Origin of the sequence: Burkholderia sp. Bp9012, from assembly GCF_003853825.1 — a bacterium.
GTDB classification, from domain to species: Bacteria; Pseudomonadota; Gammaproteobacteria; order Burkholderiales; family Burkholderiaceae; genus Burkholderia; species Burkholderia diffusa.
This window is the reverse complement of the sequence record NZ_QTQA01000020.1, coordinates 1-56,236: the sequence shown is the minus strand read 5'-3', so window position 1 is coordinate 56,236 and position 56,236 is coordinate 1. Positions and strand designations below refer to the sequence as shown.

Annotated in this window: 54 protein-coding genes and 1 tRNA gene; 40 read left to right on the top strand and 15 right to left on the bottom strand. The window is 66.8% G+C overall.

The window, feature by feature from the left end:
• Positions 1 to 507: 507 nt before the first annotated feature.
• Positions 508 to 2,469: a bifunctional tRNA (5-methylaminomethyl-2-thiouridine)(34)-methyltransferase MnmD/FAD-dependent 5-carboxymethylaminomethyl-2-thiouridine(34) oxidoreductase MnmC gene (gene mnmC / locus DIE11_RS25160; protein WP_124627881.1), complete on the bottom strand. Its 1,962-nt coding sequence runs from the start codon at positions 2,467 to 2,469 to the stop codon at positions 508 to 510.
• 389 nt (positions 2,470 to 2,858) lie between these two features.
• On the opposite strand from mnmC, the gene DIE11_RS25155 reads away from it, so the two are divergent.
• A complete protein-coding gene (locus DIE11_RS25155; RefSeq protein WP_006401505.1) occupies positions 2,859 to 3,137 on the top strand; it encodes an HU family DNA-binding protein in 279 nt (92 codons plus the stop codon).
• Positions 3,138 to 3,281: 144 nt separating this feature from the next.
• Here DIE11_RS25155 and DIE11_RS25150 read toward each other — a convergent pair whose 3' ends face one another.
• Positions 3,282 to 4,595: a GTP-binding protein gene (locus DIE11_RS25150; RefSeq protein ID WP_124627879.1), complete on the bottom strand. Its 1,314-nt coding sequence runs from the start codon at positions 4,593 to 4,595 to the stop codon at positions 3,282 to 3,284.
• 159 nt (positions 4,596 to 4,754) lie between these two features.
• Complete coding sequence (locus DIE11_RS25145) at positions 4,755 to 5,204, bottom strand: lytic transglycosylase domain-containing protein (protein WP_124627878.1); 450 nt, start codon at positions 5,202 to 5,204, stop codon at positions 4,755 to 4,757.
• Between the two features lie 367 nt (positions 5,205 to 5,571).
• Here DIE11_RS25145 and gspD point away from each other — a divergent pair, with 367 nt between their 5' ends.
• From gspD to gspF, 3 genes are read left to right on the top strand one after another with little or no spacing between them, the layout of a single operon-like run.
• The gene (gspD, locus tag DIE11_RS25140) at positions 5,572 to 7,896 is read left to right on the top strand and encodes a type II secretion system secretin GspD (RefSeq protein ID WP_124627876.1); all 2,325 of its coding nucleotides are present in this window, start codon (positions 5,572 to 5,574) and stop codon (positions 7,894 to 7,896) included.
• On the top strand, positions 7,893 to 9,392 hold the full coding sequence (gene gspE / locus DIE11_RS25135) for a type II secretion system ATPase GspE (RefSeq protein WP_059602146.1): 1,500 nt from the start codon (positions 7,893 to 7,895) through the stop codon (positions 9,390 to 9,392). The genes gspD and gspE overlap by 4 nt, the downstream gene beginning before the upstream one ends.
• A gap of 4 nt (positions 9,393 to 9,396) precedes the next feature.
• On the top strand, positions 9,397 to 10,614 hold the full coding sequence (gene gspF / locus DIE11_RS25130) for a type II secretion system inner membrane protein GspF (protein ID WP_059602149.1): 1,218 nt from the start codon (positions 9,397 to 9,399) through the stop codon (positions 10,612 to 10,614).
• A gap of 30 nt (positions 10,615 to 10,644) precedes the next feature.
• On the opposite strand, the gene DIE11_RS25125 is transcribed toward gspF, so the two are convergent.
• On the bottom strand, positions 10,645 to 11,055 hold the full coding sequence (locus DIE11_RS25125) for a type II secretion system protein N (RefSeq protein WP_059602152.1): 411 nt from the start codon (positions 11,053 to 11,055) through the stop codon (positions 10,645 to 10,647).
• Between the two features lie 178 nt (positions 11,056 to 11,233).
• On the opposite strand from DIE11_RS25125, the gene gspG reads away from it, so the two are divergent.
• The 8 genes from gspG to DIE11_RS25085 are packed head-to-tail and all read left to right on the top strand — an operon-like array spanning position 11,234 to position 17,187.
• Positions 11,234 to 11,686, top strand: coding sequence for a type II secretion system major pseudopilin GspG (gene gspG / locus DIE11_RS25120; RefSeq protein WP_059531290.1), 453 nt, complete (start codon positions 11,234 to 11,236; stop codon positions 11,684 to 11,686).
• A gap of 42 nt (positions 11,687 to 11,728) precedes the next feature.
• On the top strand, positions 11,729 to 12,265 hold the full coding sequence (locus DIE11_RS25115) for a GspH/FimT family pseudopilin (RefSeq protein WP_124627874.1): 537 nt from the start codon (positions 11,729 to 11,731) through the stop codon (positions 12,263 to 12,265).
• Positions 12,262 to 12,666, top strand: coding sequence for a type II secretion system minor pseudopilin GspI (gene gspI / locus DIE11_RS25110; protein ID WP_409364583.1), 405 nt, complete (start codon positions 12,262 to 12,264; stop codon positions 12,664 to 12,666). Before DIE11_RS25115 ends, gspI begins: the two co-directional genes overlap by 4 nt.
• Positions 12,644 to 13,348, top strand: a complete 705-nt coding sequence (locus DIE11_RS25105) for a type II secretion system protein J (RefSeq protein WP_059602162.1) — start codon at positions 12,644 to 12,646, stop codon at positions 13,346 to 13,348. Before gspI ends, DIE11_RS25105 begins: the two co-directional genes overlap by 23 nt.
• Before the next feature lie 2 nt (positions 13,349 to 13,350).
• Positions 13,351 to 14,475: a type II secretion system minor pseudopilin GspK gene (gspK, locus tag DIE11_RS25100; protein ID WP_124627872.1), complete on the top strand. Its 1,125-nt coding sequence runs from the start codon at positions 13,351 to 13,353 to the stop codon at positions 14,473 to 14,475.
• A 24-nt stretch (positions 14,476 to 14,499) separates the two neighbouring features.
• Positions 14,500 to 15,864 (top strand): type II secretion system protein GspL, encoded by a 1,365-nt coding sequence (gspL, locus tag DIE11_RS25095; RefSeq protein ID WP_124627870.1) that lies wholly within the window; start codon positions 14,500 to 14,502, stop codon positions 15,862 to 15,864.
• Positions 15,861 to 16,367, top strand: coding sequence for a type II secretion system protein GspM (gene gspM, locus DIE11_RS25090; RefSeq protein ID WP_059531425.1), 507 nt, complete (start codon positions 15,861 to 15,863; stop codon positions 16,365 to 16,367). The genes gspL and gspM overlap by 4 nt, the downstream gene beginning before the upstream one ends.
• 31 nt (positions 16,368 to 16,398) lie before the next feature.
• Entirely contained in the window at positions 16,399 to 17,187 is a 789-nt protein-coding gene (locus tag DIE11_RS25085) for a type II secretion system protein N (RefSeq protein ID WP_124627868.1), read from the top strand.
• A gap of 29 nt (positions 17,188 to 17,216) precedes the next feature.
• Here DIE11_RS25085 and DIE11_RS25080 read toward each other — a convergent pair whose 3' ends face one another.
• Positions 17,217 to 18,776, bottom strand: coding sequence for an efflux transporter outer membrane subunit (locus tag DIE11_RS25080; RefSeq protein WP_059602171.1), 1,560 nt, complete (start codon positions 18,774 to 18,776; stop codon positions 17,217 to 17,219).
• Positions 18,777 to 19,041: 265 nt separating this feature from the next.
• The gene (locus DIE11_RS25075; RefSeq protein ID WP_124627866.1) at positions 19,042 to 19,329 is read right to left on the bottom strand and encodes a multidrug ABC transporter ATPase; all 288 of its coding nucleotides are present in this window, start codon (positions 19,327 to 19,329) and stop codon (positions 19,042 to 19,044) included.
• Positions 19,330 to 19,504: 175 nt separating this feature from the next.
• Between DIE11_RS25075 and DIE11_RS25070 the strand changes: the two genes are divergently transcribed.
• Positions 19,505 to 19,993 (top strand): MarR family winged helix-turn-helix transcriptional regulator, encoded by a 489-nt coding sequence (locus DIE11_RS25070; protein WP_059531315.1) that lies wholly within the window; start codon positions 19,505 to 19,507, stop codon positions 19,991 to 19,993.
• Positions 19,994 to 20,167: 174 nt separating this feature from the next.
• The gene (locus tag DIE11_RS25065) at positions 20,168 to 21,730 is read left to right on the top strand and encodes a DHA2 family efflux MFS transporter permease subunit (RefSeq protein ID WP_124627864.1); all 1,563 of its coding nucleotides are present in this window, start codon (positions 20,168 to 20,170) and stop codon (positions 21,728 to 21,730) included.
• A 52-nt stretch (positions 21,731 to 21,782) separates the two neighbouring features.
• Here the strand turns inward: DIE11_RS25065 and DIE11_RS25060 are convergent, their stop codons facing one another.
• Complete coding sequence (locus tag DIE11_RS25060; RefSeq protein ID WP_059531322.1) at positions 21,783 to 22,709, bottom strand: LysR family transcriptional regulator; 927 nt, start codon at positions 22,707 to 22,709, stop codon at positions 21,783 to 21,785.
• Between the two features lie 139 nt (positions 22,710 to 22,848).
• On the opposite strand from DIE11_RS25060, the gene DIE11_RS25055 reads away from it, so the two are divergent.
• The 17 genes from DIE11_RS25055 to DIE11_RS24975 all read left to right on the top strand — a co-directional run bounded on the left by DIE11_RS25055 (position 22,849) and on the right by DIE11_RS24975 (position 40,636).
• Positions 22,849 to 23,325: a CidA/LrgA family protein gene (locus DIE11_RS25055; RefSeq protein WP_059602183.1), complete on the top strand. Its 477-nt coding sequence runs from the start codon at positions 22,849 to 22,851 to the stop codon at positions 23,323 to 23,325.
• 13 nt (positions 23,326 to 23,338) lie between these two features.
• Positions 23,339 to 24,061: an LrgB family protein gene (locus DIE11_RS25050; RefSeq protein WP_059531328.1), complete on the top strand. Its 723-nt coding sequence runs from the start codon at positions 23,339 to 23,341 to the stop codon at positions 24,059 to 24,061.
• A gap of 179 nt (positions 24,062 to 24,240) precedes the next feature.
• Entirely contained in the window at positions 24,241 to 24,777 is a 537-nt protein-coding gene (gene fliL / locus DIE11_RS25045) for a flagellar basal body-associated protein FliL (protein WP_059602185.1), read from the top strand.
• 22 nt (positions 24,778 to 24,799) lie between these two features.
• A complete protein-coding gene (gene fliM / locus DIE11_RS25040; protein ID WP_059465946.1) occupies positions 24,800 to 25,798 on the top strand; it encodes a flagellar motor switch protein FliM in 999 nt (332 codons plus the stop codon).
• A complete protein-coding gene (gene fliN, locus DIE11_RS25035; protein ID WP_124627861.1) occupies positions 25,791 to 26,282 on the top strand; it encodes a flagellar motor switch protein FliN in 492 nt (163 codons plus the stop codon). Before fliM ends, fliN begins: the two co-directional genes overlap by 8 nt.
• On the top strand, positions 26,279 to 26,848 hold the full coding sequence (gene fliO / locus DIE11_RS25030) for a flagellar biosynthetic protein FliO (protein WP_409364582.1): 570 nt from the start codon (positions 26,279 to 26,281) through the stop codon (positions 26,846 to 26,848). The genes fliN and fliO overlap by 4 nt, the downstream gene beginning before the upstream one ends.
• 36 nt (positions 26,849 to 26,884) lie before the next feature.
• Positions 26,885 to 27,646, top strand: a complete 762-nt coding sequence (gene fliP / locus DIE11_RS25025) for a flagellar type III secretion system pore protein FliP (protein WP_124627857.1) — start codon at positions 26,885 to 26,887, stop codon at positions 27,644 to 27,646.
• A gap of 16 nt (positions 27,647 to 27,662) precedes the next feature.
• A complete protein-coding gene (gene fliQ, locus DIE11_RS25020) occupies positions 27,663 to 27,935 on the top strand; it encodes a flagellar biosynthesis protein FliQ (protein WP_006750427.1) in 273 nt (90 codons plus the stop codon).
• 28 nt (positions 27,936 to 27,963) lie between these two features.
• Entirely contained in the window at positions 27,964 to 28,746 is a 783-nt protein-coding gene (gene fliR, locus DIE11_RS25015) for a flagellar biosynthetic protein FliR (RefSeq protein WP_124627855.1), read from the top strand.
• Between the two features lie 165 nt (positions 28,747 to 28,911).
• The gene (locus tag DIE11_RS25010) at positions 28,912 to 29,916 is read left to right on the top strand and encodes an ABC transporter substrate-binding protein (RefSeq protein ID WP_124627853.1); all 1,005 of its coding nucleotides are present in this window, start codon (positions 28,912 to 28,914) and stop codon (positions 29,914 to 29,916) included.
• A 121-nt stretch (positions 29,917 to 30,037) separates the two neighbouring features.
• The gene (locus DIE11_RS25005) at positions 30,038 to 30,835 is read left to right on the top strand and encodes an ABC transporter ATP-binding protein (protein WP_027788757.1); all 798 of its coding nucleotides are present in this window, start codon (positions 30,038 to 30,040) and stop codon (positions 30,833 to 30,835) included.
• Between the two features lie 24 nt (positions 30,836 to 30,859).
• Positions 30,860 to 31,717: an ABC transporter permease gene (locus DIE11_RS25000; RefSeq protein ID WP_108064675.1), complete on the top strand. Its 858-nt coding sequence runs from the start codon at positions 30,860 to 30,862 to the stop codon at positions 31,715 to 31,717.
• A gap of 73 nt (positions 31,718 to 31,790) precedes the next feature.
• Positions 31,791 to 33,158: a sensor histidine kinase gene (locus tag DIE11_RS24995; protein ID WP_124627851.1), complete on the top strand. Its 1,368-nt coding sequence runs from the start codon at positions 31,791 to 31,793 to the stop codon at positions 33,156 to 33,158.
• 12 nt (positions 33,159 to 33,170) lie between these two features.
• Positions 33,171 to 33,848 (top strand): response regulator, encoded by a 678-nt coding sequence (locus tag DIE11_RS24990; protein WP_059602202.1) that lies wholly within the window; start codon positions 33,171 to 33,173, stop codon positions 33,846 to 33,848.
• Positions 33,849 to 34,119: 271 nt separating this feature from the next.
• Entirely contained in the window at positions 34,120 to 35,250 is a 1,131-nt protein-coding gene (locus tag DIE11_RS24985) for a porin (RefSeq protein ID WP_124627849.1), read from the top strand.
• A gap of 332 nt (positions 35,251 to 35,582) precedes the next feature.
• Complete coding sequence (locus tag DIE11_RS24980; RefSeq protein ID WP_124627846.1) at positions 35,583 to 37,601, top strand: site-specific DNA-methyltransferase; 2,019 nt, start codon at positions 35,583 to 35,585, stop codon at positions 37,599 to 37,601.
• Entirely contained in the window at positions 37,601 to 40,636 is a 3,036-nt protein-coding gene (locus DIE11_RS24975) for a type III restriction-modification system endonuclease (protein WP_124627844.1), read from the top strand. Before DIE11_RS24980 ends, DIE11_RS24975 begins: the two co-directional genes overlap by 1 nt.
• 228 nt (positions 40,637 to 40,864) lie before the next feature.
• On the opposite strand, the gene DIE11_RS24970 is transcribed toward DIE11_RS24975, so the two are convergent.
• The 5 genes from DIE11_RS24970 to egtB form a co-directional block, all read right to left on the bottom strand.
• Positions 40,865 to 41,233 carry a hypothetical protein gene (locus DIE11_RS24970; protein ID WP_059602214.1) on the bottom strand — a complete coding sequence of 123 codons (369 nt, stop codon included), beginning with the start codon at positions 41,231 to 41,233 and terminating at the stop codon, positions 40,865 to 40,867.
• A 224-nt stretch (positions 41,234 to 41,457) separates the two neighbouring features.
• Positions 41,458 to 41,712 (bottom strand): hypothetical protein, encoded by a 255-nt coding sequence (locus DIE11_RS24965; protein WP_124627843.1) that lies wholly within the window; start codon positions 41,710 to 41,712, stop codon positions 41,458 to 41,460.
• A gap of 56 nt (positions 41,713 to 41,768) precedes the next feature.
• The gene (locus DIE11_RS24960) at positions 41,769 to 42,071 is read right to left on the bottom strand and encodes a hypothetical protein (protein ID WP_059448027.1); all 303 of its coding nucleotides are present in this window, start codon (positions 42,069 to 42,071) and stop codon (positions 41,769 to 41,771) included.
• 247 nt (positions 42,072 to 42,318) lie between these two features.
• A complete protein-coding gene (gene egtD / locus DIE11_RS24955; RefSeq protein WP_059602217.1) occupies positions 42,319 to 43,332 on the bottom strand; it encodes an L-histidine N(alpha)-methyltransferase in 1,014 nt (337 codons plus the stop codon).
• Entirely contained in the window at positions 43,316 to 44,545 is a 1,230-nt protein-coding gene (gene egtB / locus DIE11_RS24950) for an ergothioneine biosynthesis protein EgtB (protein ID WP_124627841.1), read from the bottom strand. Before egtB ends, egtD begins: the two co-directional genes overlap by 17 nt.
• A 581-nt stretch (positions 44,546 to 45,126) precedes the next feature.
• On the opposite strand from egtB, the gene DIE11_RS24940 reads away from it, so the two are divergent.
• Both DIE11_RS24940 and DIE11_RS24935 read left to right on the top strand, forming a co-directional pair.
• The gene (locus DIE11_RS24940; protein WP_124627839.1) at positions 45,127 to 45,603 is read left to right on the top strand and encodes a carboxymuconolactone decarboxylase family protein; all 477 of its coding nucleotides are present in this window, start codon (positions 45,127 to 45,129) and stop codon (positions 45,601 to 45,603) included.
• Positions 45,603 to 46,484 carry a sigma-70 family RNA polymerase sigma factor gene (locus DIE11_RS24935; protein WP_124627837.1) on the top strand — a complete coding sequence of 294 codons (882 nt, stop codon included), beginning with the start codon at positions 45,603 to 45,605 and terminating at the stop codon, positions 46,482 to 46,484. Before DIE11_RS24940 ends, DIE11_RS24935 begins: the two co-directional genes overlap by 1 nt.
• Before the next feature lie 194 nt (positions 46,485 to 46,678).
• Here DIE11_RS24935 and DIE11_RS24930 read toward each other — a convergent pair.
• Positions 46,679 to 46,755, bottom strand: a tRNA-Val gene (locus DIE11_RS24930).
• Positions 46,756 to 47,103: 348 nt separating this feature from the next.
• Here DIE11_RS24930 and DIE11_RS24925 point away from each other — a divergent pair.
• The 5 genes from DIE11_RS24925 (at position 47,104) to DIE11_RS37070 (ending at position 51,835) form a co-directional block, all read left to right on the top strand.
• Positions 47,104 to 48,039, top strand: coding sequence for a glycosyltransferase family 2 protein (locus DIE11_RS24925; RefSeq protein ID WP_124627835.1), 936 nt, complete (start codon positions 47,104 to 47,106; stop codon positions 48,037 to 48,039).
• Entirely contained in the window at positions 47,990 to 49,690 is a 1,701-nt protein-coding gene (locus tag DIE11_RS24920; protein ID WP_260437175.1) for a hypothetical protein, read from the top strand. Before DIE11_RS24925 ends, DIE11_RS24920 begins: the two co-directional genes overlap by 50 nt.
• 73 nt (positions 49,691 to 49,763) lie before the next feature.
• On the top strand, positions 49,764 to 50,552 hold the full coding sequence (locus DIE11_RS24915) for a bifunctional 2-polyprenyl-6-hydroxyphenol methylase/3-demethylubiquinol 3-O-methyltransferase UbiG (RefSeq protein WP_124627833.1): 789 nt from the start codon (positions 49,764 to 49,766) through the stop codon (positions 50,550 to 50,552).
• On the top strand, positions 50,549 to 50,887 hold the full coding sequence (locus DIE11_RS24910) for an EamA family transporter (RefSeq protein ID WP_124627831.1): 339 nt from the start codon (positions 50,549 to 50,551) through the stop codon (positions 50,885 to 50,887). Before DIE11_RS24915 ends, DIE11_RS24910 begins: the two co-directional genes overlap by 4 nt.
• 792 nt (positions 50,888 to 51,679) lie before the next feature.
• On the top strand, positions 51,680 to 51,835 hold the full coding sequence (locus DIE11_RS37070; RefSeq protein ID WP_260437174.1) for a hypothetical protein: 156 nt from the start codon (positions 51,680 to 51,682) through the stop codon (positions 51,833 to 51,835).
• 718 nt (positions 51,836 to 52,553) lie between these two features.
• On the opposite strand, the gene DIE11_RS24900 is transcribed toward DIE11_RS37070, so the two are convergent.
• The gene (locus DIE11_RS24900; RefSeq protein ID WP_124627829.1) at positions 52,554 to 53,315 is read right to left on the bottom strand and encodes an anti-sigma factor; all 762 of its coding nucleotides are present in this window, start codon (positions 53,313 to 53,315) and stop codon (positions 52,554 to 52,556) included.
• Positions 53,312 to 53,830: a sigma-70 family RNA polymerase sigma factor gene (locus tag DIE11_RS24895; RefSeq protein ID WP_124627827.1), complete on the bottom strand. Its 519-nt coding sequence runs from the start codon at positions 53,828 to 53,830 to the stop codon at positions 53,312 to 53,314. Before DIE11_RS24895 ends, DIE11_RS24900 begins: the two co-directional genes overlap by 4 nt.
• 157 nt (positions 53,831 to 53,987) lie before the next feature.
• Between DIE11_RS24895 and DIE11_RS24890 the strand changes: the two genes are divergently transcribed.
• A complete protein-coding gene (locus DIE11_RS24890) occupies positions 53,988 to 55,076 on the top strand; it encodes a catalase family peroxidase (RefSeq protein ID WP_059602233.1) in 1,089 nt (362 codons plus the stop codon).
• Positions 55,073 to 55,606: a cytochrome b gene (locus DIE11_RS24885; RefSeq protein ID WP_124627825.1), complete on the top strand. Its 534-nt coding sequence runs from the start codon at positions 55,073 to 55,075 to the stop codon at positions 55,604 to 55,606. The genes DIE11_RS24890 and DIE11_RS24885 overlap by 4 nt, the downstream gene beginning before the upstream one ends.
• Positions 55,607 to 56,236 lie beyond the last annotated feature (630 nt).

Below are 56,236 nucleotides of genomic sequence, written 5' to 3'. Positions count from 1 at the left end.
CGATCTGGATTGTCGGCCTGATGTGTGAACGGACTGCGCAGTCTCGAAGATTCAGATTCGAAATCGAGCAGACCGTTCCATTGAAGCACGTTCGGCGCCTGGCCGAACGAACGCGAAGGAAACCGATTGTGCCACAGCTTTTTCGCTCCGGAGCCGATCGAATCGACTCGCGGCCCTGTGAGGCACCACAGGTCTTTGGTTTCAATGGTTTACTTGTATATATACGTAGTAGAAGTTAACAAGGCTTGCACAGTTCTGTGGATAACTTCGGTTTACGCAACAAGATCAAAGCGTTGGCACAGCCATAACCCGTTGCACAGGCTGTTTGCTCACAGAGGTTTGAGTTGAGCAACTTTTGGGCCGCTCGACGGCTGTGCCGAGTTGCCCAGTTTACGTCCACTGTGATTACACACGAACCGCGCGTGGATTCCGCGCGGTTATCCACAGCATCGAGTGGATAACCTTGCGCGAAAAAATCGAAGCACTGTGAGGATTCGGCTGACGAGATCAGCCGATCTGGCGGCCGCGCAGCGCGCGGATCAGGAACCGGGCCGGGTCGACGGCATCGGCGAGCTCACGCTCGAGCGGCAGCGGCTCGCCTTCGAGTTGCGACGCGATCAGCTCGGCGCCGAGCGACGCCCACACCAGGCCGCGGGAGCCGTAGCCGAATGCGCCATAGAGGCCCGCGGTGCGAGGCAGGTCGCGCGCCTTCGCACCGCTCAGTGCGCGTGCGTTCGCGACGGTCTGCGCTTCGTCCGCAAGCGGGCCGATCACTGGCACACGGTCGGCGACGACCCAGCGAAACGCGACGCGCCCGCGCAGCGTCCCGACGTCCGGCAGCTCGCCGATCAGGCCGGGCAGCAGATGCCGCACGCGCTCGATATTTTCGATATGTCCGGCGGGGCGCATCGCTGGATCGAGGTCGTCGGGTTCGAACGTTGCACCGATCAGCAGCGTGCCGTCGTCGAGCGGCACCGCATAGCCGTCGCCGATCGCCGGGCACGGCAGCGGCGCCGTGCTGCCGGGCGGCAGCAGCGTCAACTGGCCGCGCACCGGCTGCAACGAGACATGCCGCAGGCCGGCGAGACGCACGGCATCGCCCGCGTTCGCAAGCACGACGACCGGCGCTTCAGCGAGCGTTGTGCCTGCCGCGTCGACAGCGCGCCACGTGTCGCCATCACGCTCGAGTCGATCGACTTCGGTGCCGGCCAGCAGTTTCACGCGCTCACCGGCCGCCGCGACTTGCGCGGCGCAGAGCCCTGCCGGCCATACGGCGCCGCCGTGCGGAAACAGCAGGCCACCATGTGCGACGGGCAGGTTCAGATGCGCGCGTGCGGCGTCGGTGTCGAGCAGCGACACATAATCGGACGGTGCGCCGAGCGCGTCGAACGCATCGCGCATCCGCACGAAATCGTCGGCCGATTCCGCGAGGTGAATCATCCCGCGCGTGCTGCGCGCGAACGCATGGCCTGCCTGCTCGAGCGCGCGCCAGCGTGCGAGCGCATGCAGGAAACCGCTGCGTGTGAGGCGGCTCGCGACGTTGTCGTCGCGCGTCATCAGTGGATGAAATACACCGGCCGGATTGCCCGATGCGTCGCTCGCGATCCGCGCGTGCCGCTCGATCAGCGTGACGTTCCAGCCGCGTGCGGCGAGCCGTTCGACGATCGCGCAGCCAGCCAGGCCCGCACCGATCACGATCGCATCGCGCGCGGCAACCGGCAATGCGCGTGGCGGTTCGTGCCGGCGCATCCGCCAGCGCGGTGCATATTCGCCCGCGAGCATCGCATGCTTGCCGGCCAACCCGGTGATCTCGCGGTACGTGAAACCCGCTTCGAGGAGCGCCTTTTTCACCACGCCCGCGCTCGAATACGTCGCAAAGGTCGCATTGTCGGCGGCGACGCGCGCGAGTGCGCGGAACACATCGACCGACCAGAGATCGGGATTTTTCGCGGGCGCTACGCCGTCCAGATAGAACGCATCGGCGCGTGCGACCAGTTTCGGCAGCATCTCGCGCGCGTCGCCCAGCGCGAGCGTGAGCACGACCCGGCCGGCGTCGAATTCGAGGCGATGAAAACCTGGAACGAGCATCGGCCACGCATCGGCGAGCATCCCCGCTTCTGTCGAGATGGTTGTGTTCACAACGATATGGGAGAGTGCCTGGCGCAGGTCGTCGCGCGAAAACGGATGTTTCTCGAACGACACGAAATGCAGCCGCTCGCAGCGCGCGGGATCGTCGCGCCAGGCGGCCCAGGTCGCGAGGAAGTTGGCGCCCGCGCCGAATCCCGTTTCGACGATGGTGAACGTGCGACGGCCTTGCCAGCGCGCGGGCAGCGCGTTGCCCGCGATGAACGTGTGGCTCGCCTGCGCGAGCGCGCCCGCGACATTGTGATAGATGTCGCCGTACTCGGGCGAGACGAGGATGCCGTCGTCGCGAAACGCGAGCGTGGCGGGAACGAGTCGGTCGGGCATGCGAAACAAAAAACGTGGCAGCCAAGCCTGGCAAGGGATTGCGCGGAGGCGTCCGGCGGGCCGTTGGCAAAAACCAACGGCGTTGCGCGACGGCGGACCCGGCTGCGTACCCTGTCCGGTTGGCGCAGGTCAAAAAACGGGCAATCGACGATTCATTCGGCGAAATACCGATGAAAATCTTTGAAACCCTTGTCGTTATTGGGTTTGCGCTGCGCTATCATAGCAACGCCGTACCGCGGGGTGGCCGCCGGCAAGCCGGACGGCACGTCGCGCGGGCCAGGATTCGGCGCTGTGCCGTCGGAGTCTGACTCTCGACGGCACGGTTCGCGCACGTATAATCGGCGCGTTCGCGCTGTTCGTGTCAAACCTAACCTGAAAAAGGAACCTTAATGAACAAACAGGAACTGATCGACGCCGTCGCCGCCCAAACGGGCGCCAGCAAGGCTCAAACCGGCGAAACGCTGGACACGCTGCTCGAAGTCATCAAGAAGGCCGTGTCGAAGGGTGATGCGGTTCAGCTGATCGGCTTCGGCAGCTTCGGTTCGGGCAAGCGCGCAGCACGTACGGGCCGCAACCCGAAGACGGGCGAAACCATCAAGATCCCGGCAGCCAAGACGGTCAAGTTCACGGCTGGCAAGGCGTTCAAGGACGCCGTCAACAAGCGTTAATTCAGCGCCTGTTCCAGGAAAAAAACCCGCCGGAAGGCGGGTTTTTTGTTGGGGGCGCGCGGCATTTTTGCCACAGTTCGCGTCACTCTTGCAAGATTTAACGGTTACTTTTCACTGACCGTCTTCGCCGAGTTTTACCGCGTATTACGCGTGCACGATCTGCGTGTCGCCGGGATCTTCGTCGTCATGCGCATCGACATCCCACACCGGAAACGGATCGTCGAACGCAGTCCATTGCGCCGCGCCGAGCGCGAATTCCGCATCGGTGAGCAGGCACGTGTCGAGTTTCGCGCGCCATGCGTCGGCATCGAGGCCGATGCCGATCAGCACGAGTTCCTGACGGCGATCGCCGACCGAGCGGTCGTCGAGGTCGCCCTGCCACTCCGTGCGAATTTCGGCGAGCAACTCGTCGTCGTCCGGCCATTCCGCGCGATCCTGCGCGGCCCACCAGAGACCTGCCGGGCCATGCCGGCACACACCGCCCGCCTGCGACAGCGAACCGGCGATGTCGTTGCGCGTCGCGAGCCAGAAGAAGCCCTTGCTGCGCAGCACGCCCGGCCACTCCTGATGCAGCAGCGCCCAGAGTCGCGCCGGATGAAACGGCCGGCGCGCGCGGTAAACAAAGTTGCCGATGCCGAATTCGTCGGCTTCGCCATGCACGTGCGCGTGATGCGGATCGTGGCACTCGGGATCGTCGCAAGGCGTGTGATCGTGATCGAGCGACGCGAGCCAGCCCGGCGCGTTCGCGGCTTCGTCGAAATCGAAGCGGCCGGTGTTCAGCACTTCGTCGAGCGGCACGTTGCCGAACGTCGACACGACCTGATGCGCGCGCGGGTTGAGCCGCGCAAGGATGTGCTGCAGGCGCGCGAGTTCGTCCGCGCCGACGAGGTCGGCCTTGTTGATCACCAGCACGTCGCAGAATTCGATCTGCTCGATCAGCAGCTCGACGAGCGTGCGATCGTCTTCGTCCGATGCGGCGATGCCGCGCGTCGCGAGCGCGTCGTCGGAACCGTAGTCGCGCAGGAAATTGTAGGCGTCGACCACGGTGACGAGCGTGTCGAGGCGCGCGACGCTCGACAGCGACGCGCCGTCGTCGTCGACGAACGTGAAGGTTTCGGCGATCGGCATCGGCTCCGCGATGCCGGTCGATTCGATCACGATCGCATCGAAGCGGCCGTCCGCCGCGAGATTGCGGATCTCGACGAGCAGGTCGTCGCGCAGCGTGCAGCAGATGCAGCCGTTCGACATCTCGACGAGGCGTTCCTCGACGTGCGACAGCGCCTGCGCATCGCGCACGAGCGACGCGTCGATGTTGACCGCAGCGAGATCGTTGACGATCACGGCAACTTTCAGGCCCGCGCGGTTCGCGAGGATGTGATTGAGCAGCGTGGTCTTGCCGGCGCCGAGAAAACCGGACAGCACGGTGACGGGCAACGGCTGGTTCATTGCCGGATTCATAACGATTTGCACCAACGGAAAAGAGGGAAAAGCGGCCGCGGCGCCCTGGCGGGGCGCGATCGGCCCGGAGCCGGTCGAAACCGCGGCGTGAGATGCGCATTGTGCATCAAACGCGCGCCGGCCGAGCGCCACGGCGTCAGCTGGCGCTGCGGCGCGGCGTCACTGCTCGGGCGGCAGCAGCTTCCACTGCGCCAGGATCGAGGCGATCTGCCGCGCGTACTTGTCGCGCAGCGACGGCGTTTCGGAATGATAGGCGCCGACGGCCTGCCATGTGTTGCCGTAGCGATTCATCTTCTGGCGCAGGTGCCACGCGGCGATGTAGACGTTCTTGCACGGCTGCATCAGCGTGTCGCGGCCGATGCCGTAGCGCGACAGCGTCGGCAGGTGGATCGAATTGATCTGCATCAGGCCGTAGTCGACCGAGCCGTTCGTATTCTTGTTCAGCGCGTCGGGCCGGTTGCGCGACTCCTGCCACGCGATCGCGCGCAGGATCAGCGGATTGACCTTCTGGTACCGGGCGGCCTCGTCGAAACAATCCGCGCGAGCGTTTCCGCAGGCGAACCACACGCCGGCGGCGATCAACACGATCGAAGCGAACCGTCTGTTCATGTTGCGGAAACGAAAAGGAAATGACGCAAGGATCGGGAAAACCCGTGTCTGTTATTCGTACGACTGGAAACGCGCCGCCCGTATCATACAGACAGTCCGTCACGTGGCGACAAGCAAAAGGCGGCAGCCCGTTTATACCGCATTTTCGTGTCGATTCATCGCAAAACGACGGCGATGGCCTGAATGCCGGGGCATTGCCGAAATCTTACATATTGCATACGGTGTGCCGGATACATGTCGTATGTGAGACAGTCCTCGGATCAATGTGATATTTCGGACATGAAAAACTGCTAATGTCGCGCCTTTAGGACTTGGATCCCAGCACTACCGCCGGAAGTGGCCTGAGCCGGCATCGACCCATTCATCCATGACAAGAAATCGCTTCGTTATGCGGCGCATCGCCACGACCCTGATGGTCGCCGGCATCATCGTCTCGCAGGCCGCCTACGCTCAGGTCACGCTCAATTTCGTGAATGCGGATATCGACCAGGTCGCCAAGGCGATCGGCGCCGCAACCGGCAAGACGATCATCGTCGACCCCCGCGTGAAGGGGCAGCTCAATCTCGTGGCCGAACGGTCGGTGCCGGAAGACCAGGCGCTGAAGACGCTGCAGTCGGCGCTGCGCATGCAGGGCTTCGCGCTGGTGCAGGATCACGGCGTGCTGAAGGTCGTGCCGGAGGCCGACGCGAAACTGCAGGGCGTGCCGACCTATGTCGGCAATGCGCCGCAGGCGCGCGGCGACCAGATCATCACGCAGGTGTTCGAGCTGCGCAACGAATCGGCGAACAACCTGCTGCCGGTGCTGCGGCCGCTGATTTCGCCGAACAACACGGTCACCGCCTACCCGGCGAACAACACGATCGTCGTCACCGACTACGCAGACAACGTGCGCCGCATCGCGCAGATCATCTCGGGTGTCGACAGCGCCGCGGGCGCGCAGGTTCAGGTCGTGCCGCTGCGCAACGCGAACGCGATCGACCTTGCCGCGCAGCTTCAGAAGATGCTCGACCCCGGCGCGATCGGCAACAGCGACGCGACGCTGAAGGTGTCGGTCACGGCCGACCCGCGCACCAACTCGCTGATGCTGCGCGCATCGAGCGCCTCGCGCCTCGCGGCGGCGAAGCGCCTCGTGCAGCAGCTCGATGCGCCGAGCGCCGTGCCGGGCAACATGCACGTCGTGCCGCTGCGCAATGCCGACGCGGTGAAGCTCGCGAAGACGCTGCGCGGGATGCTCGGCAAGAGCAGCAACGACAGCGGCTCGTCGGCGTCGTCCAACGATGCGAACAGCTTCAACCAGGGCGGCGGCTCGTCGTCGAGCGGCAACTTCTCGACCGGCACGTCGGGCACCCCGCCGCTGCCGTCGGGCGGCCTCGGCGGTTCGTCGTCATCGTCGTACGGCAGCGGCGCGTCGGGCAGCGGCGGGATCGGCAGCGGCGGCCTGCTCGGCGGCGACAAGGACAAGGGCGACGACAACCAGCCAGGCGGGATGATCCAGGCCGACTCGGCCACCAACTCGCTGATCATCACCGCGTCCGATCCGGTCTACCGGAACCTGCGCTCGGTGATCGACCAGCTCGACGCACGGCGTGCGCAGGTCTATATCGAAGCGCTGATCGTCGAGCTGAACTCGACGACGCAGGGCAACCTCGGCATCCAGTGGCAGGTCGCGAGCGGCCAGTTTCTCGGCGGCACGAACCTGAGCCCCCAGCTCGGCCTGGGTAACAGTATCGTCAACCTGACGACGGGCTCGGCGGGCAGCACCGGGGCCGGCCTGGCGGCCAACCTCGCAACGCTGACCCCGGGCCTGAACATCGGCTGGCTGCACAACATGTTCGGCGTGCAGGGCCTCGGCGCGCTGCTGCAGTATTTCGCGGGCGTGAGCGACGCGAACGTGCTGTCGACGCCGAACCTGATCACGCTCGACAACGAAGAAGCGAAGATCGTCGTCGGCCAGAACGTGCCGATCGCGACCGGTTCGTATTCGAACCTGACGAGCGGCACGACGAGCAACGCATTCAATACCTACGACCGTCGCGACGTCGGCCTGACGCTGCACGTGAAGCCGCAGATCACCGACGGCGGGATTCTGAAGCTGCAGCTCTACACGGAGGATTCGGCGGTCGTCAGCGGTACCACCAACGCGCAGACCGGCCCGACCTTCACGAAGCGCTCGATCCAGTCGACGATCCTCGCCGACAACGGCGAGATCATCGTGCTCGGCGGCCTGATGCAGGACAACTACCAGGTATCGAACAGCAAGGTCCCGCTGCTCGGCGACATTCCGTGGATCGGCCAGCTGTTCCGTTCGGAATCGAAGGTGCGCGCGAAAACCAACCTGATGGTGTTCCTGCGCCCGGTGATCATCTCCGATCGCAGCACCGCGCAGGAAGTCACTGCCAACCGCTACGACTACATCCAGGGCGTGACGGGCGCGTACAAGTCGGACAACAACGTGATCCGCGACAAGGACGATCCGGTCGTCCCGCCGATGCCGCTCGGTCCGAGCCAGGGCGGCACGCCCGCCGGGAACCTGTTCGACCTCGACAAGATGCGTCGCCAGCAGATGCAGCGCCAGGTGGCGCCGGTTCCGGCCCAGCCGTTGCCGGAGGCGACGCCCGCGCAGCCGCAGAGCGTGCCGCAGCAGGCGATGCCGCAACAGCCGCTGACCGCCACGCCGGGAGCCTCGCAGTGACGGACGTGCTCGCGTCCTCCGCCCACGACGGTGCGCCGGGCGAACGGCAGCCGCCGTCGCCGCTCGCCGCGCGCCTGCTGCCGTACGGCTTCGCGAAGAGCGGCCAGGTGCTGATCGCGCACCAGCTCGACGACACGCTCGAGGTGTGGATCAGCGAACGCACGAGCGACGCCGCGCTCGCGGAGATCGCGCGCAACTTCGGCTCGATCTCCGTGCACCGCGTGCCGGCCGACGAACTCGCGCAGGCGATCAACCAGGCCTACGCGCGCCAGGACGGCAGCGCCGCGCAGGTGGTCGGCGAGGTTGAAGGCGAAGTCGACCTGTCGCGCCTGATGCAGGACATCCCCGAAGTCGAGGATCTGCTCGAATCGGAAGACGACGCGCCGATCATCCGGATGATCAACGCGCTGCTCACGCAAGCGGCGCGCGAACAGGCATCGGACATTCACATCGAGCCGTTCGAGAACGCATCGGTCGTGCGGTTTCGCGTCGACGGCACGCTGCGCGACGTCGTGCGCCCGAAGAAGGCGCTGCATGGCGCACTGATCTCGCGGATCAAGATCATGGCGCAGCTCGACATCGCCGAGAAACGCCTGCCGCAGGACGGCCGCATCACGCTGCGCGTCGGCGGCCGGCCGGTCGACGTGCGTGTGTCGACGCTGCCGACCGGACACGGCGAGCGTGCGGTGCTGCGTCTGCTGGAAAAGGATGCGAAGCGCCTGAATCTCGAAGCGCTCGGGATGGGCCGCGACACGCTCGTCCAGTTCGACAAGCTGATCGCGCGACCGCACGGCATCGTGCTCGTCACGGGCCCGACGGGCTCGGGCAAGACGACGACGCTGTATGCGTCGATGTCGCGGCTCGAAACCGCGACGACCAACATCATGACCGTCGAGGACCCGATCGAGTACGACCTCGGCGGCATCGGCCAGACGCAGGTGAACGAGCGGATCGGGATGACCTTTGCCCGCGCGCTGCGCTCGATCCTGCGCCAGGATCCGGACGTGATCATGATCGGCGAAATCCGCGACCTCGAAACCGCGCAGATCGCGGTGCAGGCGTCGCTGACGGGCCACCTCGTGCTCGCGACGCTGCACACGAACGATGCGGCATCGGCCGTCACGCGTCTGACCGACATGGGTGTCGAGCCGTACCTGCTCGCATCGTCGCTGCTCGGCGTGCTCGCGCAGCGCCTGGTGCGGCAGCTCTGCCCCGTCTGCAAGGAAGAGCGGCACGAGGATGGCCGCACGCTGTGGCATCCGGTCGGCTGCGACAAGTGCGGGCATTCGGGCTACGCGGGCCGGCGCGGCGTATACGAGCTGCTGCTGGTCGACGACTCGATCCGCGCGCTGATCCATCGCAACGCGGCCGACGCGGAGATTCTGGCCACCGGCCGCGCGGAAGGGATGCGCACGCTGCGCGACGACGCCGAACGCTGGCTCGCGGCCGGCGCGACGTCGCTCGAGGAAGTGCTGCGCGTGACGGGAGGCGCATAGCGCGATGCCGGCATTCCGTTTCGAAGCGATCGATGCGGCGGGACACGCGCAGAAAGGCGTCATCGATGCCGACAGCGCGCGTGCCGCGCGCGGCCAGCTGCGCACGCAGGGGCTCACGCCACTCGTCGTCGAGCCGGCCGCCAGCGCAACGCGCGGCGCGCGCTCGCAGCGCCTCGCGTTCGGCCGCAAGCTGTCGCAGCGCGAGCAGGCGATCCTCACGCGCCAGCTCGCGAGCCTGCTGATCGCGGGGCTGCCGCTCGACGAGGCGCTCGGCGTGCTGACCGAGCAGGCCGAGCGCGACTACATCCGCGAACTGATGGCCGCGATCCGCGCAGAGGTGCTCGGCGGCCATTCGCTCGCGAATGCGCTGGGCCAGCATCCGCGCGATTTTCCCGAAATCTACCGCGCGCTCGTCGCGGCCGGCGAGCACACGGGCAAGCTCGGCATCGTGCTGTCGCGCCTGGCCGACTACATCGAGCAGAGCAACGCGCTCAAGCAGAAGATCCTGCTGGCCTTCACGTATCCGGGCATCGTCACGCTGATCGCATTCGGCATCGTGACGTTCCTGCTGAGCTACGTGGTGCCGCAGGTCGTCAACGTGTTTGCGAGCACGAAGCAGCAGTTGCCGATCCTCACCGTCGTGATGATGGCGCTGTCGGAATTCGTGCGGCACTGGTGGTGGGCGATCCTGATCGTGGTCGCGCTCGTCGTGTGGTTCGTGAAGGCGACGCTGTCGCGCGACGGGCCCAGGCTCGCGTTCGACCGCTGGGTGCTGACCGCGCCGCTCGCGGGCAAGCTCGTGCGCGGCTACAACACGGTGCGCTTCGCGAGCACGCTCGGCATCCTGACCGCGGCCGGCGTGCCGATCCTGCGCGCGTTGCAGGCGGCCGGCGAGACGCTGTCGAACCGCGCGATGCGCGCGAACATCGACGATGCGATCGTGCGTGTGCGCGAAGGCTCCGCGCTGTCGCGCGCGCTGAACAACGTGAAGACGTTTCCGCCGGTGCTCGTGCACCTGATCCGTTCAGGCGAAGCGACGGGCGACGTGACGACGATGCTCGACCGCGCGGCGGAAGGCGAGGCGCGCGAACTCGAGCGGCGCACGATGTTCCTGACGAGCCTGCTCGAGCCGCTCCTGATCCTCGCGATGGGCGGCATCGTGCTCGTGATCGTGCTGGCCGTGATGCTGCCGATCATCGAGCTGAACAACATGGTGCAGTGACGGCCCGAGCGTCGGTCGGGCCGCCGCCGTTCAACGCATGTAGATCGCGGGGGACGGTGTGTTCGCGGGGAGCTGGATTTCGGCGCGGGCGCCGTTGCGGTCGACGATGATCGAGCGGCTGCGGACTTCGGCGAGCTTCGCGCCGGGCGTGACTTCCGCGCCGAGCGACACGGCACGCGGCGGTTCGCCGCCGACGCCGACGATCGCGGCGCCGCCATGATTGAGCGCGAGAATGCCGAACAGGTGGATGTCCTGCACGGGATTCTTGTCGAGCTGTCCGCCGAAGAGCGCGGCGGCGTCCTCGGTGCGGATCGGCAACCGCGCGGCGGCGGCGGGCAGCGGCGCTTCGCGGGCCGACAGCGTGACGACCCAGTAGGTGGCCGTCGCGCACAAACCCGCGAAGAGGGCTAGGGAGAGGATCCGGATCGAGAGCGCGTTCATGCGCGCTATTGTACGGATGTATATGAAATTTGCGTTGGGTGAAAGCCCTCGGCAATGCGCGCCTTACAATGCGTGCTCCGCGCCCGGGGTATCGGAAGCTTGCCGTCAGGCAGGCATGCCGCGATCCGCAGGGTGCGTCACTCAATCGACGATATTTTTTGGAAAGAGGTAGTCAGTCATGCAAACGTGGATCACTCGCCGTAATGCGGCCGTGCGCCGTCAGCGCGGTTTCACGCTGATCGAGATCATGGTGGTGGTCGCGATCCTCGGGATCCTCGCGGCACTGATCGTGCCGAAGATCATGAGCCGTCCCGACGAGGCGCGCCGTATCGCCGCGAAGCAGGACATCGGCACGATCATGCAGGCGCTCAAGCTGTACCGTCTCGACAACGGCCGCTATCCGACCCAGGAACAGGGCCTGAACGCGCTGACCCAGAAGCCGACCACCGATCCGATCCCGAACAACTGGAAGGACGGCGGCTATCTCGAGCGCCTGCCGAACGATCCGTGGGGCAACGGGTACAAGTACCTGAACCCGGGCGTGCACGGCGAGATCGACGTGTTCAGCTACGGCGCCGACGGCAAGGAAGGCGGCGAGAGCAACGATTCCGACATCGGTTCGTGGCAGTAAGCCTGCGCTGACCGGACCGACGTTCTCCCCGTTCCTCATTTCATGCCCGCCCTTCGCACGCCCTTGCGCGCCGCTCGCCGCGATGCCCGCGACGGTCGCGTTCGTCGCGGTGTGCCCGTGACCGCGGCGCGTGCGCGCGGCTTCACGCTGCTCGAGATGCTGGTCGTGCTCGTGATCGCGGGCCTGCTGGTGTCGCTCGCGTCGCTGTCGCTCACGCGCAATCCGCGTACCGACCTGCGCGAGGAAGCGCAGCGCATCGCGCTGCTGTTCGAAACGGCCGGCGACGAAGCGCAGGTGCGCGCGCGCCCGATCGCGTGGCAGCCGACCGCGCACGGCTTCCGTTTCGACGTGAGCTCGCCCGACGGCTGGCGCACGCTGCACGATGACGTGCTGCGCCCGCGCGACTGGGACGGCGGCGTCACCGGCGCCGATATCGACTACCCCGGATCCGACGTGCGCGCGAGCCGCGTCGTGTTCGGCATCGAAAGCGTCGACACGCCGGTGCGCGTGACGCTGCATTCGGCGGTCGGCAGCGCGACGATCGTCGGCACCGGCAACGGCCGCTACGAGGTGCAATGACGATGCGTCGTCGCCTGCCCTTCCCGGCTTCTTTCCGAGGCTTCACGATGATCGAGGTGCTGGTCGCGCTCGCGATCATCGCGGTCGCGCTCGCCGCGTCGATCCGCGCGGTCGGCACGATGGCGACCAATGCCTCGGATCTCCATCGCCGGCTGCTCGCCGGCTGGAGTGCCGACAACGCACTCGCGCAGTTGCGGCTCACGCATGCGTGGCCGGAGGTCGGCGAGCAGAATTTCGACTGCTCGCAAGGCAACGTGCAGCTCGTCTGCACGCAGCGCGTGAGCACGACGCCGAACCCGGTGTTCCGGCGCGTGCAGGTGTCGGTGAGCATGCCGGGGCAAGCCGGCGTGCTCGCGCAAATGGTGACGGTGGTCGCGAATGAAACCAGCCGTCCGCTCTGACGCGCCGATGCGGCGCCGGCCCGTGCGTTCCGTCGGCTCGCGCCGCGTGCGCGGCTTCACGCTGATCGAACTGATGATCGCGATCGCGATCCTCGCGGTGGTCGCGATCCTCTCGTGGCGCGGGCTCGACCAGATCATGCGCGGCCGCGACAAGGTCGCGTCCGCGATGGAGGACGAGCGCATCTTCGCGCAGATGTTCGACCAGATGCGCATTGATGCGCGGCTCGCCGCCACCGACGACGAAGCCGGCCAGCCGGCCATCGGCGTCGCCGGCAACACGCTGCAGATCGTCCGCGAACTCGACGTGCCGGGCGCCGCGCCACGGCTGCAAGTGGTCCGCTACCGGATCGCCGGCGGGCGTGTCGTGCGCTATGCGTCGCCGCCGCTCGACGACGCGAACCGCCTGCGCGACGTGCTGAAGGACAGCAGCGTCGACGGCTGGAGCTGGGTCGCGCTGATGGGCGGCGTCGGTGCGATCGACGCGAAGCTGTACGTGCCGCGCGTCGGCTGGACCACCAACCTGCAGGCGGCCAGCGACGCGCTGTCGCAGAACAACGATGCGCTGAAGGTGCCGCAGATCGGCAACGCGCCGCCGACGCGCGCGGTGACGGGGCTGCAGGTCAGCATCGGTGCGACGTCGCTGCGCGTGCCCGTCACGCGCATCTTCCTCGTCGGGGAATGACGATGCGCGCGCGCCCTCACCGTTCCCGGTTCGCCGCTCGCGGCAGCGCGAGCGCGCATGCCCGCACTCGCCGCGAGCGCGGCGCGGCGATCATTACGGCGCTGCTCGTCGTCGCGCTGTCGGCGATCCTCGTGTCGGGGATGCTGTGGCGTCAGCAGGTGCAGATTCGCCGCATCGAGAACCAGCGCGTGATCGCGCAGGCGCAGTGGGTCGCGCGCGGCGCGCTCGACTGGACGCGCATGATCCTGCGTTCCGAAGGCGACACGGCGCCCGGCATCACCTATCTCGGCGGGATCTGGGCCGTGCCGATCGCGAAGACCAAGCTGTCCGACTTCCTCGGCCGGATCGGCGCGCCGAACGACAACGGCGGCGAAGACACCTACATCTCCGGATCGATCGAAGACGCGCAGGCGAAGTACAACCTGCGCAACCTCGTGTCGTCGCCGGCACCCGGCGTGCTGCAGCTCAACGTGATGCAGCTCCAGGCGTTCCAGCGGCTGTTGACGACGCTCGGCTACGACGGCGCGTTCGCGAAGCGGATCGCGCTGCAGATGCGCGCGGGCCTGATGCATTCGGCGACGCGCTTCCAGACGCCGACGCTGCCCGGCGCCGGTACGGCCGCGACCGCGCCGGTGCCCGGCGGCGACATGACCGGCAACATCACCGACGAACCGGGAATGTCCGACAGCGATCGCGGGCCCGCGCCGCTCGTGATGACCGGCGTCGACAGCCTGCTCGACGTCGACGGCGTGACGCCCGAAATGGTCGCGCGGCTGCGCCCGTTCGTCACCGTGCTGCCGACCACCACGCCGGTGAACATGAACACCGCGCCCGCCGAGGTGATCGCGGCGCTGGTGCCGGGGATGAGCGTGTCGTCGGCGCAGGCGCTCGTGGCGCGCCGCGAGACCGTTTTTTTCCGCAACGTCGGCGACGTGCAGCTCGCGCTGCGCGGTGCCGGCGCGCCGAACGTGACGATCGACTCGAGCCTCGTCGACGTCAATTCGAGTTATTTCATCGTGCATGGCCGGATTCAGCACGATCGCGCGGAGGTCGATCGCACCTCGCTCGTGTATCGTGATTCGACCACGCACTCGACGCGGGTCGTGCGCATCCGCGACCAGCTATAACGACGCCATTCGGGAGAGGAGCTCTTGAGCACGCTGATTGTTTCTTTGCCGCCGCGCGAGCCGGCCGTGCCGTTGCAGGAATGGCAGTGGCCCGAGCTGCCGTTCACGCTCGTGGACAAGGCCGGCCAGGTGCAGCGCGCGGGCCGCGCCGCGCTCGCGCTGCTGCCACGCGCGAACGCGACGGTGCTGATCGTCGCCGCGCGCGACGTGCTGCTGCTGGCCGCGACCGTGCCGCCGCTCAAGGGGCCGAAGCTGCGCCAGGCGCTGCCCAACATCGTCGAGGACCAGCTGATCCAGGATCCGCTCGGCTGCCATATCGCGCTCGATCCGGTCCCGCTGCCTGACGGCCGCCGCGTGCTGGCCGTCGTCGATCGCGCCTGGTTCCGCGCGATCTGCGACGCGTTCACCGCGGCCGGCCACCGGCACCTGAGCGCCGTGCCCGCGACGCGCTGCCTGCCCGCGCCGCGTGCGCCGGCGGCGGACGGTGCGCCTGCCGACGGTGAGTCCACGCCGGCCGACGCGATCACGGCTGCGGCCGAGCCGCCCCTCCGCCCGACGGCGGTGGCTGCGGTGCTCGGCCTCGCGACGACGGTTGAACCCGTGCTCGTGGAAGCCGGCGCGCTGCCGGCCTCGGCCGGTGCGCCGCGTCTCGAGCTCGCGATTGCGCGCGGTGCGCTCGGCGAAGGTTTCGCGGCGCCGGCATCACGCGCGGGCGGCACGCTGGCCGCGCTCGCCGGTGGTGGCGACGTCGAGCTGTACGAACTCGGCGAACCGGGTGCGGAGCCGCGCCTCGCGTCGGTCGGACGTGCCGACGGCCCGCTGCTGCCCGGCGCGCAACCGCTGTCGTTCGACGCATTCGCGCGGCGTGCGCTGACCGAGCGCTTCGATCTGTGCCAGTTCGAATTCGAATCCCAGCCGTGGCGCTTCGACCGCGCGACGGTGAAGCGCCTGCGCGTGCCGATCGCACTCGTCGCGGCCACGCTCGGCGTCGCGGTGATCGGGATGAACCTGCACTGGTGGAAGCTGTCGCGTGAGCGCGACGCGCTGTCCGCGCAGATCACCGAGACGCTGCTGTCGGCCTTTCCGAAGACGACGACGGTGCTCGATCCGCCCGCGCAGATGCAGCGTCAGCTCGACCAGTTGCGCCTCGCGGCGGGCGAGCTGTCGCCGAACGATTTCCTCGCGTTGTCGAGCGGGTTGTCGCGTTCGATGGGCGCGCTGCCGCTGAACGGAATCGCGTCGCTCGATTATCACGACCGGCGGCTCGACGTCGGCTTCAAGCCGGAGGTCAAGGTCGACCCTGATTTCCCGCAGCGTCTCGCGCGCAACGGGCTGTCCGGCGAAGTCGACAGCAGCACCGGCAAATGGACGATCCGGAGCCGCTCATGAAGACCGAACAACTGAACCAGACGCTTGCCCAGTTCTGGGGCGAACGCACGCCCCGCGAGCGGACGCTGCTCGGCTGGGGCGGCGCCGTGCTGGCCGTCGCGATCGCGTATTCGGTGCTGTGGTCGCCCGCGCAGGAAGGCCGCGCGCGGATCCGCCACGAACTGCCGACGATGCGCCGCGAGCTCGCGCAGATGACCGCGCAGGCCACCGAGGCGAAGTCGCTGACGGCCGCCGCGCAAGGCGTCGCGCCGACCGGCCTGGCGCTGAAGGACGCGCTCACCGCGTCGCTGTCCGATCACGGGCTGCAGGGTGCGCAGGTGCAGGTCGTCGGCAACGGCGTGCAGGTCCAGATGAAGAACGTGCCGTTCCCGGTGTGGACGCAGTGGCTCGACGACGCGCGCCGGCAGTTCAAGGTGCAGGTCGGCGAAGCGCACGTGACCGCGCTGAAGGAAGACGGCCAGGTCGACCTGACGGCCGTGATGCAACCCTCGACGCAGAAATGACGCAGTGGATGAAACAAGCGACGGTCGGCCGATGAGGCCAGGGATCCGGCGGCTCGTCGCCGCATTGCCGTGGGTGGTGGCAGGCTCGCTTGCGACGGCGCTGACGCTCGTCGCGCTCGCGCCTGCCGCCTGGATCGCACCGCAGTTCGCGCGCGCGACCGGCGGGCACGTCAATCTCGTGGATCCGGACGGATCGCTGTGGCACGGTTCGGGCACGCTGATGCTCGCGCCGGGCGCGGACCAGAGCGCGGCGACGCTGCTGCCGGGCCGGGTCGAGTGGACCACGGGCTTCTGGCCGCTCCTCACCGGGCGCGTGCAGATGCGCATGCGGCAGACCGAGGCGATGCCCGACGCCGTCACGCTCGACGCGACGTGGCGCGGCGCGGTGCTGTCGGCGGGCTCGATGGCCGTGCCCGCGTCGCTGCTCGCCGGGCTCGGCACGCCGTTCAACACGCTCGACCTTCAGGGTGACGTGCGGCTCCGCTGGACCGACTGGCGGATGATCGGCAACAACGCGTTCGGCCAGTTGACGGTGACGATCGATTCGATGAGTTCGCGCGTGTCGCGCGTGAAGCCGCTCGGGTCGTACCGGGCGGCGCTGCAGGCAAAGGGGGCGGACGCCGATCTCGACCTGTCGACGACGCAGGGCCCGCTATTCCTCGACGGGCACGGCACCTTCGGTCCCGGGCAGGGTTCGTTTCGCGGCACCGCGCATGCGGCGCCCGAGCAGCAGGCGAACCTCGCCGGGCTGCTGAACCTGCTCGGCCATCCGATCGGCAACAACCAGGTGTCGCTGATTTTCGGTGATGCGGTGCGCTGACGCGCGCGCCGTGCTCGCCTTTTCCCGTCTTACTTCTGCGCGAGCGGTGCGGCGGCCGACGGTGCGGTTGCGGCCGGCGCTGCCGCCGCGGATGCCGGCACCGGCGCGGGCGCAGCCACGTCGCCCGTTTCGCGCGCCATGTCCGACGCATCCCAGCCGCCGCCGAGCGCCTTCACGAGCCCGACCGACGACACCATCCGCTGCCCGCCGATCGTCGCGAGCTTCTGCTGCGCGGTAAACGCGGTGGTCTGCGCGGTCAGCACGTTCAGGTAGGCGACCGTGCCGGCCTTGTACTGGTTCGTGACGATCGCGAGCGCGTGCTCGGCGCTGTCGACGGCCTGCCGCTGCACGTCGACTTCCTGCGCGAGGATGCGCTGCGACGCGAGGTTGTCCTCGACGTCCTGGAATGCGGTGAGCACCGCGAGGCGGTACGCGGCGACGTCCTGGTCGTAGGTCGCGCGCGCGGCATCGGTCTGCGCGGCGCGCAGGCCGGCGTCGAACAACGTCGCCGCGAGCTGCGGGCCGACCGTCCAGAACCGCGCGGGCAGCGTGAACAGCTGCGACCACACCGAGCTCTGGAAGCCGCCGGTGGCCGACAGCGTGAGCGTCGGGAAGAAGGCGGCGATCGCGACGCCGATCTGCTCGTTCGCGGCCGCCGCGCGACGCTCGGCCGCCGCGATGTCGGGCCGGCGCTCGAGCAGCGCGGACGGTACGTCGACCGGCATGATCGGTGGTTCCGCCGAGAGCGGGCTCGGCGGCAGCGAGAACGTCGAGGCCGGTTCGCCGATCAGCGTCGCGATCGCATGTTCGTACTGCGCGCGCGCGACGCCGTTGTCGATCGACGCGGCCTGCGCGCTCTGCAGCTGCGTCTGCGCCTGGATCACGTCCGCGCGCGCGGCGACGCCCTGCGCGTACTGGTTCTGTGTGAGCTTCAGCGATTCGCCGTACGACTTCACGGTGTCGTCGAGCAGCTTCTGCAGCGCATCGGACGTGCGCAGTTGGAAGTAGGTCTGCGCGAGCAGCGCCTGCTGCGACAGCCGCGCGTTCGCGAGATCAGCCGCGGCGGCTGCCTCGCCGGCGCGTTGCGCGCTGACGCTGCGGCTCACCTTGCCCCACAGGTCGGGCTCCCAGCTCGCATCGAGACCGACGCTGTAGCTATTGCTGATCGACGAGCTGCTGCCGAAACCCGACGTGCTCGACGTGGACGTGCGCCCCGTGCGGGAGCGCGAGCCCGACGCGGTCAGCCCGACGGTCGGGAAGTACGCGGCACGCGCTTCGGCGACGAGCGCGCGGGCCTGCCGGTACGCGGCGGCCGATTGCGCGATGGTCTGGTTCGATGTGTTGAGCTTGCCGATCAGCGCGTCGAGCTGCGGATCGTTATAGACCGTCCACCACGGGCCGCGGTCGGTCCGGTCGGCGGGCTGCGCGACCTTCCACCCAGCCGGCGCTTCCTTGAAGGCGGCGGGGATCGACGTGTCGGGCCGGTGATAGTCGGGCCCGACGGCGCAGCCGGCGAGCAGCACGGCCGTCGCAACGGCGACGGCGGCGCTCAGCGGGCGAAGGGCGCGCGGGAGGGGGGCGTACGGCATCGTGGTATTCCTGTCTGGGCGCGATGGCCAGCGAGCGGCGTCGCGTGATGCGGTCGTTGTGCCGCTGGCGGACAAATGGTAACTGACGGCGGGAAAGCTGCGCAGCCCTAAGGGTACGGTGCGCGGCGGCACGAATGTGTTACCGGCGCGGCCGGCCGGTTTACCGGTCATTACGGATCGCTTGCGCGCGGGACGGGCGCCGAATGCGGCGCGGGCCGCGGGGATGCAGCCGGCGTTCAGTCCGGGTGACGGGGGTGATGCGGTGTCAGTGGCAGTGCACGGGCACCGGCACAGGTTCGGCGGCGGCGGACCGCCATGTCGACGGCTCCGTTGCCGCCGGCTGGCTCGTGCGGCGGGCGGTGTGCTTCGCGTTGCGCTGCCGGCGATGATCGAACCATGCGAACCCGAGCGCCGCGAGCGATCCGCCCGGCACCACCAGCATCGTCACGTACAGCGCGATCTTCCAGCCGCGGTGCGGCCCGGAGAACACATGATGAGCGGTATCGGTCAGGTTGCGGCGCAGCGCGCCGGCGGCATTTTTCAGGAACAGCATCGCGAACATCCTCGGGTGCCCGGCAGCGCGGGCTAAGCGGTCAGAACATCGTCTCCGGCAGTGCAACATGCACGTCGTAACTGGTTGCCTGAAATAATATTGACTAAGCAATCAATTTTCAAGATACTGGGCGCGTTTTGACCTGAAACGCACTATTGCTGCGCGCGCAATTCGCATGAACGGCGGCCTCTACGATCCCGACACCATCGCACTGGAAACGAGCCTCGGTTACTACCTGACCAAGGCTCGGCAGGCGCTCGTCGAGCGAATGGACCGCGCACTCGAGCCGTACGACCTCACCGCGCAGCAGATCGGCGTGATCCTGCTGTTGTCGCGCGGCTATGCGCGCACGCCGTTCGAGCTGTCGCGCAAGATGTCGTACGACAGCGGCTCGATGACCCGGATGCTCGACCGTCTCGAGCGCAAGGGCCTGATCGCACGCTCGCGCAGCGAACAGGACCGCCGGGTGATCGAGCTGACGCTGACCGAACGCGGCGCCGAAGCGGCCCGTGCGCTGCCGTCGTTGATCGCGACCGCGCTGAACGCGCAGCTTGCCGGCTTTTCGGCCGACGAACTCGCGCTGCTCACCGGCCTGTTGCAGCGCTTCATCGCCAACGGGCCCGGCGACACCGGCTGCCCGAAGCCCGACGAACCGGACTGCTGATTGCGGAGGCCCCATGTCTAGGTTAAGCATTCGCTTATTTCTCTGTCTGGGCAGAAGATGACAAGGCACGTGCTACGTCTCTTCCCTCACCTGTTCCAACCAGCCGGGCCGCGCGGTATCGTGCGCCCGTGCGCTGTGCCGGCGCGTTGCGCGCGCCGCGTCTAGGAGATTCCGATGTCCGCCACCACGGCATCCGCCGCGCCCCGTGCCGCCGAACCCGCGCCGCTGACCGGCGGCGCGCTCGCGCTCCTCACCGTCGGGCTCGCGCTCGGCACCTTCATGGAAGTGCTCGACACGTCGATCGCGAACGTCGCGGTGCCGACCATCTCGGGCAGCCTCGGCGTCGCGACGAGCGAAGGCACGTGGGTGATCTCGTCGTATTCGGTCGCGTCCGCGATCGCGGTGCCGCTGACCGGCTGGCTCGCGCGGCGGGTCGGCGAAGTGCGCCTGTTCACGCTGTCGGTGCTCGCGTTCACGATCGCGTCGGCGCTGTGCGGCCTCGCGGAGAACTTCGAGACGCTGATCGCGTTCCGGCTGCTGCAGGGCCTCGTGTCGGGGCCGATGGTGCCGCTGTCGCAGACGATCCTGATGCGCACCTATCCGCCCGCGAAGCGCGGGCTCGCACTCGGGCTATGGGCGATGACGGTGATCGTCGCGCCAATCTTCGGCCCGTTGCTGGGCGGCTGGATCAGCGACAACTACACGTGGCCGTGGATCTTCTACATCAACCTGCCGATCGGGATCTTTTCGGCGGCCTGCGCGTACTTCCTGCTGCGCGGCCGCGAGACGAAGACGACGAAGCAGCGGATCGACGCGGTCGGCCTCGCGCTGCTCGTGATCGGCGTGTCGTGCCTGCAGATGATGCTCGACCTCGGCAAGGACCGCGACTGGTTCAACTCGACCTTCATCGTCGCGCTCGCGCTGATCGCGGTGGTATCGCTGGCGTTCATGCTCGTGTGGGAGGCGACCGAGAAGGAACCGGTGGTCGATCTGTCGCTGTTCAAGGACCGCAACTTCGCGCTCGGCGCGATGATCATCTCGTTCGGCTTCATGGCGTTCTTCGGCTCGGTCGTGATCTTCCCGCTGTGGCTGCAGACGGTGATGGGCTACACGGCCGGCAAGGCCGGCCTCGCGACCGCGCCGGTCGGGCTGCTCGCGCTCGTGTTGTCGCCGCTGATCGGGCGCAACATGCACCGGCTCGACCTGCGGATGGTCGCGAGCTTCGCGTTCATCGTGTTCGCCGGCGTGTCGGTCTGGAACTCGACGTTCACGCTCGACGTGCCGTTCAACCACGTGATCCTGCCGCGGCTCGTGCAGGGGATCGGCGTCGCATGCTTCTTCGTGCCGATGACGACCATCACGCTGTCGAGCATCCCCGACGAGCGGCTCGCGAGCGCGTCGGGGCTGTCGAACTTCCTGCGTACGCTGTCCGGCGCGATCGGCACCGCGGCCAGCTCGACGTTCTGGGAGAACGACGCGATCTACCATCACGCGCGGCTGTCGGAATCGGTGAGCATCTATGCGCAAAACACGACCGACTACCAGGGCGCGCTCGCGCAGCTCGGGATCGTCGGCCAGACGGCCAACGCGCAGCTCAACCAGCTCGTCACGCAGCAAGGCTTCATGATGGCGACCAACGACTTCTTCCACCTGTCGGCGGGGGTGTTCATCGCGCTCGCGGCGCTCGTGTGGATCACGAAGCCGAAGAAGGGCGCGGGACCGGCGATGGGGCACTGAACGCGCGGGGGGCCGCGTCGGCCCCTCCCCCCGTTCCCCTTCCGTCGCGGCCTCACTCCCGCGCCAGCAATCCGCCGAAGGCCAGATCGTCGCCCGACGCGATCGGCAGCGTCGCCCGCGCGACCTCGAGCCATGCACGCGCCGCGTGCGACAGATAACCCTTCTTCAGCCAGCCGAGCGCGATCGCCCACGTGATTTCCGGCTCGACGATCGGCCGGCACGTGAACTGCCGCGCGTCGAGCCGCCGGCAGTACGGCTCCGGCAACAGCGCGATGCCGACGCCCGCGTGCACGAGGGCCGCCATGAAATCCCAGTGTCCGCTGCGGCTCACGATCGACGGCGTGAAGCCGGCCTGGCGGCACGCGTCGAGCACCGCATCGTGCAGCGCGAGGCTCTCCGCGTAGAACACGAACGACTCGCGCGCGAGATCGGCGAGCGGCACGGCCTTGTGGTCCTCCCAGCGCGACTCGCGCGGCGCGACGAGCCATAGCGGCGCGCGCACCATCGGCAACCGCTCGAACGTGGCGGGATCGACCGGCTCCAGCAGCCCGCCGAGCTCGAGCTCGCCCGACATCAGCGCGGCCTCGATCATCCGCGCGCCCTGCTCGAACAGCTTCAGCTCGATGTTCGGATAACGCTGCTTGTACGCGGCGATGATCGGCGTGAACAGCGACCCGCCGAGCGGCGGAATGCCGATCGTCAGTTCGCCGCGCCCGAGCGTGCCGAGATCCTTCAGCTCCGACTGCAGCTGCGCCTGCGCGGCGAGCACATCCTGGCCGCGCTGGAACACGATCCGCCCGGCGTCGGTCAGCACCATCTGCCGGCCGTCGCGCAGCAGCAGCGGCGATCCGATCTCGTCCTCGAGCGCCTTCACCATCTTGCTGATGGTCGGCTGCGTGACGAATAGCCGATCGGCGGCCGCCGTAAAACTCTGCTGACGGACCACCTCGACGAAGTACCGCAGCGCGCGCAATTCCATCGATCACTCCCCAGATTGGTGCAGCGAACACAACTGAATTCCGAATTGGAATGACAAGGATAGAGACAAGTCATTTTATTTATGGTTAGGGGAAACCCTATACTCACACCATCGACGAAATACCTGTATGGAGCCCGCCATGAACAAGCCGATCGCTACTGCCGCCGCCCGCCCTGCCGCTTCGGGCAACGTTGCGCGTACGGGCCGGATCGTGCTTCAGGCCGCCGCGCTTGGCGTGCTGTGGATGGCCGTCGACTGGACCGTGCGTGCGGTCGGGCTGCCGGTGCCGTCCGGCGTGATCGGCCTCGCGGTGCTGCTCGCGCTGCTGTTCTCGGGCCGCGTCGCGCCCGCGTGGGTCAAGGACGGCGCGAACTGGCTGCTGTCCGACATGCTGCTCTTCTTCGTGCCGGCCGCCGTCGCGGCCGTCCAGTACGGCGGTCTGTTCCGCGAGGACGGCTGGCGTATCGCGCTGGTCATGCTCGCCGGCACCGCATTCGTGATGGTCGCGGTGGCAGTGGCGGTCGACCTCGCCGCGAAGCTCGAACGCCGGCTTGCCGCGCAGCGCGTGTTCGCCGAGCGCCGCCGCGCGCGCCTCGCCGCCGTGACCGCCCACTGAGCCGGAGCCCGGGATGCCTGCGCTGCTGTCGAACCTGTCCGCCGACCAGGTGAATACCGCGATCTCCGTCGGCTGCTTCGTGCTGACGGTCGTCCTGTATTTTGTGTCGAAGCGGCTCTACGCGTACAGGAAGACGCTGCTGTTCTCGCCGCTCGTGTTCGTGCCTGGCGTGCTGGTGCTGCTGGTCCTGCTGACCGGCATCCCGTACTCGGTCTACTTCCGCGACACGCGCTGGCTGATGTGGCTGCTCGGCCCGGCAACGATCGCGTTCGCGGTGCCGATCTACGAGTACCGCGACCTGATCCGCCGCCACTGGCTGTCGCTGTCGGTCGGCGTCGCGGTCGGGATCGGCGCGGGCGTATGCGGGTCGCTGCTGCTCGCGAAGCTGCTGCACCTGTCGCCCGAGCTGCAGCGCTCGCTGATGACGCGCTCGGTCTCGACCCCGTTCGCGCTCGCCGTATCCGACAAGATCCATGCACCGAAGGACCTCACCGCCCTCTTCGTGATCGCGACCGGCATCTGCGGGATGCTGCTCGGCGAAATCGTGCTCGCGCTGGTGCCGATGCGCACGCGGCTCGCGCGCGGCGCGCTGTTCGGCGCGGCCGCCCACGGCGTGGGCACCGCGAAGGCGCGCGAGATCGGCAGCGAGGAAGGCGTCGTGTCGAGCCTCACCATGATGATCGCGGGCGTCGCGATGGTGCTGATCGCGCCGCTCTTGTCGCTGTTGCCGATCTGACGATGCGCGGGCGGGCGCCGCTGTCAGCCCGCTCCGCCTCGCTGCCCCGGCGCCCGCCGGCCGCGCCTCGCCCCGCCGTTCCCGCCCTGCATCGAGCCGACACCCGGCCGACAATCGGCTGAGATAGCCGCAATTCCCCCCTCTTTTCCACCCATCGGGCTCGGCCCGGATGCCGAACAATGCATGCTACGAGACATCACGCACGCACTCACATGGCCTCCACGACCGCAAACCCGACCGCCGACAAGCCGGCTTCGTCCGGCAAGTTCAAGCGCATCGCGCTCATCGCCGTCATCGCGCTGGGCGCGGCCGCCGCCGCCGCGGGCGGCATGTACGTGTTCCTGAGCAAGGCAGGCGTCGGCCATGCGAGCGCGCCCGCCGAACCGGCGCCGCTTGCCGCGCCGGTGTTCTTCCCGCTCGACCCGCTGACCGTGAACCTGCAGTCGGACGACGGCGTGCAGCACTACCTGCGCGTCGGCCTGTCGCTGAAGCTCACCGACCCGAAGGCGCAGGAGCAGCTGACCGCGCGCATGCCGGAGATCCGCAGCCGGATCCTGCTCGCGCTGTCGAACAAGCATCCCGAGGATCTCGCGACGCCGGACGGCAAGCGTTCGCTCGCGACGGAACTGCGGGAGCTGATCGAACAGCCGACGCAGCCGGGCAACCAGCGCGCGAAGGTCGACGACGTGCTGTTCACCGAATTCGTCGTCCAATAACGCGGCCGGACAAGGAGCGCGCATGGGCCACCAGGAGTTCATGTCCCAGGAGGAGGTCGACGCCCTCCTCAAGGGCGTCACGGGCGAAACCGATTCAGTCGACGAGCAGCGCGACACGTCGGGCGTCCGCCCCTACAACATCGCGACGCAGGAGCGGATCGTCCGCGGCCGGATGCCCGGCCTCGAGATCATCAACGACCGCTTCGCGCGCCTCTTGCGGATCGGCATCTTCAACTTCATGCGGCGCACGGCGGAAATCTCCGTGAGCCAGGTGAAGGTGCAGAAGTACAGCGAGTTCACCCGCAACCTGCCGATTCCAACGAACCTGAACCTGGTGCACGTGAAGCCGCTGCGCGGCACGTCGCTGTTCGTGTTCGACCCGAACCTCGTGTTCTTCGTCGTCGACAACCTGTTCGGCGGCGACGGGCGCTTTCACACGCGCGTCGAGGGCCGCGACTTCACGGCCACCGAGCAGCGGATCATCGGCAAGCTGCTGAACCTGGTGTTCGAGCACTACACGACCGCGTGGAAGAGCGTGCGGCCGCTGCAGTTCGAATTCGTGCGCTCGGAGATGCATACGCAGTTCGCGAACGTCGCGACGCCGAACGAGATCGTGATCGTCACGCAGTTCTCGATCGAGTTCGGGCCGACGGGCGGCACGCTGCACATCTGCATGCCGTACTCGATGGTCGAGCCGATCCGCGACGTGCTCGCGTCGCCGATCCAGGGCGAGGCGCTCGAGGTCGACCGCCGCTGGGTGCGCGTGCTGTCGCAGCAGGTGCAGTCGGCCGAGGTCGAGCTGAGCGCGGATCTCGCCGAGATCCCGTCGACCTTCGAGAAGATCCTGAACCTGCGTGCGGGCGACGTGCTGCCGCTGGAGATCGAGGACACGATCACGGCGAAGGTCGATGGCGTGCCGGTGATGGAATGCGGCTACGGCATTTTCAATGGTCAATATGCGTTGCGCGTGCAGAAGATGATCAGCGCGGGCGACACGATGAAGGAAGGTGGATATGAGTGAGCTGAACCCGACGCCCGAACTCGACCCGCAGGCGCTCGCCGACGCGGCACTCGCCGAATCGGCCGCAGCCGTGCAGGCGGCGCCCGCCGCGGCGGACGAGGAATCGGGCCTGGACGACTGGGCCGCCGCGCTCGCCGAACAGAACCAGCAGCCGGTGCAGGCGGGCGCGACCGGCGCCGGCGTGTTCCAGCCGCTGTCGAAGGCCGCGGCCAGCTCGACGCACAACGACATCGAGATGATTCTCGACATCCCGGTCAAGATGACCGTGGAGCTCGGCCGCACGAAGATCGCGATCCGCAACCTGCTGCAGCTCGCGCAGGGTTCGGTCGTCGAACTCGACGGCCTCGCCGGCGAGCCGATGGACGTGCTCGTGAACGGCTGCCTGATCGCGCAGGGCGAGGTCGTGGTCGTCAACGACAAGTTCGGCATCCGGCTGACCGACATCATCACGCCGGCCGAACGCATCCGGAAGCTGAATCGGTGACCGTCATGAAGTCCGGCCGCGGCGTGCATCCTTGGCCGAGCCTGGCGGCGCTGGCCATCGTCGCGTCGTTCGTCTGCGCGCCGGCCGGCGCCGCCGACATGAACGCGGTGAACAACGCCGGCGCCATCGCGTCGAGCGTGACAGTCGGCTCGGCCGTGCCGTCGCTCGGCGTCGGCGCGGTGCTGCAGACGCTCGTCGGGCTCGCGGTCGTGATCGGCCTCGTGTTCGGCTGCGCGTGGCTCGCGCGCCGCTTCGGCTTCCAGCCCGCGCGGCGCGGCGGCCCGCTGAAGGTCGTGTCGAGCGTCGGGCTCGGCGCGAAGGAAAGCGCGACGATCGTCGAGATCGGCGATACCTGGCTCGTGCTCGGCGTCGCACCGGGCAACGTGCGGCTGCTGCATACGCTGCCGGCCGGCTCGGCGGCGGTAACAACGGCGCCGGCGCCGGCCGACGCCTCCGCCCAGGCCGTATCGGACGAACGCGGCCAGAGCGGCACGTTCGGCGCGCGGTTTCGCGACGCGCTCGCGGGCGAAGCCGCGAAGCGCTTCGGGCGCGGCAAGGACCGCTGACATGGCGTCGCGCCCTCTTTCCGTATTCGCATCTCGATGAAACACGAATTCCTGCGTCACGCGGCGCGCTTCGCGCCCGTGCTGATCCTCGGCTTCGCCCCCGCGCTCGCATGCGCGCAGGCGGCCGGCCTGCCCGCGTTCAACACGAGCCCGGGCCCGAACGGCGGCACCACCTATTCGCTGAGCGTGCAGACGATGCTGCTGCTCACGATGCTGTCGTTCCTGCCGGCGATGCTGCTGATGATGACGAGCTTCACGCGCATCATCATCGTGCTGTCGCTGCTGCGCCAGGCGCTCGGCACCGCGACGACGCCGCCGAACCAGGTGCTGGTCGGCCTCGCGATGTTCCTCACCTTCTTCGTGATGTCGCCGGTGCTCGACCGCGCGTACGCCGACGGCTACAAGCCGTTCTCCGACGGCGCGATGCCGATGGAGCAGGCCGTGCAGCGTGGCGTCGCGCCGTTCAAGGGCTTCATGCTGAAGCAGACCCGCGAGACCGATCTCGCGCTGTTCGCGAAGATTTCGAAGGCCGCGCCGATGCAGGGCCCGGAAGACGTGCCGCTGTCGCTGCTGGTCCCCGCGTTCGTCACGAGCGAGCTGAAGACCGGCTTCCAGATCGGCTTCACGATCTTCATCCCGTTCCTGATCATCGACATGGTCGTCGCGAGCGTGCTGATGTCGATGGGGATGATGATGGTGTCGCCGTCCACCGTGTCGCTGCCGTTCAAGCTGATGCTGTTCGTGCTCGTCGACGGCTGGCAGCTCCTGATCGGCTCGCTCGCGCAGAGCTTCACGTAAGCGGAGGAAGCGCGCGATGACGCCCGAACAAGTGATGACGCTGGCGCACCAGGCGATGATGGTCGGCCTGCTGCTGGCTGCCCCGCTGCTGCTGGTCGCGCTCGCGGTCGGCCTCGTCGTGAGCCTGTTCCAGGCCGCGACGCAGATCAACGAATCGACGCTGTCGTTCATCCCGAAGCTGCTCGCGGTGGCCGCGACGCTCGTGATCGCCGGCCCGTGGATGCTGACGACGATGCTCGACTACCTGCGGCAGACGCTGCTGCACGTCGCGACGCTCGGCGCCGGCTGAGCCGCGCGCCCGGCTCCTTTACCCCGCGATGTTCTCGGTCACCTACGCGCAGCTCAACGGATGGCTGACGGCTTTCCTGTGGCCGTTCGTGCGGATGCTCGCGCTCGTCGCGACGGCGCCCATGATCGGCCACGCGGCGGTGCCCGTGCGCGTGAAGATCGGCCTCGCCGCGTTCATGGCGCTGGTCGTCGCGCCGACCCTCGGCGCGATGCCGGCCGTCACCGTGTTCTCCGCGCAGGGCATCTGGATCGTCGTCACGCAGTTCCTGATCGGCGTGGCGATGGGCTTCACGATGCAGATCGTGTTCGCGGCCGTCGAGGCGGCCGGCGACTTCATCGGCCTGTCGATGGGACTCGGTTTCGCGACCTTCTTCGACCCGCATTCGAACGGCGCGACGCCGGCGATGGGCCGTTTCCTGAACGCGATCGCGATGCTCGCGTTCCTCGCGGTGGACGGCCACCTGCAGGTGTTCGCGGCGCTGGCCGCGTCGTTCCAGTCGCTGCCGGTGTCGGCCGACCTGCTGCACGCGCCCGGCTGGCGCACGGTCGCAGCATTCGGCGCGACCGTGTTCGAGATGGGGCTGCTGCTTGCGCTGCCGGTGGTCGCGGCGCTCCTGATCGCGAACCTCGCGCTCGGGATCCTGAACCGCGCGGCGCCGCAGATCGGCATCTTCCAGATCGGCTTTCCGGTCACGATGCTGGTCGGGCTGTTGCTCGTGCAACTGATGATTCCGAACCTCGTGCCGTTCGTGTCGCACCTGTTCGACATGGGGCTCGATGCGATGGGGCGGGTATTGCTCGGCTGGCGCTGAGCGCGTCCCGCCCCGTTTCCCGCCTGTTCCGGCCCTTCGTTGCTGGAAAACCCCTAAAGGAATCGCCAGCTCACGAAAGGTTGCGGAAGGTTTCGCCTCCCTATACTCGTCATGACGATGCAGCAAGCATCGCGCCATACGAATACAACGAAGGAGACGACCCCGATGCGACCCATCCTGCGCACCCTCGCCGTTGCAGCCAGCCTGAGCTGCGCGCTTGCCGCTCATCCCGCTTTCGCCGACGACGGCGGCAAGATCACGATCATGGTCGGCGGGATCGCGAAGCTGATCTACCTGCCCGCGCGGCTCACGCAGGAGCTCGGCAACTTCAAGGCCGAAGGGCTCGACGTCGAGCTGCTGTCGCAGCCGGCCGGCGTCGATGCCGAGAACGAGCTGCTGGCGGGCGCCGTGCAGGGCGTCGTCGGCTTCTACGACCATACGATCGACCTGCAGAGCAAAGGCAAGGAAGTGAAGGCGATCGCCGTGTTCGGCCAGGTGCCGGGCGAGGTCGAGATGGTGTCGACCAAGGCCGCCCCCACCTTCAAGTCGATGGCCGACGCGAAAGGCAAGACGCTCGGCGTAACCGGCCTCGGCTCGTCGACGAGCTTCCTCACGCAATACCTCGCGCTCGCGCACGGCGTGCCGTCGACGCAGTACACGATGCTGCCGGTCGGCGCCGATGCGAGCTTCATCGCCGCGATCAAGCAGGGCCGCATCGACGCCGGGATGACGACCGAGCCGACGGTGTCCGCGCTCGAGAAGATGGGCGACGCGAAGGTGCTCGTCGACATGCGCACCGTCGACGGCACGCGCGCCGCGCTCGGCGGCACCTATCCGGCCGCGAGCCTGTACGTGCAGTCGGCGTGGGCCGATTCGCACAAGGCCGAGGCCACCAAGCTCGCGCACGCATTCGCGAAGACGATGCAGTTCATCCACACGCACAGCGCGGAGGAGATCGCCGCAAAGATGCCGGCCGACTACCAGAAGGACAAGGCGCTGTACGTGTCCGCGCTGAAAGCGTCGCTGCCGATGTACACGGCCGACGCGAAGATGCCGGCCGACGGCCCGGCGACCGTGCTGAAGGTGCTCTCGGCATTCAACCCATCGGTGAAGGGCAAGCACATCGACCTGGCGCGCACCTACACCAACGATTTCGTGAACGCGAAGTAATCGATATCGGCACAGGCGCCGGCGGCGGCGATCCCGCCGTCGCGCGTTCCCCGTTCCGGCCCGGCTGACCGGCCCGGCGTCGCCACGATGCGGCGCCCTCCTCACCCGCAGGACGAATGCGATGAATCAGGCAGTTTCCCCGAGCACACCGGCGATCGAGTTTCGCAATGTGTCGTGCCGCTTCATTTCGCCGGAAGGCAAGGCCACCGTCGCGTTGCGCGACTTCAGCATGAGCGTCGCACGCGGCGAGTTCATCGCGATCGTCGGGCCGACCGGCTGCGGCAAGTCGACCACGCTGAACCTGATCACCGGCCTGCTCAAGCCGGCGTCGGGCGAGGTGCGCGTGATGGGCCGCCCGGTCGACGGGATCGACCCGCGCATCGGCTTCGTGTTCCAGGCCGACGCCGTGTTCCCGTGGCGCAACGTGATCGACAACGTCGCGGCGGGCCCGCTGTTTCGCGGGCGCTCGAAGGACGTCGCGTACGCGCAGGCCGAGGAATGGATCCGCAAGGTCGGCCTCGACAAGTTCACGAAACACTATCCGCATCAGCTCTCCGGCGGGATGCGCAAGCGCGTCGCGCTCGCGCAGACCTTCATCAACCAGCCGGAAATCCTGCTGATGGACGAGCCGTTCTCCGCGCTCGACATGCAGACGCGCACGCTGATGCAGGACGAACTTCTGCAGTTGTGGTCCGCGAACAAGGGCTCGGTCGTGTTCGTCACGCACGACCTCGAGGAGGCGATCGCGCTCGCCGACCGCGTGTTCGTGCTGACCGCGCGCCCCGCGACGCTCAAGCGCGTGTATGAGATCGACCTGCCGCGCCCGCGCGTCACGTCGGAGATTCGCTACGACACGCGCTTCATCGAAATTTCCAAGGACATCTGGCACGACCTGCGCGAAGAAGTGCAGATCGGCTGACAGCAGCAAGGACAGGACAGGAGCATGACCGACATGACGCTTCCCCCCACCGCCATTCCGGCAACGTCGCTCGAGGACGAGTCGCGCGCCGCTCAAACCCGGCTGCGTCGCCGCCGGCAACTGATCATCGGCCTGCGGATCGCCGTGCTCGTGCTCGTGCTGGGCGGCTGGGAACTCGCCGCGCGGCTCAAGTGGATCGATCCGTTCTTCTTCTCGCAGCCGACGCTGATCTTCGCGCAGCTCCAGGACTGGTTCGCGAACGGCACGTCGCAGGGGCCGCTGCTCACGCAGGTATGGGTCACGCTCGAGGAAACCGGCATCGGCTTCGTGATCGGTTCGGTCGCCGGTGTGATCTGCGGGATCGTGCTCGGCCGCAACAAGCTGATGGCCGACGTGTTCGGCCTCTACATCCAGATCGCAAACTCGATTCCCCGCGTCGTGCTCGGCTCGATCTTCGTGATCGCGCTCGGCCTCGGGATGGCGTCGAAGATCGCGCTGGCCGTCGTGATGGTGTTCTTCGTCGTGTTCGGCAACGCGTTCCAGGGCGTGCGCGAAGCCGACCGCTACCTGATCGCGAACGCGCAGATCCTCGGCGCGTCGCGCCGGCAGATCACCACGTCGGTCGTGATCCCGTCCGCGCTCTCGTGGATTCTCGCAAGCCTGCACGTGAGCTTCGGCTTCGCGCTGGTCGGTGCGGTCGTCGGCGAATTCCTGGGTTCCAAGCAGGGCATCGGCCTGCTAATCTCCACCGCCCAGGGCGCGTTCAACGCGAGCGGCGTGTTCGCGGCGATGATCGTGCTGGCCGTGGTCGCGCTGGCCGCCGACTACCTGCTGACCTGGCTCGAGAAACGCTTGCTCAAGTGGCGCCCCGCCGCGTTCTGAGCAGCGCACGCATCGGATGACACGCCAGAGCCGCGCCGGTTGCCCCGGCGCGGTTCGGCATTGAGGAGAAGGAATGGCGCACAGCCTGCGCGGGCGGCTCTTGTGGTGGCTGCTGCTGCCGCTCGCGGTGTTCGTGCTGATCGCGGGCGCGATGTCGTACGACACCGCGCGGACCACGGCCGGGCTCGTGCAGGACAGCGCGCTCGTCGCGTCCGCGCGCACGATCGGCGAGGACGTCGAATGGCGCGACGGCTATCTGGCGGCCGACGTGCCGCCCGCCGCGCTGGAGATCTTCGAGTCGCCGTCGGCCGATTCGGTCTACTACAAGGTGGTCGACAGCCGCGAGCGCCTGCTCACCGGCAATCCGGCGCTCGCCCTGCCCGAACGGCACGGCATCGAGCCGACGCTGTACGACACGGCGCTCGACGGCGTGCCGCTGCGCGCAGTGGTCTACGACCGCCAGCTGTACAACGAGGGCAAGATCGAGACGGTCACGGTGGTCGTCGCGAAGACGACGCGCTCGTACGACGCGATGATCGCGACGATCTGGCGGCCGCAACTCGTGCGCCTGTCGCTGATGCTGGTGCTCGCGGTCGTGCTCGTCTATCTGGGCCTCACGCTCGAGCTGCGCCCGCTGATGAAGCTGAAGGACGACGTCGCCGACCGCGGGCCGATGGAACTGGAGCCGATTCGCCCGGAGCGGCTGCAGCACGAGCTGCGGCCGATCGTCGACGCGATCAACCAGTGCATCGCGCGGCTCAATACGCACACGGCCACGCAGCGCCGCTTCATCGCCGACGCCGCGCACCAGCTGCGTACGCCGATCGCCGTGCTCGACACGCAGATCCAGTACGCGCAGCAGCGCGAGCACAATGATGTGGAGCTCGCGTCGGTGCTCGACAGCATGCAGCGCAGCAGCCGCAAGATGGCCGATGTGACCGACAAGCTGCTGCTGCTCGCGCACGCGGAAGCGACGCCGTCGACGCTGCTCACGCATCGCGTCGATCTCGCCGCCGTCGTGTCGAGCGTGCTGGAGGAAACGATCGTGCTCGCGCAGCGGCGCGACATCGATCTCGGCGCCGATCTCGGCGAACGGCTCGACGTCGCGGGCAGCGACAGCCTACTGACCGCGCTGGTGATGAACCTTGTCGACAACGCGGTGCGCTATACGCAACCGGGCGGCTGCGTGACGGTCGCCGCGCGGCGCGACGGCGACGCCGTCGTGCTCGACGTGGTCGACAACGGCCCCGGCATTCCGGCCGAAGCGCGACCGCACGTGTTCAAGCGGTTCTACCGCGTGTCGGCCGACACCGAAGGCTCGGGCCTGGGCCTCGCGATCGTCCGCGAGATCGCGCAGGCGCATGGCGGCAGCGCGTCGCTCGCGCCGGGGCCCGGCAATCGCGGTATCGTCGTGACCGTGCGGCTGCCCGCATACGCCTGAAGAGAAGTCGCCATGAAACTCCTGCTGGTCGAAGACAACGCCGAACTCGCGCACTGGATCGTGAACCTGCTGCGCGGCGAGGATTTCGCGGTCGACTGCGTCGGCGACGGCGAGCGCGCGGACACGGTATTGAAGACCGAACGCTACGACGCGGTGCTGCTCGACATGCGGCTGCCGGGCATCAGCGGCAAGGAAGTGCTCGCGCGATTGCGGCGCCGCAACGACAACGTGCCGGTGCTGATGCTGACCGCGCACGGCTCGGTCGACGACAAGGTCGACTGCTTCGGCGCGGGCGCCGACGACTACGTGGTCAAGCCGTTCGAGTCGCGCGAGCTGGTCGCGCGGATCCGCGCGCTGATCCGCCGGCAGGCGGGCGTCGGCACGACGCAGCTTGTGTGCGGCGATCTCGTCTACGCGTTCGGCACGCGCGAATTCCGTTGCGGGGGCGCGGTGCTCGCGCTGCGTCGCCGCGAGCATGCGATTCTCGAGACGCTGATGCTGCAGCAGAACAAGACGGTGTCGAAGGTGCGGCTGATGGACAGCGTGTTCGCGCTCGACGACGAACCGAGCGCGGATGCGATCGACATCTACATCCACCGGCTGCGCAAGCATCTCGCGGGCAGCACGGCCGAGATCATCACGCTGCGCGGGCTCGGCTACATCCTGCGCGAGAAGAACGCGCAGGACTGACGGGCCTGCCTCCAGGTTCGATTCGTAGCACGTAACGTGTCGGCAGCCGCTGGCTGCCGGCCAGGCTCGCGTTCGCCCGCCTGCCCGATTCACGATTATTGCGCGTTCGGTGTTTTCACCGATCCGATTCTTTCCTCCGGGAAAGCGGCGTGAAGGATTGCACCCTCTACGATGCTACACGCCGGCCCCCTCGCTGTGGCCGGCAACAACCGGCATACATTACGTACTGCCAACGAACAGATTTCAATGCGGCAGCTCGGAGGAGACGATCTTGAAACGAAAAACCCTTGCCCTTTCCATCGCGGCGGCAGGCCTGTGCGCCGGCACCCAGGCGCACGCGCAGTCGAGCGTGCAGCTCTACGGCCTGATGGACCTGAGCTTTCCGACCTATCGTACCCACGCCGACGCGAACGGCAATCACGTAATCGGCATGGGCAACGAAGGCGAACCGTGGTTCAGCGGCAGCCGCTGGGGCCTGCGAGGCGCCGAGGACATCGGCGGCGGCACGAAGATCATCTTCCGCCTCGAAAGCGAATTCGTGGTCGCGAACGGCCAGATGGAAGACGAAGGCCAGATCTTCGACCGCGACGCGTGGGTTGGCGTCGAGGACGAGCGCTTGGGCAAGCTGACGGCCGGCTTCCAGAACACGATCGCACGCGACGCATCGGCGATCTACGGCGACGCGTACGGTTCCGCGAAGCTCACGACCGAGGAAGGCGGCTGGACCAACTCGAACAACTTCAAGCAGATGATCTTCTACGCGGCCGGCCCGACCGGCACGCGCTACAACAACGGCCTCGCGTGGAAGAAGCTGTTCAGCAACGGCATCTTCGCGAGCGCCGGCTACCAGTTCAGCAACTCGACCGCGTTCGCGACCGGCTCCGCGTACCAGGTCGCGCTCGGCTACAACGGTGGGCCGTTCGCCGTGTCGGGCTTCTACAACCACGTGAATCACGGCGGCTTCACGAACCAGACGTTCTCCGTCGGCGGCAACTACGCGTTCAGCATCGTGCGCCTGAATGCCGGCTACTTCCGCTACAACGGCGACCAAGGCTCGCTCGGCCAGCGGCACGACGATTCGTGGACCGTGTCGATGAAGATCGCGCCGAAGGGCCCGCTCGATTACGAGCTCGGCTACCAGCAGATGCGCGTCAAGAACGCCGCGTACAACTCGGACGGCTTCGTGCCGAACGCGAACCTCGGTGCGTTCAGCCTGACGAACGGCGTCGGCAACGGCTTCAAGGAGACGATCTACGGGTCGGTGTTCTATCACCTGAGCAAGCGCACCGAGCTGTACCTGGCCGGCGACTACATGAAGCTGCATGGCGGCTACACGGTGTCGTCGACGTTCGGCGCGAAGAACCAGCTCGAACTGACCTCGGGCATCCGCACGCGTTTCTGACCCCGCGGCCGGGGCGCGCCCCGGCCGTGCCCTTCGTTCGGGATTCTCCATGCGGGCACGCCGGCGCATTGCGCTGAACGTGCCCTTTTTTCGTCGTTTTCGGCCGGTGCGGGGTATCCCGGAAGCCCCATGTGCGCGGCGCTGCGACAACCCGGCCCGAAGCCGCTTGCGGCCCGTCGGACGGGCGATCGCGGCCGATGCCCGCACGATCGCCTCACATCGGTGCTTGACCTGCGCCGACCGACTCGCTAGCGTTTCGGGTTTGCCCGGGTGGCCATTGCCGCCGGTGCCGTGAGTGCGCCCGACGTCCTGGCGCACACGGCCGGGCTCCGATGGAAAAAACGATGCAGAAACTCGATGCGGCGAGCCCGCAGGCGATGTCGACGGATTTCACCGCCGACAACGTCGCGCGCCTGAAGGCGCTGTTCCCCGAACTCGTGACCGAAGGCCCGGACGGCGCGTCGGTCGACGTCGACGTGCTGAAGGCGCTGGTCGGCGAGCGCACCGTCGGCGACGCCGACGAGCGCTACGGCTTCCACTGGCACGGCAAGCGCAGCGCGCGCCAGGCCGCGCTCACGCCGTCCACGGGCACGCTGCGTCCGTGCCCCGGCGACAGCGTCGCGTGGGACGACACGCGCCATCTCGTGATCGAGGGCGACAACCTCGACGTGATGAAGCTGCTGCACAAGAGCTACGCGGGCAAGGTGAAGCTCGTCTACATCGACCCGCCGTACAACACCGGCAGCGATTTCGTCTATCCGGACGACTTCAGCGACAGCATCCGCCACTACCTGGCGATGACGGGCCAGACCGAAGGCGGCGTGAAGCGCAGCACCAACACCGAGGCGAACGGCCGGTTCCATACCGACTGGCTGAACATGATGTATCCGCGCCTGAAGCTCGCGCACGCGCTGCTGTCCGACGAAGGGCTGATCGCCGTGCACATCGACGAGCATGAAGTGCATGCGCTCGTGCTGATGCTGCGCGAGATCTTCGGCGAGGAGAACGAGCTCGGGGTGGCCGTGTGGGACAAGCGCAACCCGAAGGGCGATGCGCGCGGCGTGGCGTACCAGCACGAATCGCTGGTGCTGTTCGCGCGCAACGCCGAGACGCTGCTCGAGCAGGCGCCGCTGAGGCGCCCGAAGCGCAACGCGCAGCGCATGCTGGATGCCGCGCACGACGCGGTGTACCGCAGCGGCAACGTGAAGGATGCGCAAAAGGCCTACCGCGCATGGATGAAGGCGCAGACCAACCTGTCGGGCGGCGAGGTGATGTACGACCGGCTGTCGGCCGACGGGCGCGTGTACCGCCTCGTGTCGATGGCATGGCCGAACAAGAAGAAGGCCCCGGAAGAATATTTCACGCCGCTGATCCACCCGGTCACCGGCAAGCCGTGCGCGATGCCGGCGCGCGGCTGGCGCAACCCGCCCGCGACGATGCAGGCGCTGATCGAGCGCGGCCAGATCGAATTCGGTCCGGATGAAACCACGCAGCCGCAGCGGATCTACTACCTCGACGAGAACATGTACGAGAACGTGCCGTCGGTGCTGCCGTTCGCCGGCTCCGACGACGCGCTGCTGAAGACACTCGGCATCCCGTTCGACCAGCCGAAGCCGGTCGATTTCGCGGCGGCCGTGATCGGCTGGTGCACGCGCGGCGACGACATCGTGCTCGACTGCTTCGCCGGCTCCGGCTCGACCGGCCACGCGGTGATGCAGGTGAACGCGACCGACGGCGGCGCACGCCGCTACATCCTCGTGCAACTGCCCGAGGCACTCGACCGCCGCGACAAGACGCAGCTGGCCGCCGCCGATTTCTGCGCGAAGCTGAAGAAGCCGCCGACGCTCGCCGAAATCACGAAGGAGCGCCTGCGCCGCGCGGCCCAGCAAGTGGCGCGCGACTATCCGGAAAGCTATGGCGACCTGGGCTTTCGCGTGTACCGGCTCGACACCACCAACGTGATCGAGTGGGATCCGCGCCGCGACGACTTCGACCATGCGCTCTTCGCGTCCGTCGAGCACGTGAAGACCGGCCGCAGCGAGGACGACCTGCTCGCCGAGCTGACGTTGAAGCTCGGCCTCGACCTGTGCACGCCGGTCGAGCATCACGCGATCGCAGGCAAGACCGTGCACCTGATCGGCCGCTCGATCGTCGCGTGCTTCGATGCGCGCATTTCGCGCGACGACGCGGGCCCGCTCGCCGACGGCATCGTCGAACTGCTCGACGCGACGGGCGCGACGCGCGATGTCACGTGCCTGTTCCGCGACAGCGGCTTCGTCGACGACGTCGCGAAGCTCAATCTCGCCGCGCTGCTCGAACAGCATGGCGTGAAGCGCGTGCGGAGCCTGTGATGCGGCTGCATTTCGAAGCGGATCTCGACTACCAGCGCGAGGCGATCGACGCCGTCTGCGACCTGTTTCGCGGCCAGGAATCGTATCGCGGCGACTTCAGCGTGCTCGCGAACGCCGCGCCCGGCACCACGGCTGCGGCTCAAGGCTCGCTCGGCTTCGCGGTGTCGGAGCAAGGCGTCGGCAACCGGCTGTCGCTGACCGACGACGCGCTCGCACGCAATCTCGCCGACGTGCAGCTGCGCGGCGGGCTGCCGCCGTCCGGCTTGCCCGGCTCACGCGACTTCACCGTCGAGATGGAGACCGGCACCGGCAAGACCTACGTGTACCTGCGCACGATCTTCGAGCTGAACCGCCGCTACGGCTTCACGAAGTTCGTGATCGTCGTGCCGTCGATCGCGATCAAGGAAGGCGTGCACAAGACGCTTTCGATCACCGAGGACCATTTCCGCGCGCTGTACGCGGGCGTGCCGTACGACTACTTCCTGTACGACTCCGCGAAGCTCGGCCAGGTGCGCCACTTCGCGGCGAGCGCGGCGATCCAGATCATGGTGATGACGGTCGCCGCGATCAACAAGAAAGAGATCAACAACCTCTACAAGGACAGCGAGAAGACCGGCGGCGAGAAGCCGATCGACCTGATCCGCGCGACGCGGCCGATCGTGATCGTCGACGAGCCGCAAAGCGTCGACGGTGGGCTCGAGGGGCGCGGGCGCGAAGCGCTCGCCGCGATGGCGCCGCTCTGCACGCTGCGATATTCGGCGACGCACGTCGACCGCCACCACATGGTGTACCGGCTCGACGCGGTCGACGCGTACGAGCGCAAGCTCGTCAAGCAGATCGAGATCGCGTCGGCGATCGTCGAGGACGCGCACAACAAGCCGTACGTGCGGCTTGTCAGCGTGTCGAACCGGCGCGGCGCGATCAGCGCGCGCATCGAGCTCGACGTCGCGACCGCGGCCGGCGTGAAGCGCCAGATCGTGTCGGCGACCGACGGCGACGATCTCGAACGCCTGACCAAGCGCGCGCTGTACGCGGGGCTGCGGATCGGCGAAGTGCATGCGGTGAAGGGTGCCGAATACGTCGAGCTGCGCCATCCGGAAGGCGAGGCGTTCCTGTCGCTCGGCGAGGCGTTCGGCGACATCGACACGCTCGCCGTGCAGCGCGAGATGATCCGCCGCACGATCCGCGAGCACCTCGACAAGGAATTGCGTCTGGCCGAGCGTGGTGTGAAGGTGCTGTCGCTGTTCTTCGTCGATTCGGTCGAGCGCTATCGCCGCTACGACGAGAACGGGATGCCCGTGAAGGGCGACTACGCGCTGATCTTCGAAGAGGAATATGCGCGCGCGGCGCGCGTGCCGGCCTACCGTGCGCTGTTCGACGGCGTCGACGTCGCGCTCGAAGTCGAGCGCGCGCACAACGGCTACTTCTCGATCGACCGCAAGGGCGGCTGGACCGACACGAGCGAAAGCAGCGCCGCGGCGCGCGAGAACGCGGAGCGCGCATACGGCCTCATCATGCGCGAGAAGGAAGCCCTGCTGTCGTTCGACACGCCGCTGAAGTTCATCTTCTCGCACTCGGCGCTGAAGGAAGGCTGGGACAACCCGAACGTGTTCCAGATCTGCACGCTGCGCGACATCCAGACCGAACGCGAGCGGCGCCAGACGCTCGGCCGCGGGCTGCGCCTCGCGGTCGACCAGGACGGCGAACGCGTGCGCGACCCGGGCGTGAACACGCTCACCGTGATCGCGACCGAGCGCTACGAGTCGTTCGCGGAGAACCTGCAGAAGGAAATCGAGGCCGATACGGGCATCCGTTTCGGCATCGTCGAGGAACACCAGTTCGCGGCACTGCCGGTGCAGGAAGGCGACGGGCCCGCGCACGCGCTCGGCATCGAGCTGTCGCGCGCGCTGTGGACGCATCTGCATGAGCAGGGCTACGTCGACGCGCAGGGCAAGGTGCTCGACCGGCTGAAGGATGCGCTGCGCCAGAGCGCGCTCGTGCTGCCCGACGCGTTCGAGTCGCTGCGCGCGCCCATCGTCGCGACGCTGCGCAAGCTGTCGGGCCGCTTCGCGGTGCGCAATGCGGACGAGCGTCGCGCGATCGCGTTGCGGCGCGATGCGTCGGGCAAGGCAGTCGTGTTCGGCGACGACTTCCGGGCGTTGTGGGACCGCATCCGCCATCGCACCGTGTACAGCGTCGAGTTCGACAACGCGAAGCTGGTGCGCGATTGCACGGCCGCGCTGCGCGACGCGCCGGACATCGCGCGCGCACGGCTGCAGTGGCGCAAGGCCGAGATCGATATCGGCAAGGCCGGCATCGAGGCGATCGAGGTGGCGGGCGCCGGCACGGTGCTGATCGACGAAGGCGAGTTGCCGCTTCCCGACCTGCTCACCGAACTGCAGGACCGCACGCAGCTCACGCGCCGCTCTCTCGCGACGATTCTGGCCGACAGCGGCCGGCTCGACGACTTCCGCGTGAATCCGCAGCAGTTCATCGCGCTGGCCGCCGATGCGATCAACCGCTGCAAGCGGCTCGCGCTGGTTGCGGGCATCGCGTACCGCAAGCTTGGCGAGCGCCACGTGCATACGCTCGAGTCGTTCGAGAGCGAGGCGCTGACCGGCTACCTGCGCAACCTGCGGCCCGATGCGCGGAAGTCGATCCACGAAGCGGTCGTGTGCGAGACCGACGCGGAGCGTGCGTTCGCCGATGCGCTCGAAGCGCACGACGGCGTGAAGCTGTACGCGAAACTGCCCGCGTGGTTCCGCGTGCCGACGCCGCTCGGCAGCTATCACCCGGACTGGGCGGTGCTCGCGGAGCAGGACGGCGGCGAGCGGCTGTATTTCGTCGTCGATACGCCGAATGCCGACGGCGACGTGACGAGCGAGCACGAGCGCGCGAAGCTCGTGTGCGGCGAGGCGCATTTCCGTGCGCTGGTGGACGGCGGAGAGGCCGCGCGGTTCGTGCGCGTCAGGCAGGCCGATGCGTTGTTCGAGCCGGTTGCAGCCGTCGCGCCCCTGGCGGGCGCGGGACGCTGAAACGAAGGGCGGCGACGAGCCGCCCTTTTTTCATTTCATCGATCCGGTTACGGCGAATCCGTTTGTCATCCGAATGAAAGCGATTCGTATCCTCGCCGGTTCGCGCGCGTCGTTACCGCTGGTTGCAAATCGGGGTCGATGCGACGCCGGCGCGCGACACCTCCGTTTCGCCACCGCCATGAAAAAAAGGGCGCCGAAGCGCCCTTCCTCCCCATGCGTGCGCCGCAGTTACAGCGTGCGGCCGAACGCGTTGCGATGTGCGTGATGCGTGGACGTCGACGCATGCGCGGTATGGCCGTGCGTGTGCCCATGACCGTGGCCCGGCTGCGTGCCTGCACGATCGGCGATCGTGTCGGAGCGGTCGGCTGCACGCGCGAGGCCCTTGTCGCGGTCGCCCGAGCGGAAGCCGTTCGAGTTGCTCAGCGCTTCGCCGCTCATGTGGCCGCCGGACATGCCGCCGGCGTTGCCGCCCATGCCGCCAGCGCCATGACCACCGCCGTTGCCCCCACCGTTGCCACCGGCCGCGGCATTCGCGGAAACGGCACCGAGTGCGAGGAGCGCGGCGGCCAGTACGGACAGATATCGTTGCGTTTTCATTGTTTGCTCCCTGGAGCGTGTTCGGATGATTGCATTCTAGGAACACGCGATTTCCGCGCGACTCGACGTTGTAAATGATCGTAACGGTGCGCGTGATGCGCATTCGTCGGATCAATGTGCGACATGCCGGATGCGTGCGCGGAATGCGCGGCCGGCCGTCGTCGGACGAAGCAAGATGAAAGGCGGGAACGGCGCTGTCGCGCCGTTTCCGCCGGTGAGCGCGCTTATTGCGCCGGCTGCACGCCCTGCGCGGCGGCCTTGCGCTGCGCCGCCATCTCCTGCTCGTGCTTCTTCGCCATGTGGTGGCCGACGATACAGCCGCCGACCGCACCGACCACGGCGTGATGTCCCGCGTAGTGGCCGGCGACGCCGCCCACCACCGCGCCCTTCATGCAGCCTGCCGCGTGCGCGCTGCCGATCGTTGCGAGCGCAACGACGGCGGCCGCTGCGCACGACCTGATGTGTCGAATGGGCATCATGCGATCACTCTCCTCTTGTCGTCGTGATCAGTATTCTCGTGAGCCGGCCGCCCGGTTCAGTTCCAGCGGCCGCGCCAGCCGTCGCCGTCACGCCAGGCGCGCTCGCGCCACTCGTGCTCGCGCCATTCACGGCGACGCCACTCGTGTTCACGCCATTGACGCGCACGCCAGTCGTCGTCGCGATAGCCCACCGGCGCGTACATCACCGGCGGCGGCGGCGCGACGTAGACCGGCTCGGGCGCCGCATAGACGCCTGGCACACCGATCCCGACCGACAGGTCGACGTGGGCCGATGCGACGCCCGAAGCTGCCAGCGCCGCTACACCGAGAACTGCACCGAGGATAAGTTTCTTGCTCATTTCGCGACTCCCTGCACGTGTCGTGCGTCATGTGACTACGGTTCGGAGTCTAGGCATCGGGCGCCGACACAGGTGAAACCGGTCTGCGAGACCGGTAACGGACGTTTACGGCGGGGTGCGAAGCGTTGCAGGACAAGGGTGGCGGGCGATTCGACACGCCGTTGCAACGGCGCATCGAATCGGTAAAGGTGGGAATTTTTGCCGGAAAACGCGCCGGCGCCGCTCGCCGCACGCGAATCGAACGAAGTTACGCGCGGATATCGTCGACGCTGCGGAGCCAGTGCACGCTGAACAGGCTGTCCGCGTCGGTCCACACGGTGTCGGGCTCGAAGCCCGCACGGCGCGCGATCGCATGGAAGCCGTCGATCGTGAACTTGTGCGAGTTCTCCGTGTGGATGTGCTCGCCCGCCTCGAAGCGGAACGCGTGGCCGCGCACGTGCACCGTTTGCGCGATATCGCTGACGAGATGCATCTCGATGCGCTGCCGTTCGCGGTCGTAGAACGCGCAATGCGAAAACGCGTCGAGATCGAAGTCCGCGCCGAGTTCCGCGTTCGCGCGGGCGAGCAGGTTCAGGTTGAACCGCGCGGTCACGCCCTGCGCGTCGTTGTACGCGCGATGCAGCGTGCGCTCGTCCTTCACGAGATCCACGCCGACCAGCAGGCCGCCGCCGCGCAACAGCCGCGCGGCGTCGCGCAGGAACGCGTCGGCTTCCTCCGGCGAGAAGTTGCCGATCGTCGAGCCGGGGAAGAAGCCGATGCGCCGGCGCGGCGTCTCCGTCAGTTCGGCCAGTTGCTCGGCCTTCGTGTAGTCGGCCGCGATCGGCGCGACGTCGAGCCACGGATACGCGTCACGCAGCCGCGCCGCGGCGCCGTGCAGGTAGTCGGCCGAGATGTCGATCGGCACATAGCGCGCCGGCGCGTTCGCGTAGTTGTCCGCACACGCGTCGAGCAGCACGCGGATCTTCTCGAGCGAGCCCGCGCCGAATTCGACGATGTCCGCATGCGGGCCGACGCGCCGCACGATCTCGGCCGCGCGATCGCGCAGGATGCCGAGTTCCGTACGCGTCGGGTAGTACTCGGGCAGCTCGCAGATGCTGTCGAACAACGCCGACCCGGCCGCATCGTAGAAGTATTTCGGCGAAATGCTGCGCGGCGTGCGCGACAGTCCGTCGATCAGGTCGCGCTCGAACGCGCTCGGCCGCGAATCGCGGGCGGGTTGCAGGCCACCGCTCGTGGCCGTCAGATCAGACGTCTCGCGCAAGTCGCACTCCCGTGAATTGCCAGCGCGCGGCCGGCGGAAAGAAATTGCGGTACGTCGGCCGTTCGTGCCCCGGCGGCGTCGCGACGCTGCTGCCGCGCAGGACCTGCTGGCCAACCATGAACTTGCCGTTGTATTCGGCGGCGACTCCCGCGAGCGGCCGAAAGCCCGGATACGGCTCGTAGGACGAACGGGTCCACTGCCACACGTGCCCGAGCATCTGCTGAATACCATCCGCGCCGAATGCGGCTTCCCATTCGAATTCGGTCGGCAGGCGTGCGCCGGCCCACTCCGCGTACGCGGCCGCTTCGTAGAAGCTCACGTGACACACGGGCGCATCGGGCGCGAGCGGCTCCACGCCGTGCAGACCGAACGCACGCCATGCGTGTACGGCTTCCGGCCCACCGTCGTCGTCCGGAATCCAGTACGCGGGCCCTCGCCAGCCTTCCCGCTGCACCGTCGCCCAGCCGTCCGACAGCCAGTATTCAGGGCGGGCGTAGCCGCCGTCCGCGATGAAGGCCGCGAATTCCGCATTCGTCACGAGACGGTTCGCGATCTCGTACGGACGCACGAGCGCCGTATGGCGCGGCCGTTCGTTGTCGAACGAGAACGCGTCGCCGTCGTGGCCGATCTCGACGAGCCCGCCCGGCTGATGCAGCCAGCGCAACGGGCCGGCATCGCCCGCGGCCAGGGCCGCGTGCCCATCGGCGCGATTGAGCGGCCGGAACGCAGGCTTGAGCGGGTTGCACGAGAACGCATGCAGCATGTCCGTGACGATCAGCTCCTGATGCTGCTGTTCGTGATGCAGGCCGAGTTCGATCTCGGGCGCGATCGTGGCGAGCATCGTCGGATCGGCGCCGTCGAGCGCGCGCAGCATCGCGTCGTCGACGTACTGACGGTACGCACTCACCTCGTCGAGCGACGGACGCGTGAGCAGCCCGCGCTGCGGCCGCGGATGGCGCGGGCCGAGCGCTTCGTAATAGGAATTGAAGAGGAACTGGAATGCGTCGTCGAACGGCGCGTAGCCATCCACACGGCGCATCAGTACGACGGTTTCGAAGAACCAGGTCGTATGCGCGAGATGCCATTTCACCGGACTCGCGTCGGGCATCGACTGCACGGCCTGGTCTTCGGCGGATAGCGTCGCCGTCAACGCGACACTATGGGCGCGCACGTCCTGAAAACGGCGCTGAAGCTGGGATGCAAGGAGGCTCATCGGTTTACCGTCCACGTCGCGATTCGCTGCGTTGCGTTGCCGGAAAAAGGAAAGCCTTGCGCTCGGATGCGCGCGGCTGGCGTGCGACCTTCATTGCTGCGATGTCGGGCAGCCGGCGCGCGCGCCGGGCCGCTGGTGCGGCGTCACATCATCTGCCCGTGCAGAACAGTATGGGCCAGAAATGTGAACGTCGCGAATCGGATTTCGGGCGAAACAAGTGCGAAAGACAAATGAAAGCACTCGCGCGTCGAGCGGCGACGTTGGCGAACCGTCGATGCCCGTGATGGCGGGGCCCGGCAGGGGATCGCAATGGGCATGCCTGCGCGTCGGCATTACCGCCGCCTCATGACAGTCGCGCGGCACGCATGAAAGGTCGACGACCCGCGTTCACCGGCGCAACGGCGTCGTGCGGTCGATATCGGCCCCGATCCGCACGCCGGCATCACGGCCGTCGGTGCGATGTTCAACTGCCCTGCCCTCCGTGCGCTTCCCGGCTTTTGAAAAATTTTTCGCGCCGATGTCACGCGCGCGGGGGCCTCGCTCGTCATATCACCGGAACCCACACGAAAGGAGAAGGAACCATGACTGCGAAACTCAATCCGTTCGCCGCCGCCCCCGCGCTGATGAAGAACTGGATGGCCGTATCGGTCGCCGCTGCCGGGAGCCTCGAGCCGACGCTGATCGAGCTGGTCAAGATCCGCGCGTCGCAGATCAACGCGTGTGCGAACTGCCTTAACATGCACACCGTCGAGGCCTGCGAGCAAGGCGAGACCGAGCAGCGCATCAATCTGCTGGCCGCGTGGCGCGAAGCGCCCTGCTACACCGACCGCGAACGCGCGGCGCTCGGCTGGACCGACGCGCTCACGCGGCTGTCGGAGGGCCATGGCGCGCACGAAGCCGCGTATGCGGCGCTGAACGACCACTTCAGCCAGGAGGAGCAGGTGAAACTCACGGTGATGATCAACGTGATCAACGGCTGGAACCGGCTGGCCGTCGGCTTCGGGCTGTGGATCGATCCGGCTGAAGCGAAAGCCGCTGCCGCGCAGATGGTGGCCTGATGACCAGCCTCGATCCGGCCGCGGGCAGCGCCGAAGACCGGGCCGACGCAGCGGCGAGCTTCGATCCGCTGCGTCGCACGTTGATCCGCGTCGCGTACCGGATGCTCGGTTCCGTCGCGGACGCCGAGGACATGGTGCAGGAGGCGTTCATCCGCTGGATGGGCGTCGATCGCACGGAGGTGCGCGTGCCCGAGGCGTTCCTGCGCCGCATGGTGATGCGCATGTGCCTCGATCAGCTGAAGTCCGCACGGCACCAGCGCGAGACCTATATCGGCCCGTGGCTGCCGGAGCCAGTCGTCGAGGAGGATGAACAGGAGGACGTCACGCTGCCGCTGATGCTCGCGCTCGAACGGCTGTCGCCGCTCGAACGTGCGGCGTTTTTGCTGCACGACGTGTTCGGCCTCGAGTTCGACGAGATCGCGACGACGATCCAGCGTGACCCGGCCGCATGCCGGCAGCTCGCCGCGCGGGCGCGCACGCATGTGCGTGAGGCGCGGCCGCGGTTTCATGTCGAGAAGCAGCGCGGGATCGCGCTGGCCGAGGCGTTCTTCGCGGCGTCACGCAGCGGCGACATGCGCGCGCTCGGCGCGATGCTCGCCGAGGACGTGAGCCTGCATTCGGACGGCGGCGGCAAGCGCGCGGCCGCGGGCAAGCCGGTGTTCGGCTTCGAGCGCGTGATGAAGGTCCACGCATACCTGGCCGAACTGTTCGCCACGCATGCGTCGAAGCTCGTGCGGGCCGGGTTCATCAACGGGTTGCCGGGTTTCGTCACGCTGGAGGCCGACGGCGAGTTGCAGACCACGGCGCTCGAGATCGAAGACGGGAAAATCGTCGCGATCTATGTCGTGCGGAATCCTGACAAGTTGAAGCATCTGCATTGATGCTTGACGAGCGGGGGCTCTACGCCCTGCCTTGCCGATTACCCGCTGCTTGCCGCACGACGCATCGCCCAGGCATGCACGATTTCGGCCGCAAAAAGAAAAACGCCACGCGATGTTGCCGCGTGGCGTTTGTATGTTGGCGAGCCGGATTGCCTGTAGGCAATGCGTGCTGCCAGACCCCTTCTTTTGTTCGTTGGTAGGCTCGATTGGATTCGAACCAACGACCCCCACCATGTCAAGGTGGTGCTCTAACCAACTGAGCTACGAGCCTAAGAAGCCGCGAATTATAGAGAGGGTTTTGGAGGTGCGCAAGTCCCTTTTGTGAAATTTATTCGATCGAGCATGGCGCGCATGGGCGGCGCACCGTGCGCGAAGCGAATTGCGATCGCATCCGGGTTGATCCCCACTGCGGTATCCCACCGTGGCGCGGCGCGTTCCGTCATAATGGATTCGTCGCGAATCCAGGTCAGGATTCACGCACGATAATCGAACGCAGAATTGGCCCGATCCGGCCCGCGGGGAACAGGCGCGCAAACGCACCGCCCGCCGCGCTGCACGGACCGGCGGCTTCTGGCGACGGCGGCAGATCGCACGCGTGCACAACGATATCGGGGTGGGCATGATCGCGCTCAATTTGGTGATTCCGTGCTTCAACGAAGAGGCCGTATTGCCGGAGACCGTACGCCGGCTGACGATCCTCCTCGACCAGCTTGTCGGCGACGGCATCGTCGACGACACGAGCTGCGTCACGTTCGTCGACGACGGTTCGCGCGACGGCACTTGGTCGCTGATCGAAGCCTTCCATGCCGCTGATTCGCGGATCCGCGGCCTCAAGCTGTCGCGCAACCACGGGCACCAGAATGCGCTGCTCGCCGGCCTGATGAGGGTGACCGGCGACGTGCTGATCAGCCTCGACGCCGATCTCCAGGACGACCTCGACGCAATCCCGCGCATGCTGGGTGAATATCGCGCCGGCGCCGAAATCGTGTTCGGCGTGCGCCAGCGTCGCGACAGCGACGGCTTCTTCAAGCGCGTGAGCGCGCGCGGCTACTACCGGCTGCTGCGACGTTTCGGCGTCGATATCCTGCCGGACCACGCAGACTTCCGCCTGATGAGCCGCCGCGCGGTCGAGGAGTTGCGCGGCTTCCGCGAAGTCAACCTGTTCCTGCGCGGCATCGTGCCGCTGCTGGGCTTTCGCACCGCGATCGTCCGCTACGACCGGCAACCGCGCTTCGCCGGCGAAAGCAAATACCCGTTGGCGCGGATGATCCTGCTCGCGTCGGACGGCGTGGCGTCGTTTTCGACGAAGCCGCTGCAGTGGAGTGCATACGTTGGCGCGCTGCTTGCGCTGGCGTCGACCGCATGCGGCATCTGGGCACTGTCGATCCGGCTGTTCACCGATCGCTCGGTTCCCGGCTGGGCGTCCACCGTGATCCCGATGTATTTTCTCGGCGGCCTGCAATTGCTGTTCCTCGGCGTGATCGGGGGCTACATCGCGAAGATCTATGCCGAGACGAAGCAGCGCCCTCGCTTCATTGTCGAAAAAACGCTATGACGCTCGGTCTATCCTGTTCGGCAACGCTCCGGCGCCAGGCCGGCGGCGCGCGGTTATCATCCGCAGGGCGTACGCCATGGACGACAGCACGGTAAGCTGCGGCCTGCCGCGCGCGTTACCGTATCGCACGGCAAATCGCGTGTTGCGGGTGTTGTTCGTTGCGACAGTCGCGGCAGCCGGTCTGCTGTTCTGGCTCGTGCCGCATCCGCCGATGATCGATCTTCCGCAGCACGCCGGGCAAGTCGCCACCCTGCACGACCTGCTGCTTGGCCAGTCGCCCTGGGCGCCGCTGCTGAGGATCAACCTGTTTACGCCTTACCTGCTCGGCTACGGTGCTGCGGCCGTGCTGTCGTTAGTGATGCCGGTCGCGGCGGCGCTCAAGGTCATGCTGACGCTGTCCTTCTACGGTTTCGTCGCCGCGTACATCGCGCTGCGCCGGCGCCTCGGCACGGACCCGCGTCTCGACTGGCTATGCGTGCCCGTGTTCTTCGGCTTCGCGTACGAGTTCGGTTTCTACTCGTACCTCGTCGCGGTACCGGTTGCGATGATCTTCATTGCGCTCGCGCTCGACTATGCCGAGCAGCAGACGGCCCGCCGCGGCGCAGTGCTTGCGCTCGTGAATCTCGCGCTGTTTTTCTCGCACGGACTGCTCTTCGTGTTCGCAAACGCGATCGGCGGGCTATTCCTGCTCGTGCACCTGCGACGCACCAACACGCTGCCGCGCGTGCTGCGCGCCTTGTGGCCGTATGCGACCCTCGCCTTCGTCGCCGTGCTCTACGCGGCGCTGCATCGTGACGTCGATCTGACGCCGATGTATCCGTTCACCGTGATGTGGGGCATCAGTCCGCTCGTACGGGTGTTCGCGGCCGTACTCTATCCATGGGGTGTCGCCGGCGACAGCCGTTCGCTGCTGGCATTCGTTCTGATCGCTGCCGCGCCGTTCCTGATGGCATCGAAGCCGAACCGGCATGTCACCGCCTATGTACCGGCGATCGTCGTGACCATCGTCTGGTTCGCCGTGCCGCTGTTCGCGATCAACACGTTTTTCCTGTATCCGCGCTTCGCGCTGTTCCTGTTTCCGTTTTACGCGCTGATGTTCCGTGCGCCCGAACCGGCGGAACCCGGCCGACGGATGCCGCGGCTCGCGCTGATGACACAGCTGCTCCTTGCCGTGACCTGCGCCGGTTTCGTCGTTCAGCAAGGTGTCCGCGCGCTGCGCTTCGCCGACGAAAGCGCTGATTTCGACGTGGTCGCCAACGCGATCGAACCCGCGCAGCGCGGCCTTGCGATCATCGTCGACAGGATGAGCCCGGCCGCCGGCAACCCGTATGCCTACGAGAACTTCGCGCTCTGGTATCAGGCCGAGCACCGCGGATTCGTCGATTTCAATGCCGCGTGGTTTCCGCCGCAGATCGTCCGCTTTCGGCTCGACCGGCTGCCCGGTGTCGGGCCGTCCGACGTCTCGCCGCTGCCGCTGTACCGGCACTTCGACTGGCAGCGGCACCAGGGGCGCTTGTACCGGTATTTTTTCGTCCGCGCCGCAACGCCGCTGCCGGACACGTTTTTCGCCAATCCGGCATGCCGCGTCGTGCGCGTGAAGACTGCGGGCGAATGGTCGGTATACGAGAAGCAGGTTTGTCGGGGCGATTGATTGCACTACCGTCGCCTGACGGTGCGATGTGTCGCACCACGTCATGCGCCGATCGCGCCATCGGGAGATTGCGATGCCACACGGAATCATCGCGGACGATACGCCGCGCTCGTATGACGAGATCTTCTACCGGTACCAGCGCGAAGGATCGGCGCGGTCGGCGCGCGGCGTGCTGCCGGGTGTCGATGCGCTGTTGAAGCCTTCGAGCATCCTCGACGTCGGTTGCGGTGCCGGAGCGTGGCTCAGCGTGCATCGCCAGCTCGGCGTGCAGGACATCACGGGCATCGACGGCGATTATGTGGATCGTTCGGTGCTGATGATCGACCCCTCCCATTTCGTGCCGGCCGATATTTCGAAGCGCTTCGATCTGGGGCGATCGTTCGACCTCGTCCAGTGCCTCGAGGTCGGCGAGCACGTGCCAACGGCATCCAGCGAGGCCCTCGTCGACAATCTCGTCCGGCACGGCAAGCGCGTGCTGTTTTCTGCCGCCGTGCCAGGCCAGGGTGGCGAGAACCACATCAACGAACAGCGATACGAATTCTGGCGCGATCTGTTCGCGCGCCGCGGCTACCAGCTGTTCGATTTCGTCCGGCCGCTCATCGTCGCGGACATGCGCATCGAGCCGTGGTATCGCTACAACCTGCTCTTTTTCGTTGCCGCTGACGAAGCGGAACGACTGCCGGACGCCATCAGACAACACCGCGTCGACAGCCGTTCAGGCATACCAGACGTGTCGCCGCCCGGCTACAAGGTGCGCAAGTTGCTGCTGCGGTGGCTGCCGGTGCGCGTGAAGACGGGCATCGCCATGCTGAAGAGCCGCATGGTCGCCAGCCGACTGAAGCGCCACGAGGAAGACCGGTGAAACTGTCCGTCTACGTTCTCATTCTGGCCGGCGTGTTCCTCGCGGCAACCGGCCAGGTCGCATTCAAGATCGGCGCCGACGGCCGCCACGCATTGACTGAATTCATCAATGCCTGGGTTGCGCTGGGGCTGCTTTGCTACGGCGCGGGCACGGTGCTCTGGATCTTCGCGTTGAGCAAGGCCGGGCTCACCGTCGTATATCCGTTTACCGCGCTCACGTTCGTGCTCGTCTTTTTGGCTGGAATCGTGTTCTTCGGCGAGCGTGTGTCGTACGCGCAATGGGGAGGCGTCGCCATGATCCTCGGCGGGCTGTATCTGATTGCCATGGTTCGATAGCGGGCGGACCGGCGCCGCAACTTATCCACAGCGCGCTATGGATAACCGTCCGGCAAGCCTCTGGATTCACAGTGGAACGATTGAGGATATGTCGTCGCGGCTGTGAATCGGAGGAAAGTTGTTCTGTGATGCACAGCGATTTTCCTGTGCATCACCTGTGGTTATGCATTCTGTTTCATGTTGAAAATTCATGGTGTTACGGAAGTTATCCACTGTGGAGCGGTGGGCTTGTTAACTATCACTACGTATATATACGAACCCTGTTAACACCTTTGGATAAGCACAGTCCGTCGACTGTGATCCGGGAAGAATATGCACTGCGCGCGATGGATGAATCACGCGAAGTCGAAGCCAGTGACCAGCCCGAATGCTCGCATCTGTAAAGTCGCCAGGTTCTCGGCAGGCCTCGTCAATGAGCCGCTGGTGGTGGATATTGCTGGCCGCGTAGCGGGGCTCATGGCCGATGTGGCCGCGGTTGTACGAGGATCCGTTATGACAATCACGTCATCGTCGTGCGACATGACGGCCGTCACGACGCGGCGCAGGGTCTTCCGGATCCCGCAACGCCTGATTAGCTGGTCAGAGAAACGCGAGCGCTGAAGGCCGGTCTCGGAGGTGGACGCTCACCTGTACTACTATCGTTGCGATCAAGTCGGCACGCCATGTTCCGCAGGGAACCTTGGGTCAGATGAGGTATCTCGGAAAGCTGGGTTTCAAGGCAAAGGCGAAATGATGCCGCTAGTAAATTGTTCATACCACGGACATGTCGGAGGTGAGCTCGTGACTCGGGCCGTGTCCGATCTCGTCAACGATCGTAGCAACGGCAAGAGTGGGCACCGGGTCGTGCCATCGACGCTGGTGCGTGATGAAATCGAATTTCCGGGCTACATGCTCGAATCCGAAGAGACGAAAAGAGACGAAAATTCTGGCGTTGGGTGGGAAGCATGAAGGGGGCGGCGTCTATCGGTTCAACGATGACGAGTCGATGGAATCGGCTATCGGGTTATCGACGGCAACTTGTGCTGAATGCCTGAGGGAATTGATTTCAGGGTAGGAAGAAGAGTAGGAGGACGAGTGCCCCGGAGAGAGGGATGACCAGATTGAATTTCGACAAGGTCAATCGGTGTTCCGTCCAGTTCGATATCGCGACGCTCCTCAGCCTGAAGACTGCCAACATCACCCCGAATGTCTTGTCTGGCAGGGCTTTGCCGAAATACAGGAGACGATGCGGACAGTGCTGGTGCGGTCCGTCGTCGTGGATGCCTTGTGGATATCGAGAAGTCAAATCACTCGAAGGCCTGTGGGCTCAACGGATACGGCAATCGAATTCGGTGCAGATGTCCGCGGTACCTTGCGGGTTGTGGAGATCTCACGCCAAAAACAACCCGAAACACTGTGCAGGCCGAAGATGAGCGAGTCGACCGATGACACGCGCGCGGTGCCGACATGATTGATGTGGATATCCCGCCCCGCAGCGACTCGAAACCCTGTGATTCCAAAAGGGCGAGGGTGCCGGTGTTGTCTCGATGTGGACAACAAACCGCGAAAGTCAGTCGAAACGCTGTGCAAGCGAGTGGTGACAGTAAGCACGCTCAAGTCAGAAGCCGCATCATTCTGGGCGTCGACGGCCGCCCACCGATCACCAGCCGCGCGCGCGTCGTACCACTCAAGTCTGCTGATCGAGCGCCTGCGCGATCGCTTTCTCCGCGAGGCTTCCGGCCGGCCCGACCACCGCGAAATTGAGCCCGTTCACCGACCCGTACCGCGTGAGCAACGGCCCATCCACGCGTTGTCCGGCCGGCAGCAGCCGGTGTTTCGATTCCGCCGGCCGGAGATAGAAGCTCAGTGTTCGCCCGGCATCGTCCTCATAGAGCACCATCGCGGCAGTGGCTCCGCTGTCCGTCGTAAACAGCCGCCCGCCAACCGGCCTGAACCCGGCCGCACTCAAATCCGGCAGCCGCGCCGATGCGCCGACGCGTCTGGTGAGCCACCCTTGCAAATCTCCCGCACGGGTTGGCCGAAAATCCACCTTCGCGGCTTGATCGACGACCATCATCCGGTAAGCCTCGACCGCATCGCTCATCGGCGCGATCGGAGGCGGCGCGTTCCATCCATGCGCCTGCCACCCGCCAAACGTCCCCAGCCCGATACAGAACACGAACGAAGCCGCCATCGCGAATCGCATCCGCGAGCGCTCCACACGCTTCGCCCGAATCGCAGCTGGATCGAGCTCAGGATTGTGACCGGGCATCCGCACGCTCTCGAGCGCGGCCCGCAATCGTTGCGCATCCTGCTGCCATTGCCTTACCTGTTCCGCACGCTCCGGATGCAGCGCGAGATATCGCTCGACCGCGGCGCGCGCGTCGTCGTCGAGCTGGCCGTCGACATAGGCCTGGAGATCGTGTTCGTCGGGACGGAGGTGGTTCATTTCATCACGCGGAGAGAAGGAGCGGGAAGTTCGCCGTCGCTGAGCTGGCGCAGCGCCTGGCGCGCGCGGGAGAGTCGCGACATCACGGTGCCGATCGGCACGCCGAGCAGGTCGGCGACTTCCTGATACGTGAAGCCCTCGACCGCGACGAGCAGCAGCAGGCTGCGCTGCTCGTCGGAGAGCCGGCCGAACGCTTCGAGCGTCGCGCGTGCGGCTACCTCACGTTCGGCGGACGGCCAGTGCGCTTCGTCGTCGTCGCGAATGCGGCCGAGCAGCCATGCGTAGCGCTTCGCGCTGCGTTTGCCGTCGAGAAACTGCCGGTAAAGGATCGTGAAGAGCCAGCTGCGCAACGACGCGTCGTCGCGGCGGCTTGCCCAGCGCGACAGCGCGCGCTCGAGCGTCGACTGGACGAGATCGTCGGCGGCGTGGACGTCGCGCGCCAGCCAGAGCGCGAAGCGTCGCAGCCTGGGGATGAGTTCGCGCAATGCGTCGTCGTCGGGGGCGTTTGAGGGCATGGCCGGGGCGCGAGCCGATAAGCGTGGAGATGCCGCGTAGGACGCCGGTCGGCGTCGCTTATTCCGTCAGCATACGAAAAATTTCTCCATGGAATAAAGCGGCGCGGGTGGCGTCCTACACGCGTTCGACAATGATCAGACGATCGGGAGTGCATCCATGAAGCAATCTTCCTCTTCTTCGCCGCCGAGCGAACCCGGGCGCGGGTGGTGGCGCTGGGCCGTGATCGGCGGCGCGGTGGCCGGCGTGGCCGTGGCGTTCGGGTATGTCGGCGGCTGGCTTGCGCCGGCGCGTCTGACCCCGCACCGGCTCGTCGACGCGCTGCAGACGGCCGGCGGCGAGCATCCGGGCTTCCGGCGCAATCACGCGAAGGGCGTGTGCGTGACCGGTTACTTCGAAGGCAATGGCGCCGCGAGCGCGTATTCGGTCGCGCCGTTCTTCAAGGCGGTGCGCACGCCGGTGGTCGGGCGCTTCGCGCTGCCGGGCGGGAATCCTTATGCGCCCGACAGCAGCGTGCCGATCCGCAGCCTCGCGCTGAAGCTCACCGCACCGGACGGCCAGCAATGGCGGACCGGGATGAACGCGATGCCCGTGTTTCCGGTGGCGACGCCGAAGGCGTTCTACGCGCAGTTGCTGGCGACCCGGCCGGATCCGGCGACGGGCAAGCCCGATCCGGCGAAGGTGAAGGCGTTTTTCGGCGCGCATCCGGAGACGGCAGCGTTCCGCGCATGGGTGAAGGGTGCGAAGCCGAGCGCGAGCTACGTCACCGAAAGCTATTACGGATTGAACGCGTTCTACTTCGTCGATGCTGCCGGCAAGCGCCAGGCGGTGCGGTGGCGCGTCGTGCCGGAGCAGATGACGGGCGCCGGCGACGTCGCGACGGCCGCGGATCCGAACGTGTTGCAGCAGGACCTGACGCGGCGCATCGCGGACGGTGCGCAGAAGTGGAAGCTGCTGGTCACGCTGGCCGAGCCCGGCGACCCGGTGGACGACGCGACGAAGACCTGGCCCGCGCAGCGGACGACGATCGACGCGGGGACGCTCGTGCTCGATCGCGTGGAGCCGCAGGACAGCGGGCCGTGCCGGGACGTGAATTACGACCCGACGGTGCTGCCGCAGGGGATTCAGGTGTCGGGGGATCCGTTGCTGGCGGCGCGGTCCGCGGCGTATGCGGATTCGTATCTGCGCCGGACGAGTGAAGAGGCCGGCGTGGCCGGCGCGGCGCGACTGAGTGCGGAGGGACGATGATGAAGGCTACGACGACGTTTAGCTTGCCGGCGAGGCTGCTGCATTGGGTGATGGCCGCGATGATCGTCGCGATGCTGTTCATCGGGGTGGGGATGGTGGCGTCGGTTTCCGGGCGGCACGATTTCCTGGTGGCGTTGCACAAGCCGCTGGGGATTGCCGTGCTTGTGCTGGTTTGCGTACGGATCGTGGTGCGGTTCGTGTCGAAACCGCCCGCGTTGCCCGATGATCTGCCCTGGTGGCAGAAGCTTGCCGCGCATGGGTCGCATCTCGTGCTGTACGCGCTGATGCTCGCGATGCCGCTGATCGGATGGGCGATGCTGTCGGCGGGCGGGTATCCGGTGACGCTGGGTGGCGGCGTGCAGTTGCCGGCGCTGGTCTCGGCCGACCCGGTGACGTTTGCCTGGCTCAGGGTTGCGCACCGGGTGTTGGCTTACCTGTTCTTCGTGACGTTCCTCGCACACTTTGCGGCGGCGCTGTATCACGGGTTGATTCGGCGGGATGGGGTGGTGAGGGCGATGGTGGGGAGGTGAGCGACGCAGCGTTACGCTCGATGCGGGCGAGGTCGCTCAAACGCTATCTCGCCCGGATCGAGTCGAGCGGCTTCCGTGGCCACCCGTGGGGGGCGGCTCGACGGTCCCGGGCCCGCTTGTAAAAATATTTTCACAAAGTGCTTGCGGAGACCGGGGCAGGTGCATAGAATCACGCCTCTTTCGCGCTAACGGAAACGCAGCGCGGAGGAAGAAGGGAAGCGGTGCGGTTGGGATCGGTTGTAGCGACTCCAGTGCACACGAAATTAAACCGCAGTCGTCGCAACGAAGTAGTTAAAAAAGTTGTTGACGAGTTTTAAAAAACGGTTAATAATCTCGCTTCTCTGCTGCTGAAAACGCAGCGCTGCTGGGAAACTTCAGGTTTCTCGCAGAAATGCTCTTTAAAAATTAACAGCCGATAAGTGTGGGCGCTTGATGGAAGCGAGCTGATCTTCGGATCAGATAGCGAAAGTATCAAGAGTCTCACACTAAAGTAAGTCAGGTTTATGAAGTGATTCATATTCCTGTCAGCTTTGAGTGAGCGACCGGTTCGAAAGAACCGAAAACAGTAACAGGTTTAAACTGAAGAGTTTGATCCTGGCTCAGATTGAACGCTGGCGGCATGCCTTACAC

Bases quoted from the DNA above. Each gene is read 5' to 3' on its own strand.
- mnmC (WP_124627881.1), bottom strand. From the start codon at position 2,469: ATGCCCGACCGACTCGTTCCCGCCACGCTCGCGTTTCGCGACGACGGC.
- DIE11_RS25155 (WP_006401505.1), top strand. From the start codon at position 2,859: ATGAACAAACAGGAACTGATCGACGCCGTCGCCGCCCAAACGGGCGCC.
- DIE11_RS25150 (WP_124627879.1), bottom strand. From the start codon at position 4,595: ATGAATCCGGCAATGAACCAGCCGTTGCCCGTCACCGTGCTGTCCGGT.
- DIE11_RS25145 (WP_124627878.1), bottom strand. From the start codon at position 5,204: ATGAACAGACGGTTCGCTTCGATCGTGTTGATCGCCGCCGGCGTGTGG.
- gspD (WP_124627876.1), top strand. From the start codon at position 5,572: ATGACAAGAAATCGCTTCGTTATGCGGCGCATCGCCACGACCCTGATG.
- gspF (WP_059602149.1), top strand. From the start codon at position 9,397: ATGCCGGCATTCCGTTTCGAAGCGATCGATGCGGCGGGACACGCGCAG.
- DIE11_RS25125 (WP_059602152.1), bottom strand. From the start codon at position 11,055: ATGAACGCGCTCTCGATCCGGATCCTCTCCCTAGCCCTCTTCGCGGGT.
- gspG (WP_059531290.1), top strand. From the start codon at position 11,234: ATGCAAACGTGGATCACTCGCCGTAATGCGGCCGTGCGCCGTCAGCGC.
- DIE11_RS25115 (WP_124627874.1), top strand. From the start codon at position 11,729: ATGCCCGCCCTTCGCACGCCCTTGCGCGCCGCTCGCCGCGATGCCCGC.
- gspI (WP_409364583.1), top strand. From the start codon at position 12,262: ATGACGATGCGTCGTCGCCTGCCCTTCCCGGCTTCTTTCCGAGGCTTC.
- DIE11_RS25105 (WP_059602162.1), top strand. From the start codon at position 12,644: ATGAAACCAGCCGTCCGCTCTGACGCGCCGATGCGGCGCCGGCCCGTG.
- gspK (WP_124627872.1), top strand. From the start codon at position 13,351: ATGCGCGCGCGCCCTCACCGTTCCCGGTTCGCCGCTCGCGGCAGCGCG.
- gspM (WP_059531425.1), top strand. From the start codon at position 15,861: ATGAAGACCGAACAACTGAACCAGACGCTTGCCCAGTTCTGGGGCGAA.
- DIE11_RS25085 (WP_124627868.1), top strand. From the start codon at position 16,399: ATGAGGCCAGGGATCCGGCGGCTCGTCGCCGCATTGCCGTGGGTGGTG.
- DIE11_RS25080 (WP_059602171.1), bottom strand. From the start codon at position 18,776: ATGCCGTACGCCCCCCTCCCGCGCGCCCTTCGCCCGCTGAGCGCCGCC.
- DIE11_RS25075 (WP_124627866.1), bottom strand. From the start codon at position 19,329: ATGCTGTTCCTGAAAAATGCCGCCGGCGCGCTGCGCCGCAACCTGACC.
- DIE11_RS25070 (WP_059531315.1), top strand. From the start codon at position 19,505: ATGAACGGCGGCCTCTACGATCCCGACACCATCGCACTGGAAACGAGC.
- DIE11_RS25065 (WP_124627864.1), top strand. From the start codon at position 20,168: ATGTCCGCCACCACGGCATCCGCCGCGCCCCGTGCCGCCGAACCCGCG.
- DIE11_RS25060 (WP_059531322.1), bottom strand. From the start codon at position 22,709: ATGGAATTGCGCGCGCTGCGGTACTTCGTCGAGGTGGTCCGTCAGCAG.
- DIE11_RS25055 (WP_059602183.1), top strand. From the start codon at position 22,849: ATGAACAAGCCGATCGCTACTGCCGCCGCCCGCCCTGCCGCTTCGGGC.
- DIE11_RS25050 (WP_059531328.1), top strand. From the start codon at position 23,339: ATGCCTGCGCTGCTGTCGAACCTGTCCGCCGACCAGGTGAATACCGCG.
- fliL (WP_059602185.1), top strand. From the start codon at position 24,241: ATGCATGCTACGAGACATCACGCACGCACTCACATGGCCTCCACGACC.
- fliM (WP_059465946.1), top strand. From the start codon at position 24,800: ATGGGCCACCAGGAGTTCATGTCCCAGGAGGAGGTCGACGCCCTCCTC.
- fliN (WP_124627861.1), top strand. From the start codon at position 25,791: ATGAGTGAGCTGAACCCGACGCCCGAACTCGACCCGCAGGCGCTCGCC.
- fliP (WP_124627857.1), top strand. From the start codon at position 26,885: ATGAAACACGAATTCCTGCGTCACGCGGCGCGCTTCGCGCCCGTGCTG.
- fliQ (WP_006750427.1), top strand. From the start codon at position 27,663: ATGACGCCCGAACAAGTGATGACGCTGGCGCACCAGGCGATGATGGTC.
- fliR (WP_124627855.1), top strand. From the start codon at position 27,964: ATGTTCTCGGTCACCTACGCGCAGCTCAACGGATGGCTGACGGCTTTC.
- DIE11_RS25010 (WP_124627853.1), top strand. From the start codon at position 28,912: ATGCGACCCATCCTGCGCACCCTCGCCGTTGCAGCCAGCCTGAGCTGC.
- DIE11_RS25005 (WP_027788757.1), top strand. From the start codon at position 30,038: ATGAATCAGGCAGTTTCCCCGAGCACACCGGCGATCGAGTTTCGCAAT.
- DIE11_RS25000 (WP_108064675.1), top strand. From the start codon at position 30,860: ATGACCGACATGACGCTTCCCCCCACCGCCATTCCGGCAACGTCGCTC.
- DIE11_RS24995 (WP_124627851.1), top strand. From the start codon at position 31,791: ATGGCGCACAGCCTGCGCGGGCGGCTCTTGTGGTGGCTGCTGCTGCCG.
- DIE11_RS24990 (WP_059602202.1), top strand. From the start codon at position 33,171: ATGAAACTCCTGCTGGTCGAAGACAACGCCGAACTCGCGCACTGGATC.
- DIE11_RS24980 (WP_124627846.1), top strand. From the start codon at position 35,583: ATGGAAAAAACGATGCAGAAACTCGATGCGGCGAGCCCGCAGGCGATG.
- DIE11_RS24975 (WP_124627844.1), top strand. From the start codon at position 37,601: ATGCGGCTGCATTTCGAAGCGGATCTCGACTACCAGCGCGAGGCGATC.
- DIE11_RS24970 (WP_059602214.1), bottom strand. From the start codon at position 41,233: ATGAAAACGCAACGATATCTGTCCGTACTGGCCGCCGCGCTCCTCGCA.
- DIE11_RS24965 (WP_124627843.1), bottom strand. From the start codon at position 41,712: ATGATGCCCATTCGACACATCAGGTCGTGCGCAGCGGCCGCCGTCGTT.
- DIE11_RS24960 (WP_059448027.1), bottom strand. From the start codon at position 42,071: ATGAGCAAGAAACTTATCCTCGGTGCAGTTCTCGGTGTAGCGGCGCTG.
- egtB (WP_124627841.1), bottom strand. From the start codon at position 44,545: ATGAGCCTCCTTGCATCCCAGCTTCAGCGCCGTTTTCAGGACGTGCGC.
- DIE11_RS24940 (WP_124627839.1), top strand. From the start codon at position 45,127: ATGACTGCGAAACTCAATCCGTTCGCCGCCGCCCCCGCGCTGATGAAG.
- DIE11_RS24935 (WP_124627837.1), top strand. From the start codon at position 45,603: ATGACCAGCCTCGATCCGGCCGCGGGCAGCGCCGAAGACCGGGCCGAC.
- DIE11_RS24925 (WP_124627835.1), top strand. From the start codon at position 47,104: ATGATCGCGCTCAATTTGGTGATTCCGTGCTTCAACGAAGAGGCCGTA.
- DIE11_RS24920 (WP_260437175.1), top strand. From the start codon at position 47,990: ATGCCGAGACGAAGCAGCGCCCTCGCTTCATTGTCGAAAAAACGCTAT.
- DIE11_RS24915 (WP_124627833.1), top strand. From the start codon at position 49,764: ATGCCACACGGAATCATCGCGGACGATACGCCGCGCTCGTATGACGAG.
- DIE11_RS24900 (WP_124627829.1), bottom strand. From the start codon at position 53,315: ATGAACCACCTCCGTCCCGACGAACACGATCTCCAGGCCTATGTCGAC.
- DIE11_RS24895 (WP_124627827.1), bottom strand. From the start codon at position 53,830: ATGCCCTCAAACGCCCCCGACGACGACGCATTGCGCGAACTCATCCCC.
- DIE11_RS24890 (WP_059602233.1), top strand. From the start codon at position 53,988: ATGAAGCAATCTTCCTCTTCTTCGCCGCCGAGCGAACCCGGGCGCGGG.
- DIE11_RS24885 (WP_124627825.1), top strand. From the start codon at position 55,073: ATGATGAAGGCTACGACGACGTTTAGCTTGCCGGCGAGGCTGCTGCAT.